The organism is Bifidobacterium moraviense (assembly GCF_012932365.1).
Taxonomy (GTDB): domain Bacteria; phylum Actinomycetota; class Actinomycetes; order Actinomycetales; family Bifidobacteriaceae; genus Bifidobacterium; species Bifidobacterium moraviense.
The window spans coordinates 288228-345898 of the sequence record NZ_JAAIIH010000001.1 but is presented as its reverse complement, the minus strand read 5'-3'; the positions used below and the strand labels follow the sequence as shown (position 1 = coordinate 345898).

The 57671-nt window shown below is 66.0% G+C and carries 48 protein-coding genes (2 of these 48 cut by a window edge); 10 read left to right on the top strand and 38 right to left on the bottom strand.

What is annotated here, in order from left to right:
* From G1C96_RS01525 to G1C96_RS01510, 4 genes are all read left to right on the top strand, one after another.
* Window positions 1-1029 carry the 3' portion of a DEAD/DEAH box helicase gene (locus G1C96_RS01525; protein WP_169274879.1) on the top strand. It extends 1587 nt beyond the left edge of the window, so the window shows 1029 of its 2616 coding nt (coding positions 1588-2616); its start codon lies beyond the left edge, outside the window; its stop codon occupies window positions 1027-1029.
* 64 nt (window positions 1030-1093) lie between these two features.
* A complete protein-coding gene (locus G1C96_RS01520) occupies window positions 1094-1438 on the top strand; it encodes an RNA polymerase-binding protein RbpA (protein WP_169274878.1) in 345 nt (114 codons plus the stop codon).
* Between the two features lie 106 nt (window positions 1439-1544).
* Window positions 1545-2264, top strand: coding sequence for an HAD hydrolase-like protein (locus G1C96_RS01515; protein WP_169274877.1), 720 nt, complete (start codon window positions 1545-1547; stop codon window positions 2262-2264).
* A 523-nt stretch (window positions 2265-2787) separates the two neighbouring features.
* Window positions 2788-3354 (top strand): hypothetical protein, encoded by a 567-nt coding sequence (locus G1C96_RS01510; protein WP_169274876.1) that lies wholly within the window; start codon window positions 2788-2790, stop codon window positions 3352-3354.
* A gap of 89 nt (window positions 3355-3443) precedes the next feature.
* Here the strand turns inward: G1C96_RS01510 and G1C96_RS01505 are convergent, their stop codons facing one another.
* The 14 genes from G1C96_RS01505 to G1C96_RS01440 form a co-directional block, all read right to left on the bottom strand.
* On the bottom strand, window positions 3444-4085 hold the full coding sequence (locus tag G1C96_RS01505) for a MerR family transcriptional regulator (protein WP_169274875.1): 642 nt from the start codon (window positions 4083-4085) through the stop codon (window positions 3444-3446).
* 77 nt (window positions 4086-4162) lie between these two features.
* A complete protein-coding gene (locus G1C96_RS01500; RefSeq protein ID WP_169274874.1) occupies window positions 4163-4609 on the bottom strand; it encodes an FHA domain-containing protein in 447 nt (148 codons plus the stop codon).
* Between the two features lie 5 nt (window positions 4610-4614).
* Window positions 4615-5427, bottom strand: a complete 813-nt coding sequence (locus G1C96_RS01495; RefSeq protein ID WP_240945067.1) for a DUF881 domain-containing protein — start codon at window positions 5425-5427, stop codon at window positions 4615-4617.
* 76 nt (window positions 5428-5503) lie between these two features.
* A complete protein-coding gene (locus tag G1C96_RS01490; RefSeq protein ID WP_169274872.1) occupies window positions 5504-5836 on the bottom strand; it encodes a small basic family protein in 333 nt (110 codons plus the stop codon).
* Window positions 5837-6805: a DUF881 domain-containing protein gene (locus G1C96_RS01485; protein WP_240945040.1), complete on the bottom strand. Its 969-nt coding sequence runs from the start codon at window positions 6803-6805 to the stop codon at window positions 5837-5839.
* Window positions 6802-7443 (bottom strand): CDP-alcohol phosphatidyltransferase family protein, encoded by a 642-nt coding sequence (locus tag G1C96_RS01480; RefSeq protein WP_169274871.1) that lies wholly within the window; start codon window positions 7441-7443, stop codon window positions 6802-6804. The genes G1C96_RS01485 and G1C96_RS01480 overlap by 4 nt, the downstream gene beginning before the upstream one ends.
* 67 nt (window positions 7444-7510) lie before the next feature.
* Window positions 7511-8362: an ATP phosphoribosyltransferase gene (gene hisG / locus G1C96_RS01475; RefSeq protein WP_169275216.1), complete on the bottom strand. Its 852-nt coding sequence runs from the start codon at window positions 8360-8362 to the stop codon at window positions 7511-7513.
* 58 nt (window positions 8363-8420) lie between these two features.
* Entirely contained in the window at window positions 8421-8684 is a 264-nt protein-coding gene (locus G1C96_RS01470) for a phosphoribosyl-ATP diphosphatase (protein WP_169274870.1), read from the bottom strand.
* Between the two features lie 89 nt (window positions 8685-8773).
* A complete protein-coding gene (rpe, locus tag G1C96_RS01465) occupies window positions 8774-9439 on the bottom strand; it encodes a ribulose-phosphate 3-epimerase (protein WP_169274869.1) in 666 nt (221 codons plus the stop codon).
* Window positions 9440-9450: 11 nt separating this feature from the next.
* Complete coding sequence (lgt, locus tag G1C96_RS01460) at window positions 9451-10470, bottom strand: prolipoprotein diacylglyceryl transferase (RefSeq protein ID WP_169274868.1); 1020 nt, start codon at window positions 10468-10470, stop codon at window positions 9451-9453.
* Window positions 10471-10495: 25 nt separating this feature from the next.
* Entirely contained in the window at window positions 10496-11365 is an 870-nt protein-coding gene (gene trpA / locus G1C96_RS01455) for a tryptophan synthase subunit alpha (RefSeq protein WP_169274867.1), read from the bottom strand.
* A gap of 45 nt (window positions 11366-11410) precedes the next feature.
* Window positions 11411-13498: a bifunctional indole-3-glycerol phosphate synthase/tryptophan synthase subunit beta gene (locus tag G1C96_RS01450; protein ID WP_169274866.1), complete on the bottom strand. Its 2088-nt coding sequence runs from the start codon at window positions 13496-13498 to the stop codon at window positions 11411-11413.
* Between the two features lie 69 nt (window positions 13499-13567).
* Window positions 13568-13987, bottom strand: a complete 420-nt coding sequence (locus tag G1C96_RS01445) for a VOC family protein (RefSeq protein ID WP_169274865.1) — start codon at window positions 13985-13987, stop codon at window positions 13568-13570.
* 39 nt (window positions 13988-14026) lie between these two features.
* Window positions 14027-14902: a deoxyribonuclease IV gene (locus tag G1C96_RS01440; protein WP_169274864.1), complete on the bottom strand. Its 876-nt coding sequence runs from the start codon at window positions 14900-14902 to the stop codon at window positions 14027-14029.
* 134 nt (window positions 14903-15036) lie between these two features.
* Here G1C96_RS01440 and G1C96_RS01435 point away from each other — a divergent pair, with 134 nt between their 5' ends.
* The 4 genes from G1C96_RS01435 to G1C96_RS01420 all read left to right on the top strand — a co-directional run bounded on the left by G1C96_RS01435 (window position 15037) and on the right by G1C96_RS01420 (window position 18708).
* Entirely contained in the window at window positions 15037-16422 is a 1386-nt protein-coding gene (locus tag G1C96_RS01435; RefSeq protein WP_169274863.1) for a chloride channel protein, read from the top strand.
* A 489-nt stretch (window positions 16423-16911) separates the two neighbouring features.
* On the top strand, window positions 16912-17241 hold the full coding sequence (locus G1C96_RS01430) for a transcriptional regulator (RefSeq protein ID WP_169274862.1): 330 nt from the start codon (window positions 16912-16914) through the stop codon (window positions 17239-17241).
* Window positions 17242-17370: 129 nt separating this feature from the next.
* Complete coding sequence (locus G1C96_RS01425; RefSeq protein ID WP_169274861.1) at window positions 17371-17946, top strand: hypothetical protein; 576 nt, start codon at window positions 17371-17373, stop codon at window positions 17944-17946.
* Window positions 17947-18084: 138 nt separating this feature from the next.
* Window positions 18085-18708 (top strand): TetR/AcrR family transcriptional regulator, encoded by a 624-nt coding sequence (locus G1C96_RS01420; protein ID WP_169274860.1) that lies wholly within the window; start codon window positions 18085-18087, stop codon window positions 18706-18708.
* A gap of 31 nt (window positions 18709-18739) precedes the next feature.
* On the opposite strand, the gene G1C96_RS01415 is transcribed toward G1C96_RS01420, so the two are convergent.
* Complete coding sequence (locus G1C96_RS01415) at window positions 18740-19516, bottom strand: DNA/RNA non-specific endonuclease (protein WP_169274859.1); 777 nt, start codon at window positions 19514-19516, stop codon at window positions 18740-18742.
* A 205-nt stretch (window positions 19517-19721) separates the two neighbouring features.
* Between G1C96_RS01415 and G1C96_RS01410 the strand changes: the two genes are divergently transcribed.
* Both G1C96_RS01410 and G1C96_RS01405 read left to right on the top strand, forming a co-directional pair.
* Window positions 19722-20645 carry a LysR family transcriptional regulator gene (locus G1C96_RS01410; protein ID WP_169274858.1) on the top strand — a complete coding sequence of 308 codons (924 nt, stop codon included), beginning with the start codon at window positions 19722-19724 and terminating at the stop codon, window positions 20643-20645.
* Window positions 20646-20935: 290 nt separating this feature from the next.
* Window positions 20936-21502: an NADPH-dependent FMN reductase gene (locus G1C96_RS01405; protein ID WP_169274857.1), complete on the top strand. Its 567-nt coding sequence runs from the start codon at window positions 20936-20938 to the stop codon at window positions 21500-21502.
* A 111-nt stretch (window positions 21503-21613) separates the two neighbouring features.
* On the opposite strand, the gene pyrE is transcribed toward G1C96_RS01405, so the two are convergent.
* The 23 genes from pyrE to G1C96_RS01290 form a co-directional block, all read right to left on the bottom strand.
* Window positions 21614-22312 (bottom strand): orotate phosphoribosyltransferase, encoded by a 699-nt coding sequence (gene pyrE / locus G1C96_RS01400; protein WP_169274856.1) that lies wholly within the window; start codon window positions 22310-22312, stop codon window positions 21614-21616.
* 49 nt (window positions 22313-22361) lie between these two features.
* Window positions 22362-23333 carry a dihydroorotate dehydrogenase gene (locus tag G1C96_RS01395; RefSeq protein WP_205831989.1) on the bottom strand — a complete coding sequence of 324 codons (972 nt, stop codon included), beginning with the start codon at window positions 23331-23333 and terminating at the stop codon, window positions 22362-22364.
* 4 nt (window positions 23334-23337) lie between these two features.
* A complete protein-coding gene (locus tag G1C96_RS01390) occupies window positions 23338-24174 on the bottom strand; it encodes a dihydroorotate dehydrogenase electron transfer subunit (RefSeq protein WP_169274855.1) in 837 nt (278 codons plus the stop codon).
* 79 nt (window positions 24175-24253) lie between these two features.
* Window positions 24254-25207 (bottom strand): orotidine-5'-phosphate decarboxylase, encoded by a 954-nt coding sequence (gene pyrF, locus G1C96_RS01385; protein WP_169274854.1) that lies wholly within the window; start codon window positions 25205-25207, stop codon window positions 24254-24256.
* Between the two features lie 78 nt (window positions 25208-25285).
* A complete protein-coding gene (locus G1C96_RS01380; RefSeq protein ID WP_169274853.1) occupies window positions 25286-26767 on the bottom strand; it encodes a dihydroorotase in 1482 nt (493 codons plus the stop codon).
* A gap of 98 nt (window positions 26768-26865) precedes the next feature.
* Window positions 26866-27285, bottom strand: a complete 420-nt coding sequence (locus tag G1C96_RS01375) for an aspartate carbamoyltransferase regulatory subunit (protein WP_169274852.1) — start codon at window positions 27283-27285, stop codon at window positions 26866-26868.
* The gene (gene pyrB, locus G1C96_RS01370) at window positions 27285-28271 is read right to left on the bottom strand and encodes an aspartate carbamoyltransferase (RefSeq protein ID WP_169274851.1); all 987 of its coding nucleotides are present in this window, start codon (window positions 28269-28271) and stop codon (window positions 27285-27287) included. The genes G1C96_RS01375 and pyrB overlap by 1 nt, the downstream gene beginning before the upstream one ends.
* 394 nt (window positions 28272-28665) lie before the next feature.
* Window positions 28666-31848 carry a bifunctional [glutamine synthetase] adenylyltransferase/[glutamine synthetase]-adenylyl-L-tyrosine phosphorylase gene (locus G1C96_RS01365; RefSeq protein ID WP_169274850.1) on the bottom strand — a complete coding sequence of 1061 codons (3183 nt, stop codon included), beginning with the start codon at window positions 31846-31848 and terminating at the stop codon, window positions 28666-28668.
* 24 nt (window positions 31849-31872) lie between these two features.
* The gene (gene metF, locus G1C96_RS01360) at window positions 31873-32718 is read right to left on the bottom strand and encodes a methylenetetrahydrofolate reductase [NAD(P)H] (RefSeq protein WP_169274849.1); all 846 of its coding nucleotides are present in this window, start codon (window positions 32716-32718) and stop codon (window positions 31873-31875) included.
* A gap of 129 nt (window positions 32719-32847) precedes the next feature.
* Window positions 32848-35151: a 5-methyltetrahydropteroyltriglutamate--homocysteine S-methyltransferase gene (gene metE / locus G1C96_RS01355; RefSeq protein WP_169274848.1), complete on the bottom strand. Its 2304-nt coding sequence runs from the start codon at window positions 35149-35151 to the stop codon at window positions 32848-32850.
* A gap of 109 nt (window positions 35152-35260) precedes the next feature.
* Window positions 35261-35821 carry a SixA phosphatase family protein gene (locus G1C96_RS01350; RefSeq protein ID WP_169274847.1) on the bottom strand — a complete coding sequence of 187 codons (561 nt, stop codon included), beginning with the start codon at window positions 35819-35821 and terminating at the stop codon, window positions 35261-35263.
* Window positions 35822-35965: 144 nt separating this feature from the next.
* Window positions 35966-37012, bottom strand: coding sequence for a tRNA (adenine-N1)-methyltransferase (locus tag G1C96_RS01345; RefSeq protein WP_169274846.1), 1047 nt, complete (start codon window positions 37010-37012; stop codon window positions 35966-35968).
* A 279-nt stretch (window positions 37013-37291) separates the two neighbouring features.
* A complete protein-coding gene (locus tag G1C96_RS01340) occupies window positions 37292-37504 on the bottom strand; it encodes a hypothetical protein (protein ID WP_169274845.1) in 213 nt (70 codons plus the stop codon).
* A 204-nt stretch (window positions 37505-37708) separates the two neighbouring features.
* Entirely contained in the window at window positions 37709-38443 is a 735-nt protein-coding gene (locus tag G1C96_RS01335; protein ID WP_169274844.1) for a hypothetical protein, read from the bottom strand.
* Entirely contained in the window at window positions 38433-40652 is a 2220-nt protein-coding gene (locus G1C96_RS01330; protein ID WP_169274843.1) for a hypothetical protein, read from the bottom strand. The genes G1C96_RS01335 and G1C96_RS01330 overlap by 11 nt, the downstream gene beginning before the upstream one ends.
* Window positions 40652-42040 carry a competence protein CoiA family protein gene (locus G1C96_RS01325; RefSeq protein WP_169274842.1) on the bottom strand — a complete coding sequence of 463 codons (1389 nt, stop codon included), beginning with the start codon at window positions 42038-42040 and terminating at the stop codon, window positions 40652-40654. The genes G1C96_RS01330 and G1C96_RS01325 overlap by 1 nt, the downstream gene beginning before the upstream one ends.
* A gap of 84 nt (window positions 42041-42124) precedes the next feature.
* Entirely contained in the window at window positions 42125-44359 is a 2235-nt protein-coding gene (brxL, locus tag G1C96_RS01320) for a BREX system Lon protease-like protein BrxL (protein WP_169274841.1), read from the bottom strand.
* 39 nt (window positions 44360-44398) lie between these two features.
* Window positions 44399-47035, bottom strand: coding sequence for a BREX-1 system phosphatase PglZ type A (pglZ, locus tag G1C96_RS01315; RefSeq protein WP_169274840.1), 2637 nt, complete (start codon window positions 47033-47035; stop codon window positions 44399-44401).
* 94 nt (window positions 47036-47129) lie between these two features.
* Window positions 47130-48620 carry an ATP-binding protein gene (locus tag G1C96_RS01310; RefSeq protein ID WP_240945039.1) on the bottom strand — a complete coding sequence of 497 codons (1491 nt, stop codon included), beginning with the start codon at window positions 48618-48620 and terminating at the stop codon, window positions 47130-47132.
* Window positions 48621-48643: 23 nt separating this feature from the next.
* Window positions 48644-52327 carry a BREX-1 system adenine-specific DNA-methyltransferase PglX gene (gene pglX, locus G1C96_RS01305; protein ID WP_169274838.1) on the bottom strand — a complete coding sequence of 1228 codons (3684 nt, stop codon included), beginning with the start codon at window positions 52325-52327 and terminating at the stop codon, window positions 48644-48646.
* Complete coding sequence (locus G1C96_RS01300) at window positions 52324-53547, bottom strand: ATP-binding protein (protein ID WP_169274837.1); 1224 nt, start codon at window positions 53545-53547, stop codon at window positions 52324-52326. Before G1C96_RS01300 ends, pglX begins: the two co-directional genes overlap by 4 nt.
* 89 nt (window positions 53548-53636) lie before the next feature.
* Window positions 53637-57317, bottom strand: coding sequence for a BREX system P-loop protein BrxC (brxC, locus tag G1C96_RS01295; protein ID WP_169274836.1), 3681 nt, complete (start codon window positions 57315-57317; stop codon window positions 53637-53639).
* Window positions 57314-57671, bottom strand: partial view of a DUF1788 domain-containing protein gene (locus tag G1C96_RS01290; RefSeq protein ID WP_169274835.1) — the final stretch only. The gene runs 368 nt beyond the window's last position; 358 of the gene's 726 nt are visible here — the last part of the coding sequence; its start codon lies beyond the right edge, outside the window — the gene reads right to left on this strand; its stop codon occupies window positions 57314-57316. Before G1C96_RS01290 ends, brxC begins: the two co-directional genes overlap by 4 nt.

The following is a 57671-nucleotide window of genomic DNA, read 5'->3' as shown; positions in this document are numbered from 1 at the left end:
GCGCAGTGGGAGGCCAACGAGTCCGCCACCCAGCTCGAGGCGCAGATCGGCACGCTCGAACGCGCCCTGGACGGCTACGAGCGGGCGTTCGCCTGCCAGCACGGCGACTTCCGGGAGTTCATGACCATCCGCATGACGCTGGCCGACCTTGAAAAGGGGGAGCGGCGGGCGCTCAAGCACGCGGTCTTCGCCTCCGAGGACGCGAGGAAGAAGGCGTGGCGCAGTCTGGACCGCCGCATCGCCGCGCTCAAGGAGCGGGAGCGCGAGCATCCGTGCCGCGACTGCCCGGATCTGCAGCAGCATCTGCGCTGGGGCCACCGCTGGGCGCGGGAGACGCGCGAGCTGGAACGCGTGCGCAACCGGTACGAGTCGCGCACCGGATCCGTGGCGCGCCAGTTCGACCGCATCTGCACCGTCCTGCATCAGCTCGGCTACGTCGAGCGCACGACGCAGCCGGATCCGTATGCCGCCGATGCGGAGCACGACGTCGACTACCGTCTGACCGATCGCGGCCAGCTGCTGCGGCGCATCTACAGCGAACAGGATCTGGTGCTGGCCGAGGCGCTGGAGACCGGGGTGCTCGACGGTCTGGACGCTCCGGGCCTCGCCGCGGCGCTGTCCGGCATCGTCTACGAGTCGCGTCGGGGATCCGGCGGCGAGCCCAGGCATTACCCGGGCGGAGCCAACGGAGCCGTCGCGAATGCGGCGCGCGCGCTCGTCCGTCTGCGCGGCCAGCTCGGCGTGATCTGCCAGGACAACGGCCTCGACGACCTGCCCAAGCTCGACTTCGGCATCTGCGACATCATCTACGAGTGGACGTGCGGGCGCGATCTGGCCACCGTGCTGTACGACAACGAACTGACCGGCGGAGACTTCGTGCGCAACGCCAAGCGTCTGGCTGACGTGCTGCAGCAGGTCGCGGCGACCGCATCGCTGCTGGGCGACGGGGGAGAACGGCTCGCCCAGTCCGCGTGCAGGGCCGTCGAAGGCGTCAACCGCGGCATCGTCGCCTACACCGGCGTGGAGTAGCGGGAATACCGCGTCGTCCCAACTGTTGAGTATTGTTGCATAGGTTTGAATCCAAGGAGGCAATATGGCGGAACGTTCCCTCAGGGGCATGAGCATCGGCGCGAAGTCGCTGGAATCCGACGAGAACGTCGATTTCGCGGCGCGCAACGATGTGGCGTACATCTGTCCGAAGGGGCATCGCACCATCCTGCCCTTCGCGGACGGCGCCGAGGTGCCCGACGAGTGGGAGTGCCGTTGCGGCGCGGTGGCGCATCGCGAGGGCGAGGACACCGAGGCGAACGAGATCGCCAAGCCCACCCGCACCCACTGGGACATGCTGCTCGAACGCCGCAGCGAGGACGAGCTCAAGGCGCTGCTGGAGAAGCGGCTGCAGATGCACCGCGACGGCTGGATTCCCGACTACGAGTGATTTCGCGGCATCGCCGCAAACCGCATTGCATGCCCGGTCATAGCGACCGGGCATAATGCATTGCGGAGCATTTGTCATGCGAGACGTGAGAGAGAGGAACCATCACATGGCCCAGCATCCCCGGAACGTCGTGCTGCTCGATCTGGACGGCACGCTCACCAAGTCCGATCAGGGCATCATCCAGAGCGTCGTCAAGACCTTCGAGGCGCTCGGGCGCCCGGTGCCGGACGACGCCGAGCTGCACCGGTTCATCGGCCCGGCCATCAGCGAATCGCTGCAGCGCAACCACGTGCCTGACGACGAGCTCGACCACGCCATCGCCATCTACCGCAGCTACTACGCCGACAAGGCCGTGTTCGACGATCCGAACAATCCGGGGGAGAAGGTTCCCGGACGCTTCGTCAACGTCGTCTTCCCCGGCATTCCCGAGCAGCTCACCAAGCTGCGCGCCGACGGCTACTTCCTGGCGCTGGCCAGCTGCAAGCCCGAATACCAGTGCCATCCGATCTGCGAGCGATTCCATCTGACGCCGCTGCTGGACGGCATCTACGGCGCCAGCACCGACAGCTCGCGTCTCGACAAGGATCAGGTGATCCGATACTGCTTCGAGAGCATCGGCTTCGATTCGGCCGCCGGCGACAGGGCGCTGATGATCGGCGACCGGTACACCGACATCGACGGCGCACGCGCATGCGGCGTCGACACGATCGGCTGCCGCTGGGGCTACGCGCCCGCCGGCGAGATGGAGGAACACGGCGCGTATCGGATCATCGAGCGCGTCGACGAGATCGAGCCGGCGGTGAACGCCTACTTCGCCGCGCGCTGATCATCCGTTCCGGTTCGGGTGAGCCCCCGGAACGATTCGGTTATGTCAGAAAACACGTGAGAAGGACGAATCCCGCATGCGGCATCCTGCATGCGGGATTTTGCATATCCGACTGCATATATGCACGGGATCATGCATAGTCCTGCATAACAGGCGTTCGATTATGCAGAATGTATGCATCCGCCGAAACGCGCGCATCCGACTTGTCGGGCGTTGCTTGGCGTACCGTGTCGCGGCGACAACACGGAAAAGGACGCCGGAGTGCGGCGGACGACGCAAGACATATCGGAGGAACGATGCGGCGGCCACCGTATGCACGACGTGCATGGTGCAGAACGCGTCGCGGCGATGCGGGACGGACGCCAAGAAACCGCAGGTGCGTAGACGATGCCGCGCGAAGCGGTTCCCGGATATCGTTCCATATAGCCGATAATGTACGTTATGTCAGATTAGCCGTGGGTCAGGTATCTCTGATCCTCCCCTCACAGGCTGATTTCCCCATCCACCGTATATGATTGATGTCATGACGGCGAACGGCAACCGGTCTTCATCTCGCTTCCGATGGTTGGGCATCCTATGGATCATCCTCGCCTTGGGTGCTTTCGGCATGATGGGCGTGAACGGGCTTGCCATGCACACGCCCAGTCTTCAGGCTCCCGCCGCCGCGCTCAGACTCTACTGGGTGACGATCGGGTTGGGCGTCATCCTACTGGTCGGCGTACCGGTGCAGAAACTGCGGGCATCCGACAAGGCCACGCGCAACATCGGCATGATCCTGTGCGCCGTCGGCGGACTGGCGCTCATCATCTACGGCGCCCAATGCGTCGGCCGGTGGGATGCGGATCGACGGGAGGGACCGCAGGATGCGACCGCCACCGTCCTCGACGTCCGGGAGAAGGAATACCGGGACGACGACACGAACCATGTCACGGACGTGGACTGGATCCTCACCATTCGACTGCCTGACGGAGACACCCGCGAATGGACGCTGGCCGACGAACCGGATCCGCCGATTTCGGCGGGCGACACTGTGGACGTCACCTACTGGCGGCGAACCAACATCCTCACGTCGATCAGCTTGACGCGCTGACAACGCCTTTCCTGGTGTCGTGGTGTTGCCCCGGGCAGCCGGGGGCGTTGATCCGGTTCGTGTGCGTCGCCGATCGCGGCATCACCCCGTCACGCCCTGGCGGCTGCGCGCTCGGCCTTGCGGGCCTCGAGCTTCATGCGCATGCGCATGGCCGTCAGATCGTCGATGGGACGGCCGGCCGCCTTGGTGACCGAGCCCCGCAGCGCGGTCAGATCCACGTAGTCCTCGTTCGCCAGCGCCGCGTCGATCTGGTGCCAGAGCGATCCGACGGATACGCCGAACACGGCCTTGCCGCTGTGGACGAGTTCGATGACCTGCTCGTTGGTGGTGCATTCGTGCACCTCGTCGCCGTCGCACATGATGGTGACGTTCTCCAGCTGCGCCGCGGTGCGCTGCGTGAGGAAGCCGATGGCCGTGGTGACGTTCTGCAGATTCACGCCGGCGTCGAGCAGACGCTTGGACACCGCGAGGATCACCACGTCCTTGAACGAGTACAGCCTTCGGGATCCGGATCCGTGCGAGGGATTGATGGACGGCTCCACGATCTGCTTGCGCGCCCAGTAGTCGAGCTGACGGTAGGTGATGCCGGCCACCTTCGAGGCGACGGTCCCCCGGTATCCCCGTTTGGCGTCCTGCGCGTCCGAGACCTCGAACAGCTCTCCCTGGACGGCGGCGTCGGCACCGACCGCGTCGCGTTCGGCCTCGGCGCCGCGCAGGTTCGGCTCATTCATCCGGACACCTCCTTGCAGGTCCAACGGCCGCGAACCACGTCCATGTGATGCATCCGGTGTCCAGTCTAACGGCAGTCTCAGCGAGGCTGCGTCAGAACCGCCGACTTCGTGAAGAAGACCAGGCGGAACTTGCCGATCATGATCTCGTCGCCGTTGCGCAGCGCCTGGTCGTCCACGCGGCGGCGGTTGACGTACGTACCGTTGAGGCTGCCCGCGTCCGTGACGTGGTAGACGCCGTCGATGCGGTGGAACACGGCATGCGCGCGGGATACGGTCGAATCGTCGAGCAGGATGTCGGCGTTGGGATCGCGTCCGACGCTGACCTCGTCCTCGTCGAGCAGATAGCGGGAACCGGTCACGGCGCCACGGGTGGAGATCAGCAGCGCGGTGCCGTCCGCGAGTCTGGCGATCGTGTCCAGATCCTCCTGGGTGAGCGGACGATCGCCGGTGGAAGTGACGGGAATGGTGATGGCAGGCAGACCGATGATGGTGGTTTCGCCTGCGGTGGGAATCGGATCAGTCATGCAAGCTATTGTACCGTCTCGGCATACGTATAGGTGGGAACTTCCCGCACCGTTTCGATTTTCACGTCGTCGGACTGCGCGATGGTCACGGTCGCGCCGAAGTCGAGCTTGAGGCTGGATCCCACTCCCCCGGCGATGTCGACGGCGCTCTGCAGCGTCGGCGGGTCGCCGATGGCTTTGACCACGTACGGGCTGGAGATCACCTGGTCGTCGCAGACGAGCGCATCGCCGCTGCGACGGATGGACGTGGAGGTGATGACGCGCACGCCGTCGAACTCGATGACCTCGGCGCCGGCGTTGCGCAGCTCCTCGATGAGATGGAACATGGTGGCGGCGTCGATGGGCGTGCCCGGCTGTTCGGACACGGTGATCGTGACGCCCTTGCCCTGAGCCGGCAGACGCCCGGACAGGATGCCGGCGGTCTGCTCGTTCTGCTGCGCGATACGGCGCGCCTGCTCCTGCTTGTCGGCGGCCACCTTGATGGAGTCGAGCTGTTCGGTCAGCTCCGCCTTGCGTTCCTCGAGCTTGGTCACCTGCGTGCTGGTCTCGGTGAAGAGGCGCCTCAGCTCGTCCTCGGTCATCGACTCGTACGAGGACTGCGTGTTGTGCACCTGCACCATGTAGCCGAATCCGAGCAGCGCGCACAGCACCGCCACCAGCGCGCTGGTGATCAGGCGGGTGCGCGTGGCGTTCGCGTCCAGCCCCCCGCGCCCTCTGCGGTCGCGCCTGCCGCCCTTGCGCCGCACGGCGGGGAACACGCCCGTGTCGGTGCGGTCGTTCGCCTTGTCGCGGTGATGCCGGCGCCGCATCTGGCGCATGGCGTTCTCCCCGCCGTTGTCCGGTCGGGAATCGTCCCTGGGATCGTTGAGCTCGTTCGCGTCCTGCGTCATGGCGTCAGCTCCTGAACACGAAGCGGCGGATGGCCGAGACGTTGGAGAAGATGCGGATGCCCAGCACCACGATCACGGCCGTGGTGAGCTGCGAGCCCACGCCGAGCTGGTTGCCCAGGAACACGAGCAGCGTGGCCGTGACGACGTTGGAGAAGAAGGAGATCACGAACACCTTGTTGGAGAAGCTGCGTTCGAAGTAGGCACGGGCGGCGCCCAGCAGCGCGTCCAGCGCCGCCACCACCATGATCGGCAGGTACGGCTGCAGCACGATCGGGATGTCGGGCTGCAGGAAGATGCCAATCACCACGCCGATGATCAAACCCAGTACAGCAGCCATCTAGTCGACGCTCCTTGCATATGAGAGGTTCTTCGGTTCCGCCGCTTTCAGTGTAATCGTCTTCTGCGAGGAAATCTTCGGATAGATGCCGGCCTGTTCGAGCACGGCGTTGCGGCCTTCTCCCCCGCCGACGTCCACGGCGGCCCTGAGCGCGTCGCCGTCGCCGATGGCCTCGATGACGTACGGGCTTTCGATCTTGGTCAGGTCCACCAGGATCGTGCCGCCGGCCTTGCGGATCGCGCTCTGGATGCCGAGCCGGTTCCCGTTGACCGCGATGGCCTCGGCGCCGGCGCCCCACAGCTGCGACACGTACCACTGCAGGTCGCCGTCGGTGATCACGCGCAGCTGGGACGATGACGAGGCGTCGTCCGACTTCGCGGCCAGCGGATTGGCCAGGGTGACGGAGATGCCCGGCCCCTGCACGGCCACCGCGCCGATGGTCATCTCGTCGCGCAGCTGCGTGGGATCCACGGTGTCGGCGCCGACCTGGTCGGACAGGGCGTCGATCTGCCCGCGCAGGTCGCTCACGTCCTTCGTCAGGGCGTCGGAGCGCTGCGACACCTCCTCGATGCGGCTGATGTACCAGTCGCGCTGCTGCTTGCGCGGATCGGCGTGCAGACGCTGCACCACCACGGATCCGGCCACGCCCACGGCCACGCAGATGACGAACACGATGACGCGGGTGGCCCATACGGTGAACGCGGAGCGGGGCCGCTGGTCCAGCAGCGAGTCGGCGTACAGCGAGTCCATCGGGCGGTTGGTCAGGTCGTCGATGAGACGCAGGGAGTCGTCCGCGAGCCTGCGGCGGCGCGTGGCGTTCTGCGTGCGGATGCCCATGGGGCCTTCGGCGTACTGCCGCGTGAGTCCTAGGGCCCCCGCGGAGAACGTGGTGCGGCGTCGTCTGGGGGTGAACGATCCCGGGACGGGGATGCTCTCCGGGATCGGCTCGTTGCCGTCCGTGCCGCTCATGGCCGCGGATCCGCCTCGACCGCGGCGTTCCGCGTGGAGCGACGCTCGTCGCGGATCACGTCGTGCCCCTGCTTGAGGTAGATGATGCCCGCCATCCAGTACAGGGCCGCGCCCCAGATCAGTCCGGCGACGCAGATGAGATGCAGCGCGGTGGTGAGCCTGCCGGCCCACAGCTCGGCGATGATGAACGCCGGGATCGTCATCATGAGCACCGCGGTGCCGGCCTTGCCCACGAAGTGCACCGGCAGCGGACCGTAGCCGTACTGCGCGAGCACGAGGATCTCGATCGCCATGACCAGATCGCGCGCGCCCACCACGATGAGCACCCACCACGGGATGATCTGCGCGATGCCAAGCGCCACCACCGAGCAGAAGATGAGCAGACGGTCCGCGATCGGATCGAGAATCTGTCCGATCTTGCTCACCTGGTTGAATCGCCGCGCCACGATCCCGTCGAGCCCGTCGGACAGGGCTCCCACGGCGAGCACCACGAGGGCCCAGATCATCTCGCGGTGCACCACCAGCACGGCGAACACGGGGATCGTGAGGATGCGCAGCAGGCTGATGGCATTGGGTACGGTCCAGATCAGGTCCCGTGCCTCAGGACTGTATGCCGTGTCTTCCCGATGCGTTGTCAACGAATCAGCCTCCGTGATAAATGTGGGCGTCGCCGCGCGGCATGGGACCGCACGGCGACGCCGGAAACTACATGCGCGACGCCTGCAGCGCCGTGACGATGATGCCTCGGGCGCCCACTTCGTACAGGTCGTCCATGAGCTGGTTGACCTTCTTCTTGGGCACCATGACGCGCACGGCGTTCCACTGCTTGTCGTGCAGCGGGGAGATCGTGGGGCTTTCGAAGCCGGGGGTCACGGCCACGGCGGCGGCGACCTTGTCGACCGGGATGTCGTAGTCCATGAGCACGTACTGGTGCGCGGTGAGCACGCCCTGCAGGCGGCGGGTGAGCACCGTGAGGCGCGGGTCCTTCTCGTCCAGGCGCGGCGAACGGATGAGACACGCCTCGGAGTGCATGAGCGGATCGGCGAAGATGCGCAGGCCGGCATTCCTGAGCGTGGTGCCGGTGGAGACCACGTCGGCGATGAGGTCGGCCACGCCGAGTTGCACGGACGATTCGACGGCGCCGTCGAGATGGATGGTCTCGGCGCTGATGCCGTGCTCGGTCAGATAGTCGTGCACGAGCTTGTCGAACGTGGTGGCGACGCGCTTGCCTTCGATGTCCTCGAGGCGGCTGATGGGCGATTCGTTGGGGGCGGCGAAGCGGAACGTGGACGCTCCGAAGCCGAGAGGCATGTGCTCGAGCGCCTTGGTGCCGGAGTTCTTGAGCAGATCCTCGCCGGTGATGCCGACGTCGATCGTGCCGGAACCCACGTACACGGCGATGTCGAGCGGACGCAGGTAGAACAGCTCGATCTCGTTGTCCGGATCCTGCACCACGAGCTGACGCGGATTGGTGCGCAGACGGTATCCCGCCTCCGCGAGCATGTTCCACGCCGGTTCGGACAGCATGCCCTTGTTGGGCACGGCGATGCGAAGCATATCGGTCACTTTCCCTTCTCGTGCGATGCCCGCGGTCCCGCCGCGGGCCGACTTTGCCTTACAGGTTCTTGTACACGTCTTCGAGCGTGACGCCGTGCTTGATCATCATGACCTGCACGTGGTAGAGCAGCTGGCTCATCTCCTCGGCCATGCGCTCGTTGCCTTCGTATTCGGCGGCAATCCAGGTCTCGCCGGCCTCCTCCACGATCTTCTTGCCGATGAAGTGGGTGCCCTTGTCCAGCTCGTCGACGGTCAGCGACCCTTCGGGACGGGTCTTGGACTTCTCCAGCAGCTCGGCATAGAGCGATTCGAACGTCTTCATGATGATTGGGAATCCTTACTGTTGTGCCTGCGGGGACGCGCTCATGCGCGCGCAGGTGTCGCTTGTGTTGTCTGCGTCCGTTACGGCGGTCAGGCTCTGAACGCGGCCTCGGCCTTGGCGCGGATCTGGTCGATCGCCTCGGCGGGGCTGGGCGCGCCGTACACGGCGGAACCCGCCACCAGCACGTCGGCGCCCGCGGCGGCCACGATGTCGGCGGTCTTGGGGCTCACGCCGCCGTCCACCTGGATCCTCACGTCCAGTCCGCGGCGCGTGATCTCGTCGCGCAGGCGACGGACCTTGTTCATCTGGTTGCCGAGGAACTTCTGGCCGCCGAAGCCGGGCTCCACGGTCATGACGAGCACCATGTCGAACTCGTCGAGGATGTCGAACAGCGGCTCGACCGGTTCGGCGGGACGCACGGCGAAGCACGCCCTGACGCCCATGTCGCGCAGCTGGCGGGCGAGACGGACCGGCGCATGCGTGGCGCCCATGTGGAACGTCACGGAGGCGGCGCCGCACTTGGCGAACTCGGGGGCCCAGCGGTCCGGATCCTCGATCATCAGATGCACGTCCACGGGCAGGTCGGTGACCTCGCAGATGCGCTTGACGATCGGCTCGCCGAGCGTGAGGTTCGGGACGAAGTGATGGTCCATCACGTCGACGTGGACGAGATCCGCGTTGGCGATGGCCTTGAGGTCACGCTCGAGGTTGCAGAAATCGGCGGACAGGATGCTGGGTGCGATCTGAATGCTCATGGCTCCTCATTCTATGGACGGGTAGGTACGTCGTCGGGCTCGCCGTCCGGCCGCTCGGCAGGTTCGGCGTGGTTGTCGGGTTCGGCCTCGCGTTGCGCGTCCCGCGTCCGCGGACCGGCGGCACGGCCGTCGCCGTCCGACTCGAGCTCGGCCTCCATCTCGGTGACGGTGCGCAGCTTCTCGGCGAGCAGCGCGGCGGACTTGCCGTGCTGCATGATGAGCACGAGCGCCACGGCGCCGAGCACGAACACGACCATCGACACCCACACGTTGATGCGCACGCCGAGGAACGTGTGCGCGAAGTCGATGCGCAGCGCCTCGATCCAGGTGCGTCCCGCCGTGTACCACATCACGTAGATGGCGAACAGCGAGCCGGCCTTCAGCGCCCTGATGGCCTTCGACCCGATCCAGACGATGAGCAGCGCGCCGATCAGGTTCCAGATCATCTCGTACAGGAACGTGGGATGGAACAGCGTGCCGGTGGGGCAGGTCTGCCCGTCGTAGCACTGCTCGGTGGCGCCGATGGCGGCGCCCGCGGTGTTGAGCTTCAGACCCCACGGCAGCGTGGTGGGCGCGCCGTAGAGCTCCTGGTTGAACCAGTTGCCCAGACGTCCGATCGCCTGCGCGACCAGCAGCCCCGGGGCCACCGCGTCGCCCAGCAGCGCCATCGGATAGTGCTTGTGCCGGCACCACGCCCACGTGCCCAGAGCGCCCAGCAGGATGCCGCCCCAGATGCCCAGTCCGCCGTTCCAGATCTTGAACATCTCCACCCAGTTGCCGTTCGGGCCGAAGAACCGTTCCGGCGTGGTGACGATGTGGTACAGGCGCGCGCCCACGATGCCGCAGGGCACCGCGACGATGGCGATGTCCAGGATCTGGTCGAACGTGCCGCCGTAGCGTCGCCACCGCTTGGAGGTCATCCAGACAGCGGCGACGATCCCGGCAAGGATGCACAGGGCATAGAAGCGTATCGTCACCGGACCGATCTGGAACTGCGAGATCGTGGGAGACGGGATGTAAGCGAGATTCATGGTCCCTATCCTAGGCGGGACCCCTCTACCTGGCCCCGGCCACGCCGGCCACGAGCTCGTCGGTCTTCGCGGCGAGCCTGCTCAGCCCCTCGGCCTCATCCAGCGCGTTGCGGCCGGAATCGTCGAGCAGCTGGTGCACCAGCGCGGAACCGACGATCACGCCGTCGGCGTAGGCGCCCACCTTCGCGGCCTGCTCGGCCGTGGAGACGCCGATGCCCACGCACACGCGCCCGGCGCCGGCCCGGCGGGTGCGCTCCACCAGCTGCTCCGGGGACGAGCTCAGCGTGTTGCGCTCGCCGGTCACGCCCATGCGCGAGGCGGCGTAGACGAAGCCGCGGGCCGCCTTGGCGACGACCTCGAGACGTTCGTCGGCGGAGTCCGGGGAGACGAGGAAGATGCGGTCCAGGCCATGGCGGTCGGACGCCTCGATCCACTCCCCCGCCTCGTCCGGGATGAGGTCCGGGGTGATGAGTCCGGCGCCGCCGGCGTTCTCGAAGTCGCGTGCGAAGCGCTCGACGCCGTAGTGGTAGATGAGGTTCCAGTAGCTCATGATCAGCGGGGTACCGCCCGCGTTGGCCACGGTCTCCACGGCCCTGAACACGCCGTTGATGCTTTCGCCGTTGTTCAGCGCGATCTGGCTGGCCGCCTGGATGACCGGGCCGTCCATGACCGGATCGGAGTACGGCAGACCGATCTCGACGGCGTCGACGCCGTGCTCCACCAGCGTCCGGAACGCCTTCAGGGAGACCTCGGGGTCCGGGAAACCGTAGGGCAGGTAGCCGATGAACGCCGGGCGGCCGGCATTGTCGAGCCGCTCGAACATGGCCGCCGTGGGGCTGGGCCTGTGGCTGATGCCGAGGGGCTGTCCCGACGGCGTGGTTGCGGTGTTGCTCATGATGTGTGTCCTCTCCAACGTTGCATGTGTTCCGGATGCGGCGGATCAGGCGACCGTGTCGCCGTGCGCGCCGGTGACCTCGAGCGCCTTCGACTGCTCGTCGGTCAGGTAGCCGAACCACTTGCCGGCGGTGGCCATGTCCTTGTCGCCGCGGCCGGAGATGTTGATGATCATCACCGGGTGCTCGTAGCCCTTGGCCTTGAGATCGGCGGCGGCCTTGTAGGCGCCGGCCACGGCGTGCGACGACTCGATGGCCGGGATGATGCCCTCGGTCTGGCTCAGGTCGCGGAACGCGTTCATGGCCTCCTCGTCGGTGGCCCAGGAGTAGTTCACGCGGCCGATGTCCTTGAGCCACGCGTGCTCCGGGCCCACGGACGCGTAGTCGAGGCCGGCGGAGATGGAGTACGTGTCGAGCGTCTGGCCCTCGTCGGTCTCCAGCAGGTAGCTCTTGGCGCCCTGGAACATGCCGAGCTGGCCGGTGCCGGGCGCGAAGCGGATGGCGTGCCTGCCGGACTCGGGGCCGTTGCCGCCGGCCTCGTAGCCGTACAGGTTCACGCGCTCGTCGTCGAGGAACGCGTTCATCACGCCGATGGCGTTGGAGCCGCCGCCCACGCAGGCGCACACCGCATCCGGGTGGTCGATGCCGTACCAGTCCCTGAGCTGCTGCTTCGCCTCCTCGCCGATGACCTTCTGGAAGTCGCGCACCATCTCCGGGAACGGGTGCGGACCGGCCACCGTGCCGAGCAGGTAATGCGTGTCCTTGACGTTGGTGACCCAGTCGCGCAGCGCCTCGTTGATGGCGTCCTTGAGGATCTTGTCGCCGAGCGTCACCTCCACGACCTCGGCGCCCAGCATGCGCATGCGCGCCACGTTGAGGGCCTGGCGGCGGGCGTCGATCTGGCCCATGTAGATGCGGCACTTGAGGCCGAGCATCGCACACACGGTGGCGGTGGCCACGCCGTGCTGGCCGGCGCCGGTCTCCGCAATGACGCGCGTCTTGCCCATGCGCTTGACGAGCAGGGCCTGGCCGAGCGCGTTGTTGATCTTGTGCGCGCCGGTGTGGTTGAGGTCCTCGCGCTTGAGGAACACGCGCGGCGTGATGCCGACCTTCTCGGCGATGCGCGCGGCGAAGCGCGGCGCCTCGGTCAGCGGGCTCGGACGGCCCACGTAGCGCTGGTTGAGGGTGACGAGCTCCCTGGTGAACTCCGGGTCCGCCTTCGCCTCCGTGTAGACGCGCTCCAGTTCGTCGAGCGCGGTGATGAGCGCCTCGGGCACGTAGCGCCCGCCGAACTGTCCCCAGTACGGTCCCTGATGCGTGCTCAGCGGCGTGGTCTCGGATGCCTTCACTCTCTTACCTGCTTTCACTAGTCGTTCCACTGCAAGCGCATGGTCGTCGGCGGTGGCGACTCCCTCGCCCACCAGCACGGCGTCGGCTCCGGCGCGACCGTAGTCCTCTACCTCCACGGCGCCGAACACGCCGGACTCCGCCACCTTCACCACGTCCTCGGGAAGGTCGGCGGCCAGCTCGGCGTACCTGTTCACGTCCACGCGCAGATCCTTGAGGTTGCGCGCGTTGATGCCGATCACGCGTGCCCCGGCGCGGCGGGCGCGTTCGATCTCCTCGCGCGTGTGCGTCTCCACGAGCACGGTCATGCCCAGATCGTGGGCGAGGTCGAGCAGATGCTTGAGCTTGGCGTCGTCGAGCGCGGCCACGATGAGCAGCACCAGATCGGCGCCGTGGGCGCGCGCTTCCCACACCTGATAGTCGGTGACGATGAAGTCCTTGCGCAGCACGGGGATGCGCACCGCCTCGCGCACCTGGTCGAAGTCGTCGAGGCTCCCGAGGAACCGGCGTCCCTCGGTGAGCACGGAGATCGCGCTCGCGCCGCCGCGCTCGTACTCGCGCGCCAGCGCGGCCGGATCGGGAATGTCGCTCAGGTGGCCCTTGGACGGCGACGCGCGCTTGATCTCGGCGATCACGGGGATGCCGTCGGCGCGCTTGAGCCATCGGATCGCGTCGATCGGTGCCGGAGCTGCGACGGCAGCCTCCTTGACCTCCTCGAGCGGCGTGACCTTCTCGCGCGCGGCGGCGTCCTCTACGGCCCCCGCTACCAAATCATCCAGAACCGACATGTCCCTCCCTTTGTTTGGCGGATCATGCGACACTCTAAGCCCCGCCCGTCCGCCGAGGACGCGCCCGTCCTACATTCTGGGCGCGTCGGACGAATCGTGCGGCGCGTGCGCCCAGTCGACCACGGCCTCCACGTTGTTGCCGTCGGGGTCGAGCACGAACGCGGAATAGTAGCCGGGGTGGTACGGGCGCGGTCCGGGCCCGCCGTTGTCGCGTCCGCCCGCCGCCAGCGCGGCGGCGTGGAATTCCCGCACGGCCCGTTCGCTTTCGGCCAGGAACGCGATGTGCGTCACCGGGGACGGTTCGGTGGCGTCGGCGGAGTCGGCCGGGGACACGTAGAAGTCGGCATGCGGCGTGCCGTCGTCCACGCCGAACCCGAGCGTCGGCTCGTGATGCGCCTTGACGACGTATCCGAGCGGGGCCAAAGCCTTCCGGTAGAAGTCGATGCTGCGGGCCACGTCCCGCACGTGCAGCGTGAGATGATCGAGCATGGCCTCCAGCGTACGCCGGCCCGCCGTCGGCGCCAGCGTTCAGCCGCGCGGATCGCGCAGGCCGCGCAGCAGGGCGATCTCGTCGCGATGCGTGGTCTCGGTGAGCTCCTTGGTCTCCAGGATCATCGGCAGCTTCGCAAGATCCGGGTCGTTGACCAGCCGCGCGAAGAACGGGATGCCGAGCCTGCCGTCGCCGATGTTGGCATGGCGGTCCTTGCGCGAGCCGAGCCCGAACTGCGAGTCGTTGGCGTGGATGGCCTTGAGGCGGCCCAGTCCCACGGTCTCGTCGAATCGGCGCTTGACGCCGTCGAAGTCGCCGAGCAGGTCGTATCCGGCGTCGAACACGTGGCAGGTGTCGAGCGTGACGCCCACGCGGCCGCGCATCCCGGCGTCCACGGCGTCGATGATCGCCGCGATCTGCTCGAAGCTGCGCCCGCACTCGGTGCCCTTGCCTGCCATGGTCTCCAGCAGCACGGGCACGTCAGCGTCGGTCTGGTCGAACACGCGTTCGAGGCCGGCGGAGATGAGGCGGATGCCCTCCTCGGCGCCCTGCCCCACGTGCGAGCCGGGATGGATGTTGAGGTAGACGGGCTGGCCGCCCTGCGCGAACGCGCCGAGCAGCGTCAGGTCCTCGGCCATCGCGGAGACGGCGAACGCGCGCTTCGCCTCGTCCTTGGCGCACAGGTTGTACACGTACGGCGCATGCGCGACGATCGGCCCGTAGTGTTCGGCCCGCAGTTCCTCCCCCAGCCGTACGGCGCCGTCCGGCGTGAGCGACTTCGATCTGCGGCCGTACGGAGACCGCGGGAAGAACGCGAACGTGGTGCCGCCTTCGGCATGCGAACGCCTGAGCAGGGCCGGCCAGCCGCCGGTGGTGGACAGATGCGATCCGATGAGCAGTGCGTCTTGCGTCATGCGATTCACCGTAGCGTCGCGCGTTGACGTGGCCCGCGGGCGGGTGCGCGCGCCGCGCGACGTCTCGGGAATCTGCGATATCATGCACGCGGCTGCGCATGGACGTGCGGCACGGCATGAGGAAGGCGGATGGGATGAGGCGGATGATGCGCCGGGTGCGGGCCGCGGCGATGCTGCTGGAGGTCACGGTGGCCACGGGCGTGGCCGTGGGCGTCGCGGGATGGGCGTTCGCCGCCGCGACGGGGCTGGCGATCCGATGGCTGTGGCATGATCTGCCGCTCCGGCTGGGCGTGGGCTCCGTGCGCGACGCCGATCTGGCGCAATGGCCGTTCTGGTTCACGTTCCCGATCATGGCGGTGGGTGCGGTGCTGCTCATGGTGAACGAGCGGACGAACTCCGTGACCGTCACGCCGATCATGGGCGTGATCGACGAGGTGCGCAGGACGGGTCGATATGGCCGCCGCGCGCTGGTGCTGCCGTATTTCGTGGCCGCATGGCTGCCGCTGGCGTTCGGTGCGGCGGCGGGACCGGAGGCCGGGCTGGCGAACGTGGTCGCCTCGGCCGCGACGCGCTTCGGCGGCGCGATGCATGCCGCCGCGGCGGAATGCCTGCGCGCCATGCGCATCGGGGACGATCCTCGTCTCGACGGCGAGAAACGCAAGCCGGACGGCGCGCGCACAGCGGACGAGGACGAGGACTCCGCGCGGTCCGATGCGACGGTTTCCGACGCATCGGCGAAGACCGGGAAGAAGAACGCGCCGTCCGCCGAGCTGTCCGCCGCCGCACGACGCACGGTGGACGCCGCGGCCGTCGCATGCGGCGTCGCCGTGTTCTTCGGGCTCGGGCGTCTGACCGGTTACGGTCTCGCACTGCCGCGACTCTCCCCCATCCGTTGGCATGCGCAGGACGCGCTCTGGGCCGTGCCCGCGCTGATCGCCGGCATCGCTGCAGGCGCGCTGTTCGTCGGCATGACACGGCTGAGCCGGCTCGTCGCCGAACGGTTCGGCGACCACGTGCTGACGCGCGATCTGGCGGTGGCGCTCGTAGTGTCCGCCGCGAGCTGCACGCTGCCGTTCATGCTGTTCTCCGGCGAATCGGATCTCGACCTGCTCGTGGCGCACGCCGCGCAGGCCGGTCCCGTGCTGCTGGCGCTGATCGCCGTCGCACGGTGCGTGACGGCGCCGCTGTGCATCGGCATGGGATGGCGCGGCGGCCAGTTCTTCCCGATGATCTTCGTCGGCGTGACGCTGGGCTACGCGCTGGGAGGCGCGACCGGAGCCGATCCGGTGTTCTGCGCCGCATGCTCCTCCGGCGCGCTGATCGCCATGGTGATCCGTCGTCCGCTCATCGCCTCCCTCATCATGATGCTCGTCATGCCGCTCCCCTCATTCCCCCTGCTGCTCGCTGCCGCCTATGCGGCGAGCCTGGTGCCGCTCCCCCGCACGTTCGACGGCGTTCCCGCGCTGCGGCCGCATCTGCCTGACCGCATGCTGCGCCGTATGCCGCACCGCACGCACTGAGCGGATCACGTCCCGCGCGCGGCGGATTGAGCGGATCCGGTTCGCGGGAACCGGGATTCGCCTAGTGCGGGACTGGCTCCGCTCAATCCACGTCAGACGGGAACCGGATCCGCTCATTCCGCGAGGAACGCCATGAGGTTCCGCGCGTATTGAGCGGATCCGGTCCCCTGATGCGGCAATGCGTCCACATCCGAATCCCTCGAACGGCGAATCGTCGCCTCTGCGGACCGCGGCCGTTCGATCTGCACCGCGCCGGTCCCCGGATAAGCCCTCTGGCATCGGTGCCGCATCGGTGTGTTGTGATGCAGATGCCCGTGAACATGCATCAGTCGGTTTGTGGATTGTGCGGATGCGTATACTTGATGAAATTGGATATTCTGTGATATAAAGTAGATTGTATATATGAGGTAGATTGTCGGAATCCGGTGTCCGGGCCGGCCTTGCACCGGCCCGGACACCACGCCCGCAACTCTTCGGAAGGAGCGAACCATGACCGCGGAACTCGATCCGGTGATCCACCCGGCTTCCCGACTGAGGATCATGACCACGCTCGTCGCCGCGGGAGAAGGCAAGGCGATGCCGTTCGCGCTTCTCGCCGAACGTCTCGACATGACGCCGGGCAATCTCTCGGTGCATCTGACGAAGCTCGAAACGGCCGGATACGTGCGCATCGACAAGACGTTCAGAGGACGCAAGCCCGCCACGTACGCGGTGCTCACGCACGCCGGCGGTCTGGCCTTCGCCCGCTATCTGACCGCTCTCAAGACGCTGCTCGATCCCGTCAGGGAAGGCGTCGGGGACAACGACGCGACGAACTGAGGCGTCTCGCGCACGCCGTGTCATGCACGTCATGACGGATCCTCCCCACGCATCGTCCGCGCGGATAGCATGAAGGCATCACCGGACGCGACGGCGCGCCGGATACGGAAGGCAAAGGCGGTGATCCCCATGACCGGCAGCGGCAATACCCACATCGGCGGCGTGGCCGCAAGACGCATCGTCCGCGCGACCGCATCGGCGGCCGCGGCCGTCGCGATCCTCTCCTGCTCGTGGGCCTGCGGCGGAGGCGGCCGCGTTCCCGGAGCGGGCGACGGATCCATGGGCGCCCGGGAGCTGTCCGGGCGGACGTCCCGCCGCTTCACGCGCAGCGAGATCGTCGAGCTGGCGGATTCCTGCAACGAGCGTCTCGCACCGGAACGTCCGTTCTCGGTGGAGGAACGGAGCCCGGGAACCACGGAGAAGCATCCGCCCATGAACGTCCTGATCGCCGTCGCGGCCCCCCGCCGCCGCGGCGACGGCACGGCGGACGCATACGAGACGACGCCGGAGTTCGTCTGCATGGCCGATGCCCTGAACATGCCCGCAGCCACGCGCGGCGAGCTGGCGGATTCCATGCGACGGCAGGACACGGACGCAGCCGAACCGCTGTCCTGGAACGATCTCGGATTCCGCGGATGGCACGATGCCGGCGGCGACGCCCATCTGGTGCTGACGTGGTACGACCCCGCCGCGGCGGAACGGTAGCGCACGAACGGGGCAGGAATGCCGGAGACGGACGAGTGAGCCTCCCGTCCGCCCTCTGTTCGCACACCGTGTTGACTTTCGTCAGCCGCCTCCATATCATTCGAACGACACGTTGTTGATTCGGATATGGAGATCGTCATGGTCAGGAAGCGCAACACCGGCACCGAGGCCAAGATCAAGGTCGCGTTCACGCAGCTGCTCAAGGAGAAGGGCTTCGACGCGATGACGGTGAGCGACATCGCGCGCATCGCGGGCATCAACCGCGGCACGTTCTACATGCACTACATGGACAAGTTCGACTTGCGCCAGCAGCTCCTCGACAACGCCCTGTTCGATCTGCGCCGCATCCTCACCGATTCCGAGGCGTCGGGCGCCGCGGCCGTCCCGCAGCCCGGAACCGCGGCCCGCCAGCACCCGAGCGTGCTCGACGTGATCTCCCCGCAGTCCACGCTGGCCGCGCTGCGCTACATCCGCAACGACGCCGCGTTCTTCGACGCGGTCACCCGCAGCGGCCACGACATGACGATGTACGAGGAGACCAAGAAGATCCTGCGCCGGCTGCTCGAGGAGAAGGCTGAAGCGATGCACATCCGCCCCGCGCTCGGCGCGATCCCGCATGAATACGGCACCGAGGTGGTGGTCTCCTCCGTCACGTCGATCATCTGGCTGTGGGTGCGCCGCGGCTTCACGGAGTCCCCGGAGGAGATCACCAAGTACATCGAGATCAACAAGCGCATGACGCCGCTGTCGCTGCTGCGCTAGCGGCGTCTCCCCGCGCCTCAGGCCGCCGGTCCTACTGCAGCGTGCCGCCCTTGGCGTAGTCGATCGAGTACCCGTTGGCGGTGTTCCACACGGTCACGTGCTGGTCGATCGATCCGTCGGACGTGCGGATGTCCACGGTCACGGTGCGCGGCAGCAGCTCGTTGCCCGTGTAGTTCGGCGTGGCCATGTACGTGATCGTGCCGTCGGGATGCTTGTCGATCCAGTCGCGCGCCTCGGTCTCCGTGTACGCCATGCCTCCGGCGGGGTTGTTCTTCCCCACGTTCTGGGTGCGGGTGCCGGTGACCATGTTCTCCGCCTTGTCCGCGCCGCCCAGCGACTTGGCGATGAGGTGGCTCTTGTTGAACAGGTAGCCGTGGTAGCAGGTGTTCTTCGGACAGGTGGACTTGTCCTGTGCGCACGTGTTGTCCGCGGTGAGGTTGATGTCCACCTCGGGGTTCCTCTTCGGCCAGCCGGTGATGGTGCTCGGCATGTCGCGGTCGCGCTCGGAGCCGTCGTCGCGCAGCTGCTTGGTGATCACGCCGACGGCGCGGCCGGAGCGGCCGAGCGAGTCGGGCTGCGCATACGTGATCTCGCCGGCGGCGGGCAGGGTGACGCCCGTGAAGTCGGCCTTGCCCGTGACCGTGTAGTAGTCCGGCGCGGCGGCCAGCGACCATTCGGTCACCTGCGCGCCCGAGGACGCCGAAGGGCCGATCAGATCGCCGATCGCGGACGGGTCCACGGCGCATCCGGCCGGGACGAGCAGGGTGACGGCCGCCAGCAGCGCGGCGGCGATCTTCCTCAGATGCATGCAGGCTCCTTCGATGGACGTTCGGGATCGCCGAACGGATGGAATCGAACAGATTTTCGACTCGGACCATTATGCGGCATCGTGGGACGTCGGCGGGACACGGCGCGTCGGAACCGATCCGCGGTCCACGTCCGCGGCCGCAGTGTGGACGCCAAGGGGGTATAAGCGGAGACGCTGTTGGCCCTGAGGGGTATTAATTGCTCTTATGACTATTCTCCAGCTGCGCTACATCGTCAAGATCGTCGAATGCGGGTCCATGAACGAGGCCTCGCATGAGCTCTACGTCTCACAGCCGGCGCTGAGCTCGTCCGTCAAGGAGCTCGAGAACGAGCTCGGCATCGAGATCTTCACGCGCCACTCGCAGGGCATCGCGCTGACGGTGGACGGCGCCGAATTCCTCACCTACGCCCGTCAGGTGCTCGACCAGGCCGACCTGCTCGAGGAGCGCTACAAGCACGCCAAGCCGCGCAAGCAGCTGTGCACGGTCTCCACGCAGCACTACATGTTCGCCGTCGAGGCGTTCGTGGAGATGATCAACTCCATCAAATCCGACGAGTACGAGTTCACGATCCGCGAGACCCGCACGCGCGACATCATCAACCAGACCGCGAACATGCAGTCCGACCTCGGCATCATCTACCTGTCCGACTTCAACAAGGACGTGATCGGCAAGCTGCTGCGCGAGAAGCACCTCGCGTTCCACCCGCTGTTCCGCGCCCCGCTGCACGTGTTCCTGGCGCGCACCAACCCGCTGGCCGCCAAGAAGAAGATCACCATGGAGGATCTGAAGCCCTATCCGTTCATCCAGTACGAGCAGGGCGAGGAGGGCAGCTTCTACTTCTACGAGGAGGCGGTCTGGCCGGACTACTCCCCCAAGCAGATCAACGTGACCGACCGCGCCACGATCCTCAACTTCATCATCGGCCTCAACGGCTACACGGTGTGCACGGGCATCGACAACGGCGACCTCAACAACGAGAAGATCGTCACCGTGCCGCTCGAATCCGACGAGACCATGCTCGTCGGCTGGATCACCAACGAACGCGCCAAGCTCTCCGCCGCCGCGGAGACCTATCTGAGCAAGCTCAAGTCCGTGGTGGCCGACCACGGCTACAACCTGATCGACTAGTCCGCCGATCGTTCGGACCGGCGTTCGGCATCCCGCTGTGACTTCGGCACCCGCTCCCCCACTGTATTGCACGTCGGCAATACAGTGGGGGAGCGCTGTTATGCACGCACGTAGTACAGCGAAATTCCGAGGGACGCGGCCCCACGGAACCCGTCCCGATAGCCCGCCATCGATTATTCCGATATCCGCCGTGGGCGTATCGGCCGTGTCGGTATATCTCAGCATGATATATTTCCTAATGAGTTGATGCGCCGCACGCGGCGTGAAGCAGTCACCATCAGGAGGAAAGCATGTCCAAGAAGATCCTGTTCATCGTCGGCTCCCTGCGCGAGCAGTCCTTCAACAAGGAGCTCGCTGGTCTCGCCGAGGCCGATCTCAAGGCCAAGGGCGCCGAGGTCTCCTACCTCGACTACGCGGACGTCCCGCTGTTCGACCAGGACGACGAGTACCCCACCCCGGCCGCCGTGACCCGCGTGCGTCAGGAGGTCGTGGACGCCGACGCCATCTGGATCTTCTCCCCCGAGTACAACTACAGCTACCCGGGCGTGCTGAAGAACCTGCTCGACTGGCTGTCCCGTCCGCTCAAGGACTATGACTTCGGCGGCCCGACCGCGCTGAGCGGCAAGACCGTGGCCCTCGCCTCCATCGCCGGCCAGTCCGCCGGCAAGGGCGTGCGCTCCAAGCTGGCCGAGCTGTTCAGCTTCGACTTCACCAAGAACACGCTCGTCGACGGCGAGGGCACCGGCGCCTCCCTCGCGCCCGAGGCGTTCACCACCGGCAAGAACGAGTTCACCGAGGAGACCAAGCAGGCCCTCGCCAAGCAGGCCGACGATCTGCTGGCCGCGCTGAACGCCTGATCGTACCGACGCTCGGCGTCAATATGTAAGTGAGGCTCCGACGGATGCATATCCGTCGGAGCCTCACTCGCTATTCGCGCGGTTCGGGGGCGCCCGTGGCGCACGCGCAGATCAGGCGCCGTATTCGGCGAGGTACGCGTCGGCGGCGGCCTTGATCCGCGGCGTCACGTACGGCTCGCCGGACGCGGTGGCGATGTGCTGGCCGGCTTCGAAGATCTCGCGCACGTTGGCGATGGAGAACACGGGGAAGCCGAACTCCGCCTCCACGGCCTTCACGGCCGACGTGTCGGAATCCTTCGTCTTCTCCATGCGGTCCACGGACAGCACGAGGCCCACGACCTCGACGTCCGCCTCGGCCCTGAGCTTGGGGATCACCTCGCGCACGGCGGTGCCGGCGGTCATCACGTCGTCGACGAGCAGCACCTTCATGCCGTCCGTCAGCTGCGTGCCCACCATCATGCCGCCGTCGCCGTGGTCCTTCTTCTCCTTGCGATCGAACGTGTAGCCGATCTCCATGTCGTGCGCGCCGGTCAGCGCGATCGCCGTGGACACGGCCAACGGGATGCCCTTGTAGGCGGGGCCGAACACGGTGTCGATGTCCGCGGGCAGGTTGCCGGCGGCGATCTCGGACGCGATCTTCTCGGCGTAGAACGCGCCGAGCGTGGCGATCTTGCGGCCGTCGTTGAACGCGCCGGCGTTGATGAAGTACGGCGACCTGCGGCCGGACTTGAGGGTGAACTCGCCGAACTTGAGCGCTTGCGAGGCGAGCAGGAACTCGGTGAAGCGATGGTCGAGGCTCGTGGTGGTCATGTGGATGATGCTCCTTCGGTTGGTGCGGGATTGCTCTTGCGGAACGCCGTCAGCGCCATGTCCTGCCGGCGGCGAGCTTGGCGGCGAGCTCGGGGCGGTCGTCCAGCAGGTCGTCCAGCTCGCGCGCCACGCGCAGCGGCGCGATCGGATCGAACAGCGCGGCGGCGCCCACCTCCACGGCGTTGGCGCCGGCGTACAGGTACTCCAGCGCCTTCTCGCCGGAGTCGATGCCGCCGATGCCGATGATCGGCACCTCGGGCAGCGCGGTGCGCACCTGCCACACGCGCGCCAGGCCGATGGGCAGCACGGCCGGCCCGGACACGCCGCCGGTCACGTGGTCGATGATCGGTCTGCCGGTGCGGACGTCGATGCGCATGCCGACGACGGTGTTGATGAGGCTCAGCGCGTCCGCGCCCGCCTCCACCGCGGCTCGCGCGGGCAGGGTGATGTCGGTGACGTTGGGCGTGAGCTTGACGATCATCGGCTTGTCCGTGAGCTCGCGCAGACGGGAGATGAGCCGGTAGAGCGCGTCCGGGTCGGCGCCCACGCTCATGCCGCCGTGGCTCACGTTCGGGCAGCTCACGTTGATCTCCAGCATGTCCGCCGGGGAATCGGCGAGCTTCTCCACCACCTGCGCGTAGTCGTCGTCGCAGTGGCCCGCCACGTTCGAGATGACGGTGGCGCCCGCCGCCTTGAGCTTGGGCAGGTCGTCCACCAGATAGTGGTCCACGCCGGGATTCTGCAGTCCCACGGCGTTGATGTTGCTGCCGGGCCCCTCGGCGGTGCGCACGCCGGGGTTGCCCTCCCACGGCACCGGGGAGACGCCCTTGGTGCACACCGTGCCGAGCTGGCTCACATCGTAGAACCAGCGCACGGCGGCGTACTGGAACGTGCCGGAGGCGGTGCCCACGGGGTTCTTCCACGTCACGCCCGCCACCACGGTGGGATGCTTCCACTCGTGCGCCTCGTACGGGTTCATCGCCGGCTTGTCCATCGTCGCGGTCGAAGTCACGTTCGCCATCGTCTCACTCCCATCCCAGCTGCTCGCGGGTGAACACCGGGCCGTCCGAGCACACCTTGAGCCGTCCGTCCACGGTGTCCACGGTGCACAGCACGCACGTGCCGTAGCCGCAGCCCATGTGCTGCTCCATGCTCAGCTGGCAGGGCAGATCGCGCTTCGCGGCCCACGAGGCCACGGCCTTCATCATCGGCAGCGGTCCGCAGGAGAGGATCGTCACCTTGCCGCCGGATCCCAGCAGCGCCTCCTCGTGGCGGTCGAGCAGCGTGATCACGTTGCCCTCGGACTCGTCGATGCTCAGCGTGGTGTCCGCGTAGCGGCCCACGTACCGGTCCGCGAAGTGCTCGTTGCGGTAGCCGAACACCGCGGTGCAGGTCACGTCGTCGCGGTCGGCGAGGCGCTGCGCCGTGTGGATGAGCGGCGGCACGCCGAGTCCGCCGCCTACGAGCACATAGTGCGCGGCCTCCCTGACGTTGAACGGACGGCCGAGCGGTCCGAGCACGTCGATCATGTCGCCGGGCTCGAGCCTCGCCAGATCGGCGGTGCCCTTGCCGATGACCGCGAAGATCACGCTCACCTCGTCGCCGTCCACTTCGCTCACGCCGAACGGGCGCGGCATGGGCCTGAGCGGGTCGGGGCTGAACAGGTCCACGAACTGTGCGGGCCTGGCGTGTTCGGCGACGTACGGGTCGCGGAACGCGAGGCGCGTCACGCCGGGGACGAGTTCGTCGACGCGGGTCACCCGCACGGGGTGGCGCGGCGGGAAGAATCCGGCCGCTGTGGCCTGCGCCACGATGTCCGCGGCGGGCGGTGCGGACGGTGCGGTTGCGGTGGGGGTGGTCATGGTTGAATCCTTCTGATGCTGATGGTCGTGATTGCGGTACGTGGGCCTCGGAACGTGCCGGAGGCGCGGCGGTCGCGGGTCAGCGGTACACGGCCACGCGCAGGCTGTCGCGCATGTCGATCGCGGCGGCGCGCGCCGATTCCGCGACGAGGTCCAGCGCCTCGTCCGCGCTCATGGCCTCGCCGTACGATCCGGTCTTCTTCCAAGCGCCGATGATGCCGCGCGACGAGTTGACGATCGCGCCGGAGCCGTCCTGATCGAACATGCCGGCCACGTCGGCCGCCGTGCCGCCCTGCGCGCCGTAGCCGGGCACGAGGAAGAACGTGTGCGGCATGCGCTCGCGCAGCGCCCTGCCCTCCTCGGGATGCGTGGCGCCCACGACGGCGCCGACGCGCGAGTAGCCGCGCTTGCCGCGCGTGGATTCGCCCCAGCGCTCCACGAGGTCGGCGACGTGCTCGTACACCTTGCCGCCGTCGGCCAGCTCGAGTTCCTGGATCTCGCTGGAGGACGGGTTGGAGGTGCGCACGAGCGCGAAGATGTCCTTGTCAGCGGCGGCCGCGGCGTCGACGAACGGGGTGATGCCGTCGGTGCCGAGGTACGGGTTGACGGTGACGGCGTCCTCGTGCCACGGGTCGTACTCCCCCACGCCGCTCAGGTGATGCGCGTAGGCGGCGGCCGTGGAGCCGATGTCGCCGCGCTTGATGTCGCCGAGCACGTACAGGCCCTGTTCGCGCGCGTACTCGCAGGTCATCGTGTACACGTCGACGCCGCTGGTGCCGAGCGCCTCGTACATGGCGATCTGCGGCTTGACGGCGGGCACGATGTCGGCCACGGCGTCGATGACGGCGCGGTTGAATTCGTAGAACGCGACGGCGAGCTGCGCCGCGGGCGCCTCCTCGTCGCTTTCGACTTCGCCGCGCACCTCGTCGGCGAAGCTCGCCACCACCTGCGGGGGCACGAGCGCCTCGGTGGGGTCGAGTCCGACGACGCTGGGGTTCTGCTTCGCCTCGATCGCCTCGATCAAGCGGTCCATATCGGTTCCTTTCCTCGAACGTTCCTGTGCGCGTCCCGTGGCGCGCGTTCCGCCGCGGCCCGTCGCCGCGGCATGCGGCTACGCGTGCAGCCTGCTGAAGGCGAGCCCGGAGCCGATGATCGTGGCCAGCGGGCGGCCCGTCACGTCCCATCCGCCGAACGGCGTGTTGCGCGCCTTGGAGTGGAAGCGCTCCGGATCCACGGTCCACGCCGCGTCGGTGGCGAGCACCACGAGGTCCACGGCGTCCGGATCGTCCACCCTGGACAGGTCCAGCAGCCGGTTGCGGCTCTCCGCGCCGGTGCCGGGACCGTCGGGTTCCCCGCCATGCGCCTCGTTGGGCGCCGGCTCGGAGAACGCCTCCACGAGGGCGGCCACGTCGGTGGCCTCGTGCCCCATGAGGCGCTCGGGCGCCACGGACATGAGCTCGATCAGGCGCGCGTCGGAGATGTGTCCGCCGTCCACGAGCACCCTGTGCGCCACGCCGTACGCGCATTCGAGTCCGATGATGCCGTTGGGCGCCTCGAGGAATCCGCGTTCCTTCTCCTCGAGCGTGTGCGGCGCGTGGTCGGTGGCGAGCATGTCCACGGTGCCGTCGGCGATGGCCGCCACGGTGGCCTCGCGGTCCGCCTCGCTGCGCAGCGGCGGGTTCATCTTGGCGAGCGTGCCGTATTCGAGCAGCGCCTCGTCGCTCAGCGCCAGATAGTGCGGCGCGGTCTCGCAGGTGACGGGCAGGCCTTCGGCCTTGGCCCTGCGGATCGCGTCGAAGCTGATGGCGGTGCTCACATGCTGGAAGTGCACGTGCACGCCGGTCTCGCGCGCCTTGGCGATGTCGCGCTCCACCACGCGCAGCTCGGTGTCCTCGGGGATGCCGGGCACGCCCAGCCTGCGGGACACGGAGCCTTCGTTGACGGCGCCGGCGTCATGGTGCTCGCAGTGCTCGATGAGCGGCAGGCCGGACTCCTTCGCCAGCGCGAACACGTCGTCCAGCGTGGCGGGCGTGACGGCCGATCCGTCGTCGCTGATCGCCGTGACCGGGTGCGCGAGCTGGGCGGCGTCCTTCGTCTCGTCGTCCACGCCGGGCATGTAGCGGCGCCAGCGCGCGAATTCGGTCGCCTCGCGCCCCGCACGGCCCTTGGACGCGCACACGCACAGGTCGTAGCGCACGGGCAGCGCCACGTCGTGCGCCTCGCCGTAGTGCTGCAGGTAGTCGATGACCGTGCCGTAGCCGGCGTCGAGCACCTCGCTGGCGCCCGGCTCGCCTGCGCGCACGGGTTCGCCGTCCATCGCAGGCACGGTGTTGGGCATGACGAGCACGTTCGTGTAGCCGCCGGACGCCGCCGCCGCGCATCCGGAGACCATGGACTCCTTGTAGGTCTGGCCGGGGTCGCGGTAGTGCACGTGCGGGTCCGCGAATCCGGGGGCGAGCGTGAGCCCCGTGGCGTCGACGTCGCCGTCCGTCGCGGCGCCGTCCTCGGCGAACAATCCGGCGTGCGCGCTGGGCACGACCAGATCGATGACCTCGTCGGTGTTCCACACCTTGATGTTGCGCAGGGTCAGCATTTCGGGTTCCCTTCCGTTCTCGTCTTGCTGCGGCATCTCGATTCAGTGCCCGTCGTCGCCGTTCCGGGCGTCCGGGCCGGCGACGACGGCGGGCGGCGTCAGAGCTTGGCCTCCTCGTCGCAGTAGTCGCAGCGGTACTCCTGCTTGGCGGTGTGCGCGAGGTGGAACATCTGGTCGATGCCGCGTTCGGTCCTGGTCACGCAGCGCGGGTTCACGCAGGTGATGACGTTGACCATGTGCTCGGGCAGGTTCGGCTTGATCTTCTCCACGATCCTGCCTCCGCGCACCACGTCCACGGTGGCCTGACGCGCCACGAATCCGAGCACGTCGAGGTTCACGTCCTCGGCGTCCTCGATCTTGATGATGTCCTTGGAGCCGTACAGACGGCTGTCGGTGTTCATGATGAGCGCCAGCTTGGTGGTGGACGGGTCCACGTCGAGGTACTTGAGCACCTTCAGGGCCGTGCCCGCGGGCACGTGGTCGATGATGATGCCGTTCTGGATGCTGGTGACTTCCATCAGGCCTGAACCTCCTTGGGATCGAGCGGAACGTAGCCGGGCAGCTCGTCGCCGAGCAGCGAGCTTTCGAGCGCCATGCGCATGAGCATGCCGTTCTTGACCTGCTCGAAGTAGGCGGCGCGCGGGTCGTTGTCCACCTCCACGGCGATCTCGTTGATGCGCGGCAGCGGGTGCAGCACGGCCATGTCCGGCTTGGCGAGGGCGAGCTTCTCCTCGTCGAGGATGTAGGTGTCGCGCAGGCGCAGGTAGTCGTCCTCGTTGAAGAAGCGCTCCTGCTGCACGCGCGTCATGTACAGCACGTCGAGGTCGCCGATCACGGCGGCGAGGTCCTTGACCTCCACGTACGTGCAGCTCGGCGTGGCCTTGATGCGGTCGATCACGTACTGCGGGGTCTTGAGCTCGTCCGGGCTGATGAGCACGAAGTTCACGTTGCCGAAGCGGCACAGCGTCTCGATGAGCGAGTGCACGGTGCGGCCGAACGTGAGGTCGCCGCACAGGCCCACGGTGAGGTTGGTGATGCGCCCGAAGCGCGACATGAGCGTGGCCAGGTCGGCGAGCGTCTGTGTGGGGTGCATATGGCCGCCGTCGCCGGCGTTGATGACCGGCACGGATGCGGCGCGGGAGGCGACCAGCGCGGCGCCCTCCTTGGGGTGGCGCATGGCGACGATGTCCACGTAGTTGGAGACGGTCTTGAGCGTGTCCGCGATCGACTCGCCCTTGCTCACGGAGCTCAGCTGCGCGCCGGCGAAGCCGATCACGCTGCCGCCGAGGCGCAGCATGGCGGTCTCGAAGCTCAGACGCGTGCGCGTTGACGGCTCGTAGAACAGGGTGGCCAGCACGCGGCCGTCGCACGTGTGCGCGACCTCGCGCCGGTGTGCGTCGATGTACGCGGCCTTGTGCAGCAGCTCTTCGATCTGACGGGTGGAGATGTCGTCCAGAGTGACGAGGCTGCGACCCTTGAGCGGAACTTCAGGTTGTTCTGACACGGCTCACCTTTCTCATGCGTTGCGTGCGTTGCAAGGTGGCCACGTTGATGTGACCTTGTCAAGGGTAATCTACTTGCGCGACATGGCGTGTTCACCCGCCGTCCATGCCGCGTCCGTTCGCCTGTCCGCGTCTGGCCGACGTGCTGCGGACTGCAGTGGATCCGGCCGCACACTGCGGAATGAGCGGTTCCAGTCTCCGCACACCGCGGAATGAGCGGTTCCAGTCTCCGCACACCGCGGAATGAGCGGTTCCAGTCTCCGCACATCGCAAAATGAGCGGATCCAGTCCCGGGCGGACCGAATCGGGGCCGTACGGAACCAGATCCGCTCATTCCGCGCGCCATAAGGACTGGATCCGCTCATTCCGCGCGGATGTCCTGAGCCGGCGTTCGCGTCAGCGGCTGAAGCGCGTGTGGCGGCGGCCGGGGCGCACGGACAGCACGCGCACCGGCGCCTTGGGCGCGACCGGCTTGGTCTTCGAGATGCCGTAGAACAGGCGTTCGACGACCTCGCGGCAGCGGCGCATCATGCCCAGCAGCTCGTTGTCGAACTGCTGGCCTCGGTGCGCGTCGTGCCCGAGGTACACGGCGATGCCGCCCAGCGAGTACATGTCGTCGGGCAGGATGTCCGCCTGGTTGGCGCGTCCGCTCCACAGGTAGTTGCCGTTGCGCGCGGCCGTGCACATGCGCCAGGTCTGTTCGAGGATCCTCGCGTCGCCCACGTCGATGAGATGCAGCGCGACCAGCCGTTCGAGCGCATCGAGCGTGCCGCACACGCGCAGCTCCTCGTGCTCCCCCGCGTGCCGCAGCTGCAGCAGCTGCACGGTCCACTCCACGTCCGAGAGCCCGCCCTTGCCGAGCTTCAGGTGGCGGTCGCGCCGCACGCCGCGCGGCAGTCGTTCGGCCTCCATGCGCGCCTTGAGCTTGCGGATGTCCGCGAGCTGGGCGGCGGTGAGCGGCTCGTCCGAATAGCGCAGCGGGTCGGCGATCTCGGTGAGGAAGTCATGGCCGAGCACGGCGTCGCCGGCGGCGAACCGGGCGCGCAGCAGCGCCTGGTGCTCCCACGTGCTGGCCCATGACGCGTAGTATTCGCGGCAGGAGGCGTACGAGCGCACGATCGGCCCGTTCTTGCCTTCCGGACGCAGGTCCAGATCGAGTTCGATCTTCTGCTCCACGGACGTGGGCCCGGCGAGGATCTGGCGCATGTCGTCCACCACGGCCTTGGCGAACACGCCCGCCTCGTGATCGTCGGCACCGTCGGCGGGACGGTAGACGAGGATCGCGTCGGCGTCGGAGCTGAAGTTCACCTCGCCGCCGCCGTAGCGCCCCATGGCGATGACGGCGATCGAGGCGGCCGGCGCGTCCAGTCCACGCTGCGCAACCTGATGGCGCAGCCCCCAGTCGAGCGAGGCCTGGATCACCGCGTCGTACACGTCGGTCATGCCCTTCAGGCTAGCGGCGTCGTCGATCACGCCGCTCATCCACGCCAGCCCGATGCGTTCGATCTCGTGGCGGCGCATGGCTCGCAGCGACGTGGCGAAGTCGTTGATGCTGCCCTCGTTGCGCTCCAGCGTGGCGCGGCACTGCACGTCGAGGCTCCCGCGCGTGCGCACGGCGAGGTCGTCGTCGTTGCCGAGCCATGTGATCGACTCGACCGACTTGGTCAGCGCGTCGCCGAGGAAGCGCGAGTTGGACAGCACGTGGCACAGGCGCTGCGCGGCGGACGGCGAGTCGCGCAGGAACCCGAGATATTCGCTTTCGGTGCCGAATTTCTCCTCGAGCTTGCGCCAGCCGAGCAGGCCCATGTCCGGGTTCTGGCCGTTGCCGAGCCACGAGAGCACCGCGGGCAGGATGATGCGGTTGATCTTGGCCGCGCGGGAGACGCCGCTGGTCAGGGCGGCCACGTGGCGCATGGCGCTGTCCGGATCGGCGAATCCGATGGATGCGAAGCGTGTGCGCGCCGCGTCGGAGCTCAGCGTCACCTCGTCGGACCCGGCCTGCGCGGCGATGGGCAGCATGGGGCGGAAGTAGATGTCCTGATGCAGCTTGCGCACCTCGCGGCGCACCGCGTCGAACTCCTCCACGAGCTCCTCGGGGTGCTTGCCGAGCGCGCGGGAGAGCCTGCGCAGCTCGGCGTTGCGAGCGAGGGAGTCCCTGTCGATCTGGCGCTTGCGTTCGATGCCGCCGAGGCTGCCGGCGCCGAGGTCCGGGAACAGGTGGGTGCGCTTCAGGGCCCACATCTGCTGGCGGTGCTCCAGCACGCGCTCGAACCGGTAGTCGTGCGAGAGCCTCACCGCCTGCTTGCGCGAGACGTAGCCGCCGTCGGACAGCGCCTGCAGCGACTGCAGCGTGGACGTGGTGTGCAGCGACTCGTCGGTGCGCCCGTGCACGAGCTGCAGCATCTGGACGGTGAACTCCACGTCGCGCAGGCCTCCGCGGCCGAGCTTGATCTCGCGGTCCTTGAGCGGCGCGGGGATGAGGTCCTCCACGCGCTTGCGCATCTGCTGGCAGTCGTACACGAAGTTCTTGCGGGTGGACGCGGACCAGACGAACGGGCGCGTCATCTCGTAGTAGGCGCGGCCGAGCTCCTGGTCGCCGGCCACGGGGCGCGCCTTGAGCAGCGCCTGGAACTCCCAGCTTTCCGCCCACTGCTCGTAGTAGCCCTGATGCGAGTCGAGCGTGCGCACCAGCGGGCCGTCCTTGCCTTCGGGGCGCAGCCCGCCGTCGATCTGCCACAGGGCCGGTTCGGCGCAGCCCATGATGACGGACTGGCAGACGCGCTGCAGCATGGTGCCCATCTTGGTGCCCACGCGGATGAGGCGCTGGCGGTCCACGTCCGGGTTCGCGGGCTCCACCACGTAGATGAGGTCCACGTCGGAGACGTAGTTGAGCTCCTGTGCGCCCAGCTTGCCCATGCCGATGACGGCGAAGCGGCAGTCCTCGCTGCCGTCGACCTCGTGGCGCGCGATGGCCAGGGCGCCCTCGAGTGCCGCGTCGGCCAAGTCGGAGAGCATGCGGCTGATGGCCGGCTGCATGTACAGCGGGTCCTCGGCGGTCACGTCCGCGGCCATGATGGCGGCGAGGTGCTTGCGGTACGTGCGGCGCAGCTGCGTGGTGGCGTCGGCCAGGTCGAGGCCGGCCACAGGGGCCGCGGAGGACGGGTCCGCGCCGATCGCCTCGAGGATGAGCGCTCGGCGTTCCGCGGCGTTGCGCCGGTTGCTGCGGCACGGGTCCGCGGCCGCGGCGGCCACCAGCGTAGGGCGGATGCGCATGAGCTTGCCCAACTCGTCCGAGGCGCCGAGCACGGCGATGAGTCGGCGCTGGTCGTCCTCGGTGGGGGCGAGCTCGTCGAGCGTGGTGCGATGGCTCGGCAGCGCCGCCACGATGCTCTGCAGGTTGCGCAGGGCCACGTCCGGGTCGTACGCGTGCCCGAGGGCGGAGAGCAGCACCGCGAGCCTGTCGCGGGTGAGCCCCGCCTCGGAGAGCAGCCCGATCTGCCGCTTCGCCTCGTCGAGGTCGAGTATGCCGGCATGGATGAGTTCGCGCGCGCTGACCGCGCCCTGGGGATTCTGAGGCATGTCTTCCAATGTACTCGATGGCGTTCAGCGGGTGAAGAGCGGCTCCACGTTGGACCAGATGCGGCGCGTCGAACCGGGATGGTTCATGGTGTACAGGTGGATGCCGTCCACACCGTGCGAGACCAGGTCGGTGATCTGCTCGGACGCGTAGTTGATGCCGGCGGCCCTGAGCGCCTCGGCGTTGCCCTCCCAGCGGTCGAGCAGGCGGGCGAGGCGAGCGGGGATGCGCGACGCGTTGCGCTCGGCCATGCGGCGCACCGACTTGGCGCCGCGCACCGGCATGATGCCCGCCTCGATCGGCACGTCGATGCCGGCGGCGCGTGCCTTGTCGAGGAAGCGGTAGAAGTCGTCGTTGTCGTAGAACAGCTGGGAGATGAGGTGCGTCACGCCCGCGTCCACCTTGACCTTGAGGTTGGCGATGTCGTCGTCCAGCGACGCGGACTCGTAGTGTCCCTCCGGGTAGCAGGCGCCGAACACCTTCATGTCGGGGCGGCGTTCGCGGATGTATGCGACCAGGTCGCTGGCGTGCGGGAACACGCCCACGCGCTCGTGGTCGGGCAGCTCGTCGCCGCGCAGGGCGAGCACGGCGGTCACGCCGGCCTTGTCGAACATGTCGAGCGCCTGGTCGATCACCTCGTGGTCCGAGTACAAAGCGGTCAGGTGCGCCACGGTGGGGATGCCGTACTCGGTGCGGATGGTGTTGGCGATGCGCGCGGTGGCGGTGCGGTCGGACTGGGTGCCGTGGCCGTAGGTGACGGAGATGAAGTCGGGGTGCAGGCCCTCGAGGCCGTCGAGGGTGTCGTAGATGGTGCCCACGGGCGCGTTGCGCTTGGGCGGGAAGACTTCGAGGGAGAACATGGGCGTGGTCATGGGTGTCCTTTGCTGGATGGGGCTGGTGAGGGGTCCTCGTACGCCGAAGGCTCCCCCGGCGTGGGAGGAGCCTTCGGCGGGTCCGCGCTCCGGAGCGCGGATCGGTCGTTCCGGGTCCGGCGGTCAGGCTTACTTGGCGAGCCTGGCGCGCACGGCCCTGGCGGCGGCCACCATGTGCTCGAGGCTCGGCCAGGTCTCGGCGTCGCCGCGGGTCTTCAGACCGCAGTCGGGGTTGATCCAGACCTTCTCGACGTCCATCTTCGCGAGGATCTCGCCGATGCGCTCCTCGATCTCCTGCTCGGAGGGGATGCGCGGCGAGTGGATGTCGTACACGCCGGGGCCGGCCTCGGTCTCGAAGTGCGCCTCGTGGATCGCGTCGAGCACCACGAGGTCGCCGCGGGACGCCTCGAAGGAGATCACGTCGGCGTCCATCGCGTCGATGTCGCGGATGATGTCGTTGAACTCGGAGTAGCACATGTGCGTGTGGATCTGCGTGGTGGGCTTCACGGCGGAGTGCACCAGGCGGAACGCGGGCACGGCCCAGTCGAGGTACTTGACGTGCCAGTCGGACTTCCTGAGCGGCAGCTTCTCGCGCAGCGCGGCCTCGTCGATCTGGATGACCCTGATGCCGGCGGACTCGAGGTCGAGCACCTCGTCGCGGATGGCGAGGGCGAGCTGCTGGGTCTGCTGCTCGTGGGTGATGTCCTCGCGCGGCCAGGACCAGTTGAGGATGGTGACCGGGCCGGTGAGCATGCCCTTCATGACGTGGTCGGTCTTCGACTGCGCGTAGGCGGACCACTCCACGGTGATCGGCTTGGCGCGCGACACGTCGCCCCACACGATCGGGGGCTTCACGCAGCGGGTGCCGTAGGACTGCACCCAGGCGTTCTTGGTGAACAGGAAGCCGTTGAGGTTCTGGCCGAAGTACTCGACCATGTCGTTGCGCTCGAACTCGCCGTGCACCAGCACGTCGAGGCCGATCTCCTCCTGATGCCTGATGCAGGCGTCGATCTGCGCCTTGATGAACGCGTCGTACTCGGCCTTGGTGATCTCGCCCTTGCGCAGCTTCGCGCGCTCGGCGCGGATCTCGCGGGTCTGCGGGAAGGAGCCGATGGTGGTGGTGGGCAGCAGCGGCAGGCCGAGGGCCTCGCGCTGGAGCTTCTGACGCTCGGCGCGGGCGGGCTGGCGCACGAAGTCCTCGTCGGTCAGGCCGGCCACGCGGGCGGCCACGGCCGGATCGGCGGCCACGCGAGTGCCGTCGAACAGCGTCTGGTTGGCGGCCAGCGCGGGATCGGACTTGAGCTCGGCATCGTCCTTGCCGGCCAGGTCGGCGATCTCCCGGAGCTCGCCGAGCTTCTCCACGGCGAACGCGAAGTGCTTGAGCTGCTCGGCGGCGATGCCGGTCTCGCCCTCGGTGCTGAACGGCACGTGCAGCAGGGAGCTGGCGGTGGAGACGGCCACGTTGGGGGTCTTCTCCTTCAGCGCGTCCACGAGGCCCAGGCTCACGGCGTAGTTGTTGCGCCAGATGTTGCGGCCGTTGACCACGCCGGCGAACAGCGTGGTGGCGGAGTTCACGCCGTAGCGATCCACGGCGTCCAGGTTCTCGTCGCGTCCCTCGTTGAGGTCGAGGCCGACGCCGTCGAAGCCGAGGAGGTTGACGGTCTCGTACACGTCGGCGATGTGGCCGAAGTACGTGTTGAGCAGCACCTTGACGGCGCCCTTGCGCGCCGGCAGGATCTTGGCGTACAGGCTCTTGAAGAGCTCCACGTCGCCGGGCTCCTTGTCCAGCACCAGATACGGCTCGTCGAGCTGCACCCATTCGGCGCCGAGCTCGATGAACTTCGCGAGCACCTGCGCGTACACGTCGGCCACGGCGGACACCAGGCCCTTGTCCAGCTCCAGCTCCTGCGCCTCGGAGTTGCGCGCCAGCTTGAGGAACGTGTACGGGCCGATGAACACCGGCTTGGTGAGGATGCCCAGCTCCTTGGCCTCCGCGAACTCGTCGAACGCCTTGGTGGAGTTGAGCCTCACCTCGGTGGCGGCGTCGAACTCGGGCACGAGGTAGTGGTAGTTGGTGGTGAACCACTTCTTCATCGGCAGCGCGGTCACGTCGCCGGCCTCGCCCTGATAGCCGCGGGCCATGGCGAACAGCGTGCCCTCCTCGTCGAGGGACAGGCGCTGGTAGCGCTGCGGGATCACGTTGAGCAGGATCGCGGTGTCCAGCATCTGGTCGTAGTAGCTGAAGTCGTTGCTCGGGATCAGGTCGATGCCCGCCGCCTGCTGGAGCTTCCAGTGCCTGGCGCGCAGCTCCTTGGCGGTGGCGCGCACGGCGTCGATGTCGTTGGCGCCCTTCCAATAGCCTTCGATGATCTTCTTGAGCTCACGGTTCTGGCCGATGCGCGGGAAGCCGGAAACGGAAGTCAGAACGGACATGCTACCTCCTGATCGTGCAGTCTTAACCCGGCCAACCTACCACGAGGTCCCGGCACATCCGCCATCAGAACAGGTTGCATGTCGGTATAAGCGGGATTTATAGGTCCGTTCAGTCGAAGTCCTTGACGTTGAGCACGGCGAGCAAATCGCCCGAATGCACCTGCCACTGGTCGAACGGCCTGTCCGAGCCGAAGATCGCCACGGACGCGGTGGACATCCCCAGCGTGAGCAGGTCCAGCGCGCTGGGGTCGGAGCCGGACGAGGCGAGCCACTGGCAGCTGATGGACATGGTCGGCTCGTGGCCCAGGATCAGGAGCGTGCGGTTCTTGGCCGGCGTGTGCGCAAGCTCGTCGAGCACGGCCTGCACGCCGCCGTCGTACAGGCTCTGGCGGTTGTCCACGCGCGGACGGTCGCCGAAGGACTTGAGCATGCGCTCGAGCGTCTGCTGCGCGCGCGTGGCGCCGGACACCGCGATGCGGTCGGGCACCAGCCCGAGTTCGGTCAGCCCGCGGCCCACGATCTTGGCCTGCTTGCGGCCCTTGTCCGTGAGCTCGCGGCCGCGGTCGTCGCCCGTCGAGCCGAACGACTCGGCCTTGGCGTGGCGCATGATCACGAGCACGTGATCGTATCCGTCGATCTTCTTCGCCAGCTTCTTGAGATTGGTTCCCATGACGTCCCCCTTCGCCCGTGGCGCGCACGATGTTCGATGCGCTCCATTGTAGGCCGGGCAGGCAGCGTCCGGGAGATCGCACCGCGGCCCGCGACCGGGTTCGTTCCGTATCGTGGTCCGATGGGCCGCGTCCGCGTCCGCGCCTCAGCCGAGGTTGCCCACCTGACGGTCGAGATCGCGGATCACCTTGCCGAGCTTGCGATCCGAGATGTCGCGCAGCTCCAGCTCCGCGAGGTCGCGCGCCTCGGCGTCCTGCGCGTCCACGTCGGTGTACGTGTCCTTGGCGGGCCGGTCGCGCTTGCGCAGCGGAGAGACGCCGTCCGCCATGGCGCGCGAGACGAGCAGGAAGCCCGTGTGCCCCACCATCGTATGGTCCGGGCGCACGGCAAGGCCCTGCACCTTCCACGTGCGCTCCAGCAGCTCGCTCACCTGCGGCTCGGTCCACTGGTCGCTGTCGCGCAGCGCCTCGGCGAGGCGGCTCAGCTGCGTGGTGGTGGTCACGTACGCCACGAGCACGCCGCCCGGCGCGATCACCCGATGCGCCTGCTCCAGCCGGTTCCACGGGTCGAGCATGTCGAGCATGATGCGGTCGTACCAGTGCTCGGGAAGCTCGGCGGCCACGGAGTCGAAGTCGCCGGTCTTGAGGTCCCACCATGCGGGGCGCTCGCCGAAGTACACGGTGGCGTTCGCCTCGGCCACATGCGCGAACTGGGGGCGCATCTCGATGGTGGTGAGGCTGCCGGACTCCCCCACCGCGTCGAGCAGATGGATGCTCATCGCGCCGGAGCCGGCGCCGGATTCGAGCACGCGCATGCCGCGGCGGATGTCACCCAGGGACAGCACCTGCGCGGTGTCCTTGGGGTACATGATCTGCGCGCCGCGCGGCATCGACAGCACGTAGTCGGCAAGGCGGGGGCGCATGACCGCGTAGTCCCAGCCGCCGATCGCGCGCACCGACTTCCACGGCTTGTTCGCGTCGCGCTCGGGATGCTCGGCGTTGACCTGCGCCTCTCGCTTGGTGTGCACGGTGGTGACGACCGTGCCCTCCGTGGCGCCGATCACCTCGTCGTGGAGGATCAGGCCGTGCTCGGTCTGCGTGGAGCCGCCCGGCACCAGCTGGTCGGTGATCATCTTGCCTTTGCGGTCCGTGAACTGGACCTTCTCGCCTGCCGTGAGCGGCCCTCGCCTCATGTGGTTCCTCTTTCCTGTCTTCCTGCCGTCGTACTGCATGACTGTTTGCCGTATGGGCTGGGGAGGAAGTCTATCAGCGGGCGGGTATGACGCCCCGGCTAGGTATTTTCGATTCGTGTGGTGGTTTTCCCCGCATGCGTCGTCTATCATCCGCGTCATTTCAGCGAAATGGCGCGGATGATAGACGGCATCCCGCCACGGAACCACCACACGAATCGGAAATACCCGACGCCGCGGTCGGCATCCACGCCGAATCGGCCGTCGCCAGAGCCTCAGCGATCAGGTGCGGGCGTCGTAGGCGCTCGCCGTGCCGCCTTCGCCCATGACGACGCCGGGAGCGAGCTGGCGGAGTCCTTCGAGCCGGATCCATCCGCCGCGCATGCGGAGCATCGCCGCCTGCCAGCGGCCGTCATGCCATGCCGGCACGAGGGCGGTGCGCTCGAAGTCCGCGTCGAACACGATGACATCGACGTCGACATGCCATGCAGACATCCGTCGTTCACGTCCGCACGGCTACCGATGCGGAACGGGATCAGCATCAGGGACCACACCGCCGTACTTCCGAGTTCTGCATGCTTCAGACGGGAACCACCGCATAGACACGAAACGAGAACCACGCCGTTCCGCGGTTTTCGGAGAGACGATATATGGCCTTCCGCGCAAACGGCATACAGAACTCGGAGATACAGCTGCGCGTCAGCCCATCATGGCTACGGGGCTGCGAAGAGACCGTGACAGTACCCGCATGTACTGCATGCGCAGCAAACGCTGTCGTTGATCGTCGACTGCACGCATCGGCCACGTCAGCAGCTCTATGACCATGCGGCACTTCAGATCACGCAATGGCGATCCGATATGCAGAACGACATATTCCGAGCCTTGCACAGTCTCAAATGACATATGTGGTACATGGTCTTCTTGCGCTTGCGCATCATCACCGAACGCCGCACGGTCCTTCGCGCCGGCGATGGAAGAGAACGCGGATGCCAGTCCCGACAAGGGCAGCGAATCCGGCGTCGGGTTCGAAGGATCATACAGGCCGAGTAGAAGATTCGTGCCGTGGCCGATCGGAAACCGGCGCGAAGCCGTGCAACGATAGAGTCCATCCTCATTCTTCTCCAGATCATGCGCATCCGCCAACAGCGGCAGCGTCCTCCGCAGGCACTCATCGATGCCGTCATCCTGCCGATACCAGCCGATCATGCCCGGATACAAGTCGGACATGTTGCGCAGCCACAGCCGCGCTTTGCGGACAATGGCCGATGAGCTCATCCCGCATGCTCCCCCATACCCGTCATCCAGGCAATACGCCTGCATCCAGAAGCGCAGGGCGGTATACGTCACCCTCCCGGCGAACCGCCCGTCATCCTCGTGCGGCAACCGTGGAATGCCAAGGTCTCTGCTCATCGCGGTCAGCAGGTCACCTGTCATTGCGTCCGCCTCCCAGACGATTCATCAGCGCGCTGACGGCTTTCGCCGCCGATTCGGATTCATCGCGCGAGGCAGCCTCCGGCCCGAACCGCGCACATACCTGCAAGGTGACATGAGCGCCCGTCCATCGATCTCCCTCCGCCGGGTCATCGAAGCATGACGACACCGTCGCGGGAAGCGCCAATGCCGACAGCGGCAGTCTGCCGGAACGCGCTGCACGCGTCAGGCCTGTCAGTCGCTGGATGACGCGTTCCCGTCTGATCTCGACGAGGGGTCGATTGGCCGCGGCCCGGAGCATCGGATCGCGGAGCGCAGGCAGCTTGACGTACCGTTCGGTCGGCAGGTAGAACACGTGATCCCAGACTTCCGCTGCGATCAGGCGCAGATTGCCGTAGGCGCCTATCGGCAGGATGACGGTCATGTCGCTGCGCAGGCGCGACAGCGCGAACAGCAGTCCTTCGTTGACGGTGTCGAGCACGTTGTCCAGCACCAGCACGTCCGTGTTCTCGTCGGCGATGAGCCGCTCCAATTCGGCGGCATCGTTCCAGTCCGGCGGAATGCTTGAATGCTTGGCGGGTTCGCCGCGCATCGCATAGGACAGCGAATTGGCGAGCGCCGTCGCGAACGTCGAATCCACGGCGATCACGTTGGCGGCAGACAGCGTTCGGCTGCAGGCATCCGCCAGATCGAGCAGCGGGGCCGCATAGTCGTCGGACAGGGCCACTCCGCTTGTCTGGAGATTGGCGGCAAGCGTGCGCACGAAGTTGCCGCGCCCGGGTTTCACGGGGTCCTCGGCGTATGGCACGGCGGTAACGGGGCGCTCGCATGAGGCGCGAGACGCGGCCCGAATGCCGAGCTTCAGTGCGAGGTCGTCATCGATGCGTGCCAGTGCTTCGTTCTTCTGGCGTTCGATGTCCGCCAGTTCTTCGCCTTTGCGTCGTTGGATCCGTTCCAGTTCCGCTGTGGCGGAGGTGAGCCGACGATTGAGTTCGTCGATCCTTGTCTGCATCGGTTCGATCGACTTGGAGAGCTGGTCCCGGGATGCGGTTTCCTTGTCGATGAGCTGCTGCAGACCGTTCAGCGCGGTTTGCTGTTGGCTCACCTGCATGCGCAGTCCGGCCAGCTTGGCCGTGAGCTTCTGCCGTTCCTGGAACAGTTCCTGTTCCATCTGCGTTTTGCGTTTCGTTTTCTCCTCGTCGATGTCCGCGAGCGACTCGTCGCGGCATTGTCTGATGCAGGCGTTCTTGAAGGCCGGATCGTTGGCCAGCGCGTCGCGGATCAGCGCCGGCATGAGCTGATCGTCCGGGGATGCCATGCGTTCGACGACTTCGCGCAGGCGTGCGATGTCGTCGTCGGATACCTTCATGCCGACGTATTCGTTCAGGCGTTCGGGGGCGGCGAGCGCGATCCTCATCCATTGCGATACGCGGGTCCGTTCCTGTGGGCTGAATTCCAGCCCGGTCCTTGCGAAGAACCAGCGGACGTAGTCCTGCGCGTACCGTTCCATGGGTTTCAGCATCACTCTTCCCGTAGGGGTGGGAAGGGCCGCACCGTCGTACATGTACCGTTTCTGTGTGAATCCCGAAGGGCCTGGCAGTTCGAAAGATCGGATTCTGTTCAGTTCGATGGCGTAGCTGTCGGTGCTGAGGGGCGCGTTGCCGTTGAGACGGAGTCTGCCGTTCGCGCGGTCGAGCCAGTCGCGGTCGAGAAGCGCGCATTCGCAGACGTCCGCGTCGTCGTTCCTGTAGCCGATCAGGATCTTCGGGGACGGCGTGCCGAGATACGGCAGACCGCGTTCGAGTCTGGCAACGAGGTCGCGTCCGCCGTTGGCTCCGGCGCAGTCGACGGCTTCGTAGAAGGAGGGGACGCGCGCGTACGGATGTTCGAACGGATTGCGGACCTTGGCCCTATTGGGAATCTCCCTGTTGGGGCACCATCTGATGTATATGAAGTCCTCGTCGCTGCGGAAAAGGCCTTCCATGACGCCGGGGTGATAGAGGGTCACGGGGTCCTCGGGGTCGGATCTGCCTTCCCGCAGTTCCTGTGGGGTGATGGATCTGTACGCCCATCTGTATGAGACGCGTCCGGCGATGTCGACGCGTTCGTCCATGAGCCTGAGCAGTTCCGACGGTTCTCCGTTCCGTCGTCTCACCGCGCATACCGACGCACGCGTGTAATAGGATTCCGCATCGGTCCATTCCCATCCCATCAGTTGTCCTTTCCTCGGTATCGTGCGATCGTCATGCTTCGTGGCTGTCCTTGCGGCTGACGTGGTTTTTCGACGCCGAGTCGCCGCAGCGCAATCTCCATGCCGCGGCTCAGCGATGGACGGCTCCGGCCGCCGGGAGTCCATCCGGCATCGGGGTCTTGCTTCCCGTCTCCGTCTGCGCGGTCGTCGGGCGGCGTGACGTTCCCGTTTTCTCCGGGCATGACATCGTCCGCATGGCCGTCAAAGGGATGCAGGTCCTCCGGGTACCGGGGTCCCACGTATGCGGTGGTCCATGACATGCGCGGGTTCGGCTTGAAGAACACGCAGTAGGATGCCGACCGGGATTCCACGTCGGGGTTCGTTCCGAAGCCGATCAGGCCGATCGGGCGCGCGTTGGCGTCGTCGGGGATGAGCTCCCTGCGGACGATCCGGTCGTTCATCGTTCCGGCGGATCGCATGTAGGGGAAGCGATACGTGGGCGACGATCGCCTGAAGAGGGGTTCGTCGACGCCCCATACGCGCAGGCTGGGCGGCCACATGAGCTGCGCGGACCGGTCGAAGTCGGACAGGCAGTAGCCGTATCCTCCCAGCCAGTCGTCGACGTCGCCTTTCCTCGTCGACGCGGCCGATACAAGCACCGAATACACGCGCAGGCGATCATCGCCGGCGATGCGTCCCACGCGTTCCATGCGGTCGAACAGGTTCCTGGCTCCTCGCAGTCTTTCCTCGATCGCCACGATGAAGTATGCGCAGTCGGTCCGCAGCGCGGAGTGCATAGGCAGGCGCCGTCCGCCGTTGCCGCCGAACGCGTCGGAGAAGATCATGATGCCGGTGCTGTTCTGCGCCCGTCCCAGATTCATCTGCCACTGGCGTGGGACGAGGATCCGCTTTTCGAGGTTGTACAACGGGTTCGGCAGCGGGATCGTGCGGTGTCTCCGCAGCAGGTCGGGCAGCAGGTAGGCGCGTCCGTCCACGGTGACCGCGTCAGCGTCGGTCAGCGAGCGCCGCAGTCCCGTCAGACCGCGTCTTCGCAGGGCGATCTCCACGTTGAACCGGTCGGATGATCCCGGTTCGCGACGCAGGAACATCAGCAGGGGAAGCACGAGGCCGTCCTGCTCCGTGGAGGAGGTCGCATGGTATGCCTCGCAGTCGTGCGCCCATTCGTCGTTCCTGCGATGCTTGAAGTGGGGGCTCACGATCCGCGGCTGATGGCTGCCGCGTCTGCGCCCGTGTCTGCGTCCCATGGCGCTGGCGATGACGGGACGCGAGCAGAACGGGCAGTAGAACCGCACCGAAGCCGGGATCTGGCCGTGGAAGCGCGCGTCGACCTCGCGGGCGGTCACCTGCATGGCCGCCGCCATGTTCACGACCTGAACCGCGCTGTCCATGATCGCCTTTTCCTTTCGTGCCGAAGCCGTCGTGAGGCAGGCGGCGCTGCCGGCCGTGCGCCCCCGGCCGGGGACGCACGGAGTTCACTTGCCTTGCCGGAGCCGCTGGTAGGTGGCGGAGAACTCCTTGACGCGGCGCAGACTCTGCTGGCGCATCAGCGGACTGAACCAGTTGCCGTCGCCGAATCGCTGGTAGATGTCGAGACCGCGCCCGGGGATCACCAGCCAGCCGGTGTCGGTGACGATGGAGCGGTCGTGCCCCGAATCGCTGAATTCGTAGGTGAGCATGATGCCCAGCTTGCTGTACTCCGCCTGCACCTGGTTGAGGTTCTCGATCTGCCGGTCGAGGAGCATGCCTTCCTCGCTGCCGGTGATGAGATGCACCTGCACCTCTTCGGTGTGGTCGGTGTAGGCGAACACGGTTTCGAGGAATTCCGCCAGGTTACGCACCTGGTACGCCTTGCGGATGTACTGGTCCTCGATGGTGATCCGCTTGGCTCCGGCGATGTATGGTCCGAAGATCTTGCCGTAGGTTACGCCGAGCCGGTTCTCCGCGAACTTGATGTGGCCTTCCTTGGCTGCGGCGGCGGCTCGTTCGATGGGCGTGAGCTGCCTGGCTTCGGCGGGCTTGCGGGCGGCGTCATCCGGCGCTGCCGCGTCCCGTGTCTCGCCGGCCGCGTCGGATGCCATGTCGGATGCCGCGTCGGGCTTCTTTCCGTCCGCGGGCTTCGGCGCGGCGGCGGCCGCGAGCGTGTCGCCGTCTTCTGCTTCGTCCGTCTCCTGAGCCGGCCGTCCTCGCCAGTAGAGTTCCGGGTAGTCCGTTTCCTCCAGGGTGCGGACTGCGATGGGCTCAGCGGATCCGACCCGCGTGTAGCTGAAGTCGACTTCGGCCATGGTGGGGTCGATGCGGCACAGCTGGTCCTTGACGCGCTTGCGGCCTTCGATGGCGCAGCGCAGCAGGGGCTCCATCTGTTCCGGGGTGGCGGCGCCGTCCGGGTAGATGAGCTTCATGAGCCCGGAGAAGGTCTTCCGCACGCCGTCCTTGTCGCGGGTGCTCAGCGTGGGCGAGAGCGTGAAGTAGCGCTCGTATGCGGATCCGTGGTCCATGTCGCGCTGGTTGTGCAGGATCTCCGCCAGATAGTCGACGACGAACCCGTATCCGCGGGTGAACATCTCGGGGCGGATCTGCTCGAATTCCCATCCGGGCACGTAGTAGTGGATGCGGTCGAGGAATGCCGGATCGTGGTACTGGGCGGGCAGCTCCTCGAACAGGTCGGTGTTCTTGAGCATGTAGGGCACGTTGTGCGACGTGTTGCCCACGAACACGAGGGACGCTTCGGCCTGCATGGTGTTGCGTCCACGCGAGAACGACTTGTTGGCCATGTAGTTCTTCATGATGTCCACGAGCGCCCGGTCGGCTTTCTTGGCCTTGCCGGCGAACTCGTCGAACGCGACGGTGTCCCAGTAGCCGACGAGGCCGATCTGTCCGCTTGAATTGTTGACGAACAGCTTGGCCGCCGTCACTTCGCCGCCGGAGATGAGCATGCCGTGCGGCGAGAACTCGGAGTAGATGTGCGACTTGCCGGTGCCCTTGGGGCCGAGTTCGATGAGGTTGTAGTTGCGTTCGACGAACGGGATCATGCGCACCAGGTGCAGCAGCTTGGCCCGTTCGGAGAACAGCGCCGGGTCGAAGCCGATGGACTGCATGAGCAGGTCGATCCATTCCTCCGCGCTGAAATGGGATCGCATGCGCAGATAGTTCTCCCGGTCGTCGTGCGACATCTGCACGGGCATGAGGCGCTGCAGCCGCCACGGCACGTCCTTGGGGTCGCCGGAGTAGGCGTAGACCAGCGTGCACATGCACCAGATGCCGGTGACGAGCAGCTTCGGATTGCTCTTGACCGTGCCCGGGTCGACCACCACGCGGCTGATGCCGAGGTTCTCGAACGCGGCCTCGTACTGGTCGAGCTTCTCGTTGAGCGCCACCTGCACCTTGTCGATGATCTGGTAGCGGCCCTTTTCGCGGATCTTCGACTGGATGAGGTTGGCTTCCTCGCGGTGCACGTAGTTGTCGGCGAGGATGGCGCGCACCCGGTCCACGCCGGCGTCGATGCTGGACTGGTCGGTGGTGGTGGCGTACTTGCCGAGCAGGTACTCCAGCACGTAGGAGGGCACGAGGGCGTTGCCCTTGACCTTGCCGACCAGATCCTTGCGCACGGTGTAGCTGGAGAACTCGGCGGTCATCTTGCGGTCGAGGTCGTTCATCGCAGGCGCCGCGGCCTGTGCCGGCGTCACGTCCGTGTGCTCGTTGTCTGTCATGCTCCTACCTTACGCCTGATGCCGACGCGCGTCTGCGCGTCAGAAATCGAAGCCGTCGTCGATCACGAGCCCGCGCTGGAGCCGGTATTCGGCCTTCTCGTCGAGGTCGCGCATCTGGCTGGATCCGTCGATCCGCTCCTTGAGCCGCAGCTCGATGACGGCGTTGTTGAACCGGTCGGCGTCCGTGGTGAGCAGGAACGTGGCGGGAACGTGACGCTCGGCGGGCTCCTTGGACGCGGACGCGAACGCGAGCGGCACCTCGTTGGAGATCAGCGTCGCGCGTCCGTCCTTCTCCACGCCCCACAGTCCGGCGAGCACGGTGCGTTCGAGCACCTTGCCACCCACGGGCTCGTCCTGCAGGAAGTCGACGGTGATCTGCCCGGTGGTGATGCGGTCGGTGTTCTGCAGGATGTGGAACTGCACGCGACGTGTGTCTCCGGCGGCCGAGCGTCCCTTGTTGATGTGCACGACCGGCACCACGATCTCCGGCAGCGAGGCGCCGCCGTGCACGTATCGTGCGCCGTCTCCCTGGAGACGCAGCCGGTGGATGCCGTTGGGCACCTGGACGGTCACGCGCTCGCCGTTCGGATCCGACAGTCCGATCTGCGCCGCGTCGAACGTGGCGAACGCGGGTTTGGGCACGAGGCCGGAGCCGATGACGAAGCGGCGCTTGCGCCGCCAGATCGCGTCGCCGGACGGCTGCTCGCTGAGCCATTCGGCGTCCGTCACGTCATGGTCCTGATAGAGGAAGCCATGGTCGGCGGTGACGATCATGTTGGTCACGTTCGCATTGGCAAGCCGCTTGACGATGACGTCCAGATCGCCGAGCGCGCGTTCGCAGGCGTCGAACACGCTCGACTCGCTGGCGGCCTTGTCCCCCACCGCGTCGATGGCGTTGTGGTAGACGTACAGCACGCTGCAGGATTTCACCAGCTCGCGGCATTCATCCAGCTTCATGTGGACCAGGTCCTGCGCGTTCACCGCGGCGCCGCCCACCCCGGCGAGGATCGCGGCGCGGGCTTCCAATCCCTTGGTGGACCGGCCGTCCGCCTGCACGGAGTAATGGTCGGACGGGTCCAACGCCAGCGTCGCGTGCGGCAGCAGCGCGGCCATGCCCAGCTGCGTGTACGAGGGCAGCACGCCGAGCTGCGCCTTCATCGTGGCGCTCCAGCGGCTCTGCGCGGCCATGCGCTCGCGGAATTCCTCGGCCACCTCGTAGCGCAGCGCGTCGGAGACGATGACGGCGATCTTCCTGCCGGCGCCGGTCACCGTGCCGACGTTGCGCTGGTAGAAGTCGGCCTGCGCGGGCACGTCGATGATGGACCAGTCGTCCATGGCGCTGACCTGCCGCTGCCATACGATGCCCAGATCGGTCTGGTAGCGGGCGTACTCCCGTTCCAGATCCTCCGCGACGGCCCTGCCGCTGAACGGGTGGCCGGCGTCCTGCCATGCGGCGACGAACCGGCGGTAGAAGCCGTCCACGCGGTACAGGTCGTCGGCGTAGAGCCGGAATCCGCTCTGCGGCGAAGCGATGGATTCCATGACGGGGCGCGCTGCGTGCAGCCGGGCGCGCAGCGCGCTGGCGGCGGCGATGACGGCGTAGTCCTTGGCGAAGGCGTCATGCCACAGGCCGTACCGGCGCGAGGCGACGATGCGCTGCACGTCGTCGTCGGACACGCTTTCGTTGCCCAGTCCCGCGTACAGCAGCTCCACGATCTGCTCGTCCACCTCTTTGAAGACGTCGCGCGTCTCCAGTTCCTGCAGCTGCATGCCCGTCACGGTGCCGGTGAGCGCCAGGTCGGCGAACGCTTCGTCGGCCAGGGTCCGCAGGGACGGCATGAACCGGGGATCGTTGCGCCACATGTCGAAGTCGCGGCGAATGTTCGCGTAGTGGTCGGCTCCGTGCTCGGCGTCGGTGAATCCGTTCCATGCCAGTCGGAGCAGCCAGAGCATGAAGTCCTTGACCGTGGGCTGCGGCAGCTGCTGCGCGGCGTCGAACCGGTAGATGCGTCGGGTGCCGTCCCAGTGATAGCCCGTCAGCCCCATCGCCTTGATGCGTTCGATGCCGCTCGCGTCGCCCTGCGCGTGCTGTTCGAGCAACCGTCGCCAGATCGACTGCAGGCTGTGCTCCCCTGCCGGCAGGTCCAGCAGCACGGCGACCATCTTCGCCCGGAAGTCGAGCGCGTCGTCGTTCGCCCGCAGTCGCGGCGCCAGCTTCGCCACCAGTTTGTCGTCGTCGAAGAACGCCGCGGTCTGCTTCATGATGGCGAGCCATGCGTCGCGCGTCTGGGCGGATGCGTCGTGCGGGAACAGCTCGTTGACGATCATGGACAGCTTGTCGGCCGTGAAGATCGGCGCGTAGGCCAGTTCGAGGTCGAGCAGCCAGTTGTCGTCGTCCGCGGGCATCGCGCCGGTGAGATAGACGAGGAACTTCGCTTCGGGCCGTTCGATGAGCATGCGGTACTTGAGCGCGAACGGGTTGCGTTCGAGCCGCAGCACCTCCACGTCGCGCAGCGCGTCGAGCTGCGCGTCCGGCCCGGCGATGCCGTCGAGCTGATCCGCAAACTCGCCGTGCTCGTCGTGCCAGAACACGATGCGTCCTGCGCCGTGCGCCGTGCCGTCGAACGCGTCGTATCGTGCCGCCAGCATTCGGGCGATCTGCGTGCTGCCGCTCATGCGAGTTCCTTTCCGTGTGCTCGGGTGTCGAGTATGGACGACACTTCTCAGCCTTTTACCCCAAGGTGTCGAGTACGGTCGACACGTCTGCTCGTCAATGGCCGCTGTCCGACGCGGCCGCAAGCACGTAGCGGGTGGATCGTGCGGCGCCGATGCGTCGCAGCAGGCCGCGTGCAACCAATTCGGACAATATTTTCCTCGCGCGCCGATCTTGAACGCCAAGCGATTTGCCGATCTCACCTGCAGTTGCTTCACCATGTTCGCGCACGTACTGATACGCAGCACATTGCCCAGCTGAAAGACTATCCTCGGTATCCGGCACTTTGTCCTCGGTATCCGGCACTCTGCCCGCGGTATCCGGCACTTTGTCCTCGGTATCCGGCACTCCAGACACAGTATCCGGCACTTTGCCCTCGGTATCGCGAACCGCATCCGTCTGCCGGTAGATGTTGATGCGCAAGTCGGTGTCCCCGCCAAGAAACTCCGGTTCACGCAGTCCAGCCTCGCGTACCTCCGCGATGATGCGCGGAATGCCGCTCCCCCAGTGTTCGATGAGCCGCATGTAGGAGAATGCCGCCGCCAGCGCCTCGTTGCGAATCTTCGAGTAGCCCTCCTTCATGCGCTCGATGGTCTGCCCCATCGGCAGACGGCCGGGCGACGTGATTTCGAGCCGGTCGTCGTAGATGGCGATCTGGATGCTGGAGTGGTCGATGTAGCTGCGGTGCACCACGGCGTTGACGATGAGTTCGCGGATCGCGTCCGGCGGGATCTCGTACACGTCCTGCCGGTACACGCCGTTGAACCGTGCGCCCATGTGGATGTTGCGCAGCACGTACTGATACGCCTGTTCGATCAGTTCCCACGGCGTGCCGGTGAATTCGCGCCGATCCACGAACACGGCCTTGGTGCTGCCCTTGAACACGCCGCACTGGACGACGGAACGAATCGGGCCGTTATGCCCGGTCAGGATCGCAAATGCGTTCGTCGGCTTGAGATCTCCGTCCCGCTCGGTCAGCACACCCCACGATAGCAATTGCTTGACGGTCACGGGTTTGATCTCGTCGCCGTGCTTCGCATTGGTTCTGGCCACCGCCGTCATCGACTCGCACAGTTGTTCGATTGCCTCGGAAGTTGCTTCCAGCCCGAGGCATACGGTCTGGTCGAAACTGCGGTTGCTGCCTTCGAACAGCAGCTCCTTGATGGTCGCCTCATCGGCCTGCCGCGTGGTACCGGCAACGCGCACGAACGTGCCCTGATCGCGGCCCATCGACCTGATGAAATAAGGCCGCTGCGCGCCGGGCAGGATCTCGGCGACGATGACGGTTTTGCCGTCCACGTCCCGCATGGAGATGTCCGGGATGATGAGCGGCTCGCAGCTGTCCGCGATGGCGTTGGAGATGGCGTCCATGATGGTGAACACCTGATCGTCCGGCACGCCGACCACGTTGAGCGTCCGGTCCTCGATGCCGAACACGATGCGTCCGCCCTCACCGTTGGCGAAGGCGACGGCCGTCTTCGTGTACTTGATGCTGCGGTCCGGCAGGGCGACCTTGTACTCGACGTTCCTGGATTCACCGGAGAACATGCTCGTTCTGGCTCCCATGGCGATCACTCTTCCAATGGGTTGGTGGGCCAAGTCCAGGATTGGACGGTTTTGCGTTTGGCTTCGATGGGCCTGATGGCGCGCACGGCCTTGCCCATGCGCAGGTAGTTCACCAGCACGCCGTCATCGAGGTCGATGGGGAGGCTGCGGGTGGCGAGAGGGTACAGCACGTCGCGCTCGTAGTCGGTGCACTCCCTGATGGCGAGGCGCAGCTTCTCGCCCTTGCGCACCTCGGCGGCCTTGGCCGAAGCGAGCAATGCTTCGGACTGGGCGTTGAGCTTGGCCGTGAACTCGCGCAGGTACTTGAGCACGGTGTTCGTGGTGGCGGGCGCGTACCGGTGCAGGTAGACGAGCGCCTTGAACGTGCCCTTGTTGTCGGTGCGGCTGGAATACATCCAATAGATCGGGCGGTTCCTGTACATCTTCACGTGATCGTCGTAGAAGTCGGCGGCGAAGTACTTGCGCAGCGGCTTGCCGAGCACCTGTTCGATGTACGCGATGTTCGCGTTGAGATTCTCCTCGCCGCACGCTGCGGCGAGGAACTCGCGGAAGCGGGCGACGATGTCGTCCTCGAACCACTCCTCGTCAGTGATGGGGATGACATTGTCCGCGTCCGGCTCGAACATGGGATCCGGCACCTCACGCAGATAGTCGTCGATGGTCTCGCCCTGCGAGGCAAGGATGAGTCCCGGCTTGTCGAGCGAGTACCGGCCAAACATGCAGCCGACCGCATAGGAGATGATCTCCTTGACGATGTCTCTGGTCATGAGTTCGTCGCGCTCGGCGGGCGTGGCCCTCGGGTAGGCGAATGCCGGATTGCGCTTCAGCGAAACGCGCTCGATTGGCACGTCGCACGGCACCTCGTCGCGCACGCCGTACGCGTCCGCCACCAGCTCGTTGTTGCGGATCTCGCGCTGGCGCTGCTCCTCAGCGATGGTCTTGCACTGCTCGATGTATGCCGGGATCATCGCACTCAGGCTTGCCCCGTCAGGGGTGTTGCCGTCAGAGCTGGCTGTGCGATAGTTGCACAGTACTTCCAACCGTGCAAAATCCCACGAAGTCTCGTAGGAATCCCAGTCAGTTTTAGACGCATATATCAGATCATCTACAAGTTTCTCAATATTCCGACCAGTAATAGTTTTCACGGGAAGTGTGCCAACCGTATCTGAAACAAAACTAAGAGTAGGAGACAAAGAAGTCACCAAATCTACAGCAAAAGAAGAATTGCAGATAGCTGCAAGATCCCATAATTGACATCCATTACCAACAAAAATACCAATCGCCGATGATCCAAGAATAAAACCGGACGGATAATAACGAACAGCAAAAGATCCGGAACTTATTTTTGACCACCCTAAGCCTGGATGAAAATAGAATTGGGGACTACGAACTACAGATCGAGGACGACAACTATATATATCTCGTCCATTATTTTCCCAATTAATTACCCAGATTTGATTACCATACCATTTACGCCAATCTCCGCCCTTATTGAAGGGGAACCACTTGCCCACAGATCGTTCCGCAGTTTCTTGTGAATCAGCATTAACGATTAAAAGACGACTATTTATCTCCCAAAAGAAACGCATAAATCGATCTCCATCGGAAGAGGAAAGGCCCTGGCGCAAAACACTTGCATCTTCCAGCGAGGGAATCTTCTTATTGGATACAATACTCCGCATGGCATCGGATAACCAATACGCAATCGGTGAGCCGGGAATCTGGGCGAAATCCTGCTGGTTGACAGTGAATACATTGTATTCCTTATCGAGGAACAGGTCTTCAATGGTCTTCACAGATCTCACATCGACATGCTTCTCAAAAAGCCTACGATAATAACCATTTCGACCATCACTGTTCGTGTTATGAATAACAAACGCAACGCTGCCAAAATCAGAACCGAAAATGCCACGGCCCAAATCGATAAAAGAATCGATGTGACAAGACGACAACAGCCACGCGCGTAAATCCTCAAAGGATGAAAGAGAAATCCATGATGGCAGGTTAATGATTCCCCAATACCCATCATGAACAACCAATTGAGCAGCTCGCATCATGAAAGAAGTCATCAGATCCTTGCTGCCGGCCTTGTAATTCTTGTTCAACCATTTCTTGAGCAAATCACCCATGTTTCCCGCCCCCATATATGGCGGGTTGGCAATGACCGCAGCATATTTGCGGGCGAGGTAGGCGGTCTGGGTGAGCACCTGATCGCCGCGTTCGATGAGGTGCTCGTCGAAGAGCATCGTCGCGTCCGCGTGGGTTATGTTGTCGGCGAGCGTAGCCAGCTCGCGGTCCGGCTGGATCAGCGAGCCGTATACGTCGGCATGCCGGTACGTGTTCCACGTCTCGGCGTCGAAGGTCACGCCGTAGAGCTCGTTGAGCTCGGAGACCTCCTCTCCGGTGAAGTATTCGGGCGTGATGCGCTGGATGTTGGGCTGGACCTGACGGCCCTTGCGGAAGAAGCGACGGTAGCGGCCGCGCGCCTTCATCGTCAGCGCGAAGGCGGCGAGGTTGGCGGCGCGCTCGTCGATCTCCATGCCGAACAGGTTGTGCTTCAGGATCAGGCCGGGGATCTCGTTGGCGGAATAGCCGGCCTCGTCGTAGATGTCGTAGAGCAGGTCGAACGCGTAGGTGAGCATATGGCCGGAGCCGCAGGCGGGGTCGCAGACGGTGAGGGACTCGGGGGAATCGATGCGGAGGACCCCCTCCGTCGGCTTCGCCGACACCTCCCCCTGAGAGGGGGAGGCAAGGGATGGAGCGGATGCCGAGGCCTCCTCCGGGGAAGGGGAGGCAGAGGAACCAGCGGCAAGGGCGGGATCGATGTAGTATTCCCAGGATTTGTGGAGCTGGGACTCGGGGTGGCTCTGCGTCCACAGGCGACCGACCGTGTTCTGCACGAGGTACTTCACGATCCAGTCGGGCGTGAACAGCTGCGTGGCGGCGGGAATCTCCGAGGCGCCGGCCTTGCGGTTCTTCTTGAAGCCGGCCATCACCTCATCCTTGCGCTCGGCGATGTAGAACTGGTAGAGCCATCCGATGATCTCCACATTGCCCTGCCCTTCGCTTCCCACGCAGTCGGCCACGGGCATCGCCTCCACGACCCTGCGCAGCACGGAGTCGGCGGCAAGCAGATCGGCAGGCATGAGGATCTCGTCGGCGGCGCCGACATTGTCGAACATGAACGGCAGGAACTCGTGCCAGTATGCGCAGTAGGCGCGCAGCAGCAGGCCATACGCCTCGCCCTGCGGATCGTTGCTCGGTTTGGAGCCATCCAGCAGCGCGGCGATCGTCGGCGCCAGCTTTTTGTCGGCGCCTACGCCCATGCCGAACACGTCATCGTCGAACTCGCCGCGCCTGGCCGCCGAAAGCACCGCCGGCAGCGCATGAGGATTGTCTGCATCCTCGCCGGACACCACGTGCGGGCTGGTGAAGTCGTTCGCATCCATGTAGCGCAGCGCGATGATCCGATTGAACCAACGGTAGGCGTGGCGTTCCGCGGTCCTGGCACGTCCCGGCTCCCCGCCGCCGTTGGCCTTGATCTCCTCCTTCAGACTGTCGAACGCGCGCGGGTTGTCCACGCTCGCCGCCGAAGCCGGTTCCATGGCCGCGTCCAGATTGGCGCGCACCGACTTCATGAGCTCCGTGCGTGCCTGCGCCGCGAACGCCTGCAGTTTGTTCGTGTTCATGCCTTCCGCTCCTCTCCTTCGCCGAGCAGCCAATCCAACGCGTACACCTGCCGTATCCCCTCATGGGAGACCGGACGCTCGTCGTCCAGCGTGATCAGCGTCTTCGGATAATTGTCCCGCACCGCGCGCAGCGACGACAGCTCGCGTTCCAGCGTGTTCGGATCGTGCACGGATTCGCTCACCTGGTAGTATCGCGGCCCGTCCGTGCCGTTGGTGACGAAATCGATCTCGCCGCCGGCGCCCTGCCCTACGAACACGTCGCCTTCCCGGCGCATCAGCTCAAGGAACACCACGTTCTCCAGCAGACGCCCGGTGTCACGCACCCTGTTGGAGCACAACATGCGGCGCATGCCCAGATCCACGGCATAGTACTTGCGTTCCAGCCGCAGGGCACGCTTGCCCTTCACGTCGTAGCGCCTCACCGGATAGAAGATGAACGCCGCCGCCAGCCCCTCCAGATAGTTGGACACCGTGGGCGACGATATTTTCGTGCCCATCGAGGTCATGGCGTCCGCGATGGCCTTGGGGTTGACGAGGTTGCCCACGTTGTCGAACAGATAGCGGGTCACCGTCTCCAGCGCCGCGATGTTGGAGATGTTCAGCCTCGCCGCCACGTCCTTGAACAGCACGGTGTTGAGGATGCCGTCGAGGTAGTCGTGCAGCATCGTCTCGTCGCCGGCGAAGCCCACCGTGGCCGGAAGTGCGCCGTCATGCAGGTACTCCGACCATGCTCGCTGCATGGTCATTCCCTCGTGCGCCCGCGCGCTCCAATACTCCGCGAACGACAACGGCGTCATGGAGATCTCCACGAACCTGCCGGATATCAGCGTCGCCAGCGTCCCGGACAGCAGCGTGGCGTTCGACCCGGTGACGTACAGGTCGATGCCGCCTCTGGCCTGCAGGCTGTCGAGCGTCTTCTGAAAGTCCGGCACGTTCTGGATCTCGTCGATCAGCACGTAGCGTCTTCCCTCCCCCGCCGCGCACCGTCGGAGGATCTCCTCGTACAGGCGGTGATATTCGAGGAACGGCTCGTTGTCCAGCAGCTCGAGATTGATGTGCACGATGGATTCCGGCGCAACACCGTAGCGCTCAATCAGCCTTTGCTTCCACAGCAGCATCAGGGTGGACTTGCCGCAGCGGCGCACGCCGGTGATCACCTTGACCACGTCGCGGTCCTTCCACGCATCCAGTCTGCGCAGATACTGCGGTCGGTCGATCATCGGCACCACCTCTACATAAAACGCGTTTGCACTAAAAAAGATTATGACAGCAGTTTAAAACAGGTTTTAATCCTTGGTCAACAAGCGGACTACAGCAAAATGCGCTTTCCTTCGCGGATGGCCGCAATGAGGCTGCGCCGATACTCCGCAAGGAACTCGTCCACGTCCTCCTCCGTGCGCAGCATCGGCTTGGGGTGCGGCGGTCTGACGCGAACGGCCTGCTCCGCGGGTCTGGGAGCTGCTTCAGCTTCCGTCCCGCTTCCACGGTCAGGAGACGACGCTGCAGCCTGCGCCGCAGGCCGCCCCTCCGACCGGGCGGCAGACGGTGCCGCGGCGGCGGCCAGCTGGTTGACCAGCGACAGGTACAGATCGCCCTTCACCACGTCCGCCGTCTGTCGGATGTCGGCGATGTACTTCGCCGTCCTGATCTTCGCGGCCGCGTCCTCCAGCGAGCGCATGGCGTTCCGACGGGCGTTCTCGCTGGCGTCCCGATAGGAGTCGATGCCGGACAGGGACTCGCGCACGGTGCCGACGACGCTTAGCGCGCGTTCGCGTTCCGCGTCGATCAGCTCGCCCATGCGCCGTTGCAGTTCGGTCAGCTGGCTCCTGAACAGGTTGACCCTGTTGCCGCGGAACAGCTGCGGATCGTCCGCCGTGGCGCGCACCGCGTCCCGCTCCCGCTGCAGGTCGGCGGAAGCGAGGGTGAAGTTGGAGTCGTTGGCTGCGATCCAATCCAAGCCGTCGGTCAGCACCTTGCGCTGGGCGCCGTTGAGCACCTTGCGGATCGGATCGATCACATCCTCCTTGTCGTCGAGCAGCCGGTCGGTGTTGTCGTCCTCGTCCTGAGCGGGGAAAGATTCCAGCAGCCATTCCTCGGGCTTCGCGGCCACGGACTTCAGGTGCGCAAGCGGCTCGTCCAGGGATTCGACGAACCTGAACCGGCTGTTGGCGGCCCGCAGGTTCTCGATCCTGCGGGCTTCGGCATCCAGTCCTTCCTTGATGGATCGGGCCATGTCCTCGTCGTCCGCCGGCAGCCTGTCTCCGGTCATGCCGAGATAGTCGACGGCGAAGCTGCGCAGCTCCCTGAGCTTGGCGGCGTCGCGCCGCTTCGGGACCTCCACGCGCACGCTGTCGCGCTTCTGCTGATTGACCAGCATCCTGACGACGTCGGTGTGCGGCACCCGATGGCTGTCGACCGTCAGCCGAAGGCGTTCGGCTCCGATCAGATGGCACAGGCAGGCGAGCGTGACCTGCAGAGGCCATCCGTACGGTTCGTCCTCGTAGTGCTGCACGACGTCTCGCACCGTCGGCGTGACATTGATGCGGACCTGACCGACCACATAGTCGTACACGTCCTGCGCCGGCAGATCCAGACGATTGGCCGCGGAATCGGTGCCGTCAAGGGTTGAGTTGACAGCAGTGGCATCGGCAAGCACGCCGGGAAGATCGGTTTCCTTGTACGACAGCCCATCCACCATGCCGAAGTTGGTGTACAGGCGTCCGATCACCGTCTGCATCGCCTCGGCGATCACGCTCGCCGCATCCCGGCTCGCCTTCACACCCAGCGTGGTGCCGTTGTAGGCGATGGTGGCCGAGCACAGCGCCTCGGACACCGCGGCATCCAGTTCCCTGCTCATGATCTCAAGACTGCCGCGCTTGTCATCTATGATGCGCTTGCGCGGGCCCTGCTCGTTGGCGTGCACACGCAGGTACTTCTCGGTGCGTTCGAGCATGGCCAGATCGCGCATGACGGTGGAACCGGCATCGCTGAGGATGACACGCAATTCGCCTCGCGAGCCGGCCGAACGCAGGACCGCGTTGCCCTGCTCTACACCGGCCATCGGAGTGACGATGTGCAGCATGATCGGATACGTCCTGCCCTGCGCCGTATTGTCGACGATCAGACCATAGCGGAACGTCGCCTTCTGGTGGCCGTGACCGTATTGCACGGACAGCGACTGACCGAGGATGTTCTCCCTGACGATCCGGCCCAGCCTGTCGCGAACCTGCCTGTCCCCGATTTCGGTGTTCTTGATCTCGCTTTCGACGGCCTGCTCGTCGTTGGTCAGATACTCGTATTCGTTGCCGGTGCGATGCACGTAGTTCTGGCGCTCCAGCACGTCCAGCGTCGTCTGGATGCGCCGCTCCAGCTCGGGCAGGTCCCTGCCGAACCGGTCGAGCACGAGGATGCGCAGATTGCGCACGTTCGTCCTGAACCCCTCCACGTGCTTGACCAGCAGCAGCGCCTTGAGCAAGGCCAACGCCAGATCCCGGTCCTCGGCGTCAAGGCCGATCCCGCGTTCGGCTTCGTTGATGCGATGGTTCACCGTGCTCTGAATGGTGCCGGCGATGCCGTCGTACAGAGCGCTGAACGGGACAAGGCCGCCGACGGCATCATCCCTATGATCCGTCAGCGCGCTGCTGATGGTGGACAGCAGCGAGCGCTCGCCGACCGAGCGATGCTGGCCTTCGAAGAACCCGGCGTTGCTCATGCCGCGCATCGCGTCCTGAAACAGCGTGAACTGGTAGTTGACGAACGGGTAGGTGGCGGTGAAATCCTCCTCGGTGCCGAATCTGGAGTCCTTGAACTGGCGCATGCCGCCTTCGCCTTGGAAGGTGAACAGCGCGTCGAGTTCCTCACGATGCTCACGCCATAGTTCCTCAGTCTTCGCTTCGCCCCGATCGTTCTTGACGAGCAGTCGCTTCTGGATGACCTCGCGGGCATCAGTGCTGGCCAGCTTCAGGTTGACGGCGAATCGCCCCTTGATCTTCGTGAAGTCAAGGCCCTGGCTGGCCGTGCGGTCGCCGACGACGGAATCGAGATCCTCCTGCGAGGTGACGATCACCCACACCCGGCCGTTGGAGCGGGAGAACAGCTCCTCCGTCACGGTCTGCAGATTGAGCATGAGGTCCGTTCTGGTCCCGATGAACTGGCCGATCTCGTCCACGAGGAAGATCAGGCGATGGCCGTCGGGCTGGCGCTGCAGCCAGTCGTTCACGTCGTCGGCGAAGTCGGCGATGGTCGGACTGTACTGCTTCTGGTAGTCCTTGAGGATGTCGTGCACCTCGTCGCCGGTGGCTGCGGCGAACGCCCTGTCGATCTTGGGGCCGGAGAACGCGGCCTGCGTGCGTCCCTTGGACCACGGCTTGCCGGCGATCTGTTCGAACTGACGCTTGAACTCGTCCAGACGGCCGTTGGCGTCGAGGTCGCGTTCCATCTTCGCCACGTACTTGTTGGCGCCGTAGTAGCCGCGGGCCTCGTCGAACACGCGGATGAAGGCGTCCATGAGCATGGTCCTGCTGCCCCGCTGCGCCTTGCTGTCGATGTTGAACAGCAGCGAGGTGGCGGGGATGCGCAGATTCGCTTCCAGCAGCCCCTCGAGCTCATGGTTTTCGGCGTCGCGCGCCTTGGACTTCATGACGTCGATGACCTGCGCGCGGCTCATCGGATCGGCCTCCCCTGCGGCGGAGGCCGCCGGAACGTCGCCCAGAACATGGGAGAGGATCTTCAGCAGGTGCGACTTGCCGGAGCCGAAGTAGCCCGAGATCCACACGCCGTTCGTGTAGGCGGAGGACCGATCGTTGTACGCGTCGAAGAAGCGCTCGAGATTGGTCTGGATCTCGTCGGTCAGCACGTATTCGCGCACCTCGTCGGCAAGGTTGCTGTCGTCGCTGGCCTTGATGACGCCGTCGACCTTGTCGTCGATGTTCCTGACGAAAATGTCCCTGAACCGCAATGCGCCGCTCTCGCCATTGCCCATGTCGCTCATGCGTTGGCTCCTTCCCAGATCGCGTCGTTGAGACTGAACGCACGGTAGTAGTTGTCTGCGCCGAGACGGTCGAACAGACGCATCACCGACACGGTCGATGCCGTCTTCCTGTAGGTGCCCGGGAAGAACACCACCACGGGCGTGCGCTCGGGAATAACGTACTGAAGGCAGTTGAGCAGCGCATGCGCGCGAATGTACGGATACACCTGCCCCACTCCGGTCACGAACACCAGATCGGCCTCATGGTCCGCCGCAGCCTGCCGGTAGCGTTCCCTGAGCGCATCCTTCAGATCGTCGTTGTCGGGACCGAGCATGCCGGCGAGCGCCTGATAGAAGTCATCCTCCTGAAGCGTC

Bases quoted from the DNA above. Each gene is read 5' to 3' on its own strand.
- G1C96_RS01520 (WP_169274878.1), top strand. From the start codon at position 1,094: ATGGCGGAACGTTCCCTCAGGGGCATGAGCATCGGCGCGAAGTCGCTG.
- G1C96_RS01515 (WP_169274877.1), top strand. From the start codon at position 1,545: ATGGCCCAGCATCCCCGGAACGTCGTGCTGCTCGATCTGGACGGCACG.
- G1C96_RS01510 (WP_169274876.1), top strand. From the start codon at position 2,788: ATGACGGCGAACGGCAACCGGTCTTCATCTCGCTTCCGATGGTTGGGC.
- G1C96_RS01505 (WP_169274875.1), bottom strand. From the start codon at position 4,085: ATGAATGAGCCGAACCTGCGCGGCGCCGAGGCCGAACGCGACGCGGTC.
- G1C96_RS01500 (WP_169274874.1), bottom strand. From the start codon at position 4,609: ATGACTGATCCGATTCCCACCGCAGGCGAAACCACCATCATCGGTCTG.
- G1C96_RS01495 (WP_240945067.1), bottom strand. From the start codon at position 5,427: ATGCGCCAGATGCGGCGCCGGCATCACCGCGACAAGGCGAACGACCGC.
- G1C96_RS01490 (WP_169274872.1), bottom strand. From the start codon at position 5,836: ATGGCTGCTGTACTGGGTTTGATCATCGGCGTGGTGATTGGCATCTTC.
- G1C96_RS01485 (WP_240945040.1), bottom strand. From the start codon at position 6,805: ATGAGCGGCACGGACGGCAACGAGCCGATCCCGGAGAGCATCCCCGTC.
- hisG (WP_169275216.1), bottom strand. From the start codon at position 8,362: ATGCTTCGCATCGCCGTGCCCAACAAGGGCATGCTGTCCGAACCGGCG.
- G1C96_RS01470 (WP_169274870.1), bottom strand. From the start codon at position 8,684: ATGAAGACGTTCGAATCGCTCTATGCCGAGCTGCTGGAGAAGTCCAAG.
- rpe (WP_169274869.1), bottom strand. From the start codon at position 9,439: ATGAGCATTCAGATCGCACCCAGCATCCTGTCCGCCGATTTCTGCAAC.
- lgt (WP_169274868.1), bottom strand. From the start codon at position 10,470: ATGAATCTCGCTTACATCCCGTCTCCCACGATCTCGCAGTTCCAGATC.
- trpA (WP_169274867.1), bottom strand. From the start codon at position 11,365: ATGAGCAACACCGCAACCACGCCGTCGGGACAGCCCCTCGGCATCAGC.
- G1C96_RS01450 (WP_169274866.1), bottom strand. From the start codon at position 13,498: ATGTCGGTTCTGGATGATTTGGTAGCGGGGGCCGTAGAGGACGCCGCC.
- G1C96_RS01445 (WP_169274865.1), bottom strand. From the start codon at position 13,987: ATGCTCGATCATCTCACGCTGCACGTGCGGGACGTGGCCCGCAGCATC.
- G1C96_RS01440 (WP_169274864.1), bottom strand. From the start codon at position 14,902: ATGACGCAAGACGCACTGCTCATCGGATCGCATCTGTCCACCACCGGC.
- G1C96_RS01435 (WP_169274863.1), top strand. From the start codon at position 15,037: ATGAGGCGGATGATGCGCCGGGTGCGGGCCGCGGCGATGCTGCTGGAG.
- G1C96_RS01430 (WP_169274862.1), top strand. From the start codon at position 16,912: ATGACCGCGGAACTCGATCCGGTGATCCACCCGGCTTCCCGACTGAGG.
- G1C96_RS01425 (WP_169274861.1), top strand. From the start codon at position 17,371: ATGACCGGCAGCGGCAATACCCACATCGGCGGCGTGGCCGCAAGACGC.
- G1C96_RS01420 (WP_169274860.1), top strand. From the start codon at position 18,085: ATGGTCAGGAAGCGCAACACCGGCACCGAGGCCAAGATCAAGGTCGCG.
- G1C96_RS01415 (WP_169274859.1), bottom strand. From the start codon at position 19,516: ATGCATCTGAGGAAGATCGCCGCCGCGCTGCTGGCGGCCGTCACCCTG.
- G1C96_RS01410 (WP_169274858.1), top strand. From the start codon at position 19,722: ATGACTATTCTCCAGCTGCGCTACATCGTCAAGATCGTCGAATGCGGG.
- G1C96_RS01405 (WP_169274857.1), top strand. From the start codon at position 20,936: ATGTCCAAGAAGATCCTGTTCATCGTCGGCTCCCTGCGCGAGCAGTCC.
- pyrE (WP_169274856.1), bottom strand. From the start codon at position 22,312: ATGACCACCACGAGCCTCGACCATCGCTTCACCGAGTTCCTGCTCGCC.
- G1C96_RS01395 (WP_205831989.1), bottom strand. From the start codon at position 23,333: ATGGCGAACGTGACTTCGACCGCGACGATGGACAAGCCGGCGATGAAC.
- G1C96_RS01390 (WP_169274855.1), bottom strand. From the start codon at position 24,174: ATGACCACCCCCACCGCAACCGCACCGTCCGCACCGCCCGCCGCGGAC.
- pyrF (WP_169274854.1), bottom strand. From the start codon at position 25,207: ATGGACCGCTTGATCGAGGCGATCGAGGCGAAGCAGAACCCCAGCGTC.
- G1C96_RS01380 (WP_169274853.1), bottom strand. From the start codon at position 26,767: ATGCTGACCCTGCGCAACATCAAGGTGTGGAACACCGACGAGGTCATC.
- G1C96_RS01375 (WP_169274852.1), bottom strand. From the start codon at position 27,285: ATGGAAGTCACCAGCATCCAGAACGGCATCATCATCGACCACGTGCCC.
- G1C96_RS01365 (WP_169274850.1), bottom strand. From the start codon at position 31,848: ATGCCTCAGAATCCCCAGGGCGCGGTCAGCGCGCGCGAACTCATCCAT.
- metF (WP_169274849.1), bottom strand. From the start codon at position 32,718: ATGACCACGCCCATGTTCTCCCTCGAAGTCTTCCCGCCCAAGCGCAAC.
- metE (WP_169274848.1), bottom strand. From the start codon at position 35,151: ATGTCCGTTCTGACTTCCGTTTCCGGCTTCCCGCGCATCGGCCAGAAC.
- G1C96_RS01350 (WP_169274847.1), bottom strand. From the start codon at position 35,821: ATGGGAACCAATCTCAAGAAGCTGGCGAAGAAGATCGACGGATACGAT.
- G1C96_RS01345 (WP_169274846.1), bottom strand. From the start codon at position 37,012: ATGAGGCGAGGGCCGCTCACGGCAGGCGAGAAGGTCCAGTTCACGGAC.
- G1C96_RS01340 (WP_169274845.1), bottom strand. From the start codon at position 37,504: ATGTCTGCATGGCATGTCGACGTCGATGTCATCGTGTTCGACGCGGAC.
- G1C96_RS01335 (WP_169274844.1), bottom strand. From the start codon at position 38,443: ATGACAGGTGACCTGCTGACCGCGATGAGCAGAGACCTTGGCATTCCA.
- G1C96_RS01330 (WP_169274843.1), bottom strand. From the start codon at position 40,652: ATGGGATGGGAATGGACCGATGCGGAATCCTATTACACGCGTGCGTCG.
- G1C96_RS01325 (WP_169274842.1), bottom strand. From the start codon at position 42,040: ATGGACAGCGCGGTTCAGGTCGTGAACATGGCGGCGGCCATGCAGGTG.
- brxL (WP_169274841.1), bottom strand. From the start codon at position 44,359: ATGACAGACAACGAGCACACGGACGTGACGCCGGCACAGGCCGCGGCG.
- pglZ (WP_169274840.1), bottom strand. From the start codon at position 47,035: ATGAGCGGCAGCACGCAGATCGCCCGAATGCTGGCGGCACGATACGAC.
- G1C96_RS01310 (WP_240945039.1), bottom strand. From the start codon at position 48,620: ATGTTCTCCGGTGAATCCAGGAACGTCGAGTACAAGGTCGCCCTGCCG.
- pglX (WP_169274838.1), bottom strand. From the start codon at position 52,327: ATGAACACGAACAAACTGCAGGCGTTCGCGGCGCAGGCACGCACGGAG.
- G1C96_RS01300 (WP_169274837.1), bottom strand. From the start codon at position 53,547: ATGATCGACCGACCGCAGTATCTGCGCAGACTGGATGCGTGGAAGGAC.
- brxC (WP_169274836.1), bottom strand. From the start codon at position 57,317: ATGAGCGACATGGGCAATGGCGAGAGCGGCGCATTGCGGTTCAGGGAC.